Raw genomic sequence first — 57,671 nt, 5'->3', positions numbered from 1 at the left:
GCCGTGGGCTCAGCAGACCTCTTCGAGGTCTCGCCACGCGCGCGCGTCCGGACGGTCCGCCACCCACCCGTCCAGCAGGCCGCTGACCAGCGACGCGGGCGCGGCGATCCCGCACTCGCGCTCCGGGACCCAGAGCTGCCCGTCGGTGCGGTGCCCGAGCGGGCCGGGGTGGCCGGGCTCGCTGTGGTCGTGCGGGTCCAGGTGGTCCCCGTCGCCCTCGTCGCTCGGCATCCGGCTCTCGGAGCACATCCGGCAGAGCAGCCGCACCGACGACGACCAGTCCTCCGCGGCGAAGCCCGCGTCGGCGGCGAGCTGTTCCAGGGCGTCCCGGTCCTCCTCGGTGGCCGCCTCCAGCAGCACCACCCAGGTGGGCACCGGCGAGGGCGCCCACAGCTCGATCTCGTCGAAGACCGGGAAGGCGTGCCCCGCGGCGGTGGTCCGCTCCCCGTGCGGCACACCGTCGTGCAGGACGACCTCGCCCCAGCGGCGGCCCGAGGAGGGCAGCGGGATGGACAGCACCTCGATACGGGCCGGGTCCAGCCTGCGGCCCCAGACGACCTCCGCCTCGCCCTCGGGGGAGAGCCGGACGGCGGCACTGCCCAGCTCCATGCCGAGCGGCTCGCCCGCCGCCGCGGGGCCACCGGGCACCTTCAGCCCGTACGCCTGCCAGGCCCGGCGGGCCAGCGGCCAGTCCTGCAGGGCGGTGGCCGCGATGCCGACGTTCCACCAGTCCGGCGCGCCCCCCTCGCGTTCGAGCAGGGCGACCGCGCGCAGGCCCGCGGCGCGCGCCTGCTCCCAGTCGTGCCGGAACTTGTGCAGCAGGGCCAGGTTGAACCAGGACTCCGAGAGCCACGGCTCCAGGTCCGCCGCACGCGTCAGCAACGCGCCGGCGTCCTCGTAACGGCCGTCGCCGATCAGCGTGAACGCCCGGTCGGTGGCCTGCCGCCACGAGGCGGAGGGCCGGTGCCGTCCCTTGCCGAAGATCCTCACGTTTCCCGCCTGCCGTCTGGACCGGAGCCCGGGGGCCCGCCCCCCGTCGGAGGGCACCGCCACGGCGACCGTGCCCCCGAGAACGCCCTCTCCTTCGCATCCAACCACGTGCGATCGGACAGTCGCTCATTACCCATGGGTTACCCAGCTCAAGGCCGGTCAGACCGCCCGGACGCAGATGAGACAGGCCGGACATCGGCAGGGACGGCGCGCCCCCGCGGGCGCGGTTGAAACGGGAGGCGGCAACGGCGGATTCGGGCTGCCCGAGGAGGACGGATTAGCGCATTCGGGTGAACGGGCAAGGGGCTACGGGCGGCTCGGCGACCGGACGCGGCCCCGGCAGGGGCGCGGAACCTGCGTGCTCGCCCCCCGGACACCCGCAGGCCGGATGCGACGGAGAGCACGCCTTCAGGACGTAGCCCACTGCCTGAAGTGCGTGGTACCCCAGCCCCAGAGCGGGCGTGGTACCAGCACCAGAGCGTACGTGGCACAGCGGACCCAAAGCCTTGGGTACCCGAACTCAGGGCGTGGGGCATGGGTGCTGCCCGGACCCGGCGGCCTCGGCGCGGCACGTCATGCCTGACCGTGACCCGTCGCGGCCTACCGTGCTCACGCGCGGTCGCGGCCTACCGTGCTCACGCGTGGCCGCGCCCGGCCGTGGCCAGGCACGCTCGCAGTGACCGGTCACGCCGTCCCCCGCGCCCCTTCAGGGCGCTCAGCTGCCCTCCGCCGTGGCGGTCACGTCGCTGTCCGGCACGGACTGCCCGGAGCGGATCAGGTCGATCCGCCCCATGACCTTGGCCCGCAGGTCGGTGGGCACGTCATCATGCCCGCAGCACCGCTTGACGAGCTTCTTCACGGCCTGTTCGAGCCCGTACTTCTCCAGGCACGGCGAGCACTCCTCGAAGTGGTGCTCGAACTTGGTGCAGTCGGCATCGGGCATCTCACGGTCCAGGAACTCATAGAGATGATCCAGTACTTCACTGCAGTCCGTCTCGTGCGGCTCTCCGCAGCTCATGAGCCCGAGCCTTTCGTTCCGTCCGTCTCTCCGGCGCCGGCCGGGACCAGGCCGCGGTCCCTGGCGTAGTCCTCCAGCATGCCGCGCAGCTGCCGGCGGCCGCGGTGCAGCCGGGACATCACCGTACCGATGGGTGTTCCCATGATGTCCGCGATCTCCTTGTACGCAAAGCCCTCTACATCGGCGAGATAGACGGCGATGCGGAACTCCTCGGGGATCGCCTGGAGCGCCGCCTTCACATCGGAGTCCGGCAGGTGGTCGAGCGCCTGGGACTCGGCGGAGCGCAGCCCCGTCGACATGTGCGACTCGGCGCGCGCCAGCTGCCAGTCCTCGATGTCCTCGGCGGCACTGCGCTGCGGCTCGCGCTGCTTCTTGCGGTACGAGTTGATGAACGTGTTGGTGAGGATGCGGTACAGCCAGGCCTTGAGGTTGGTGCCCTCGCGGAACTGGTGGAACGAGCCGTACGCCTTGGCATACGTCTCCTGGACCAGGTCCTCGGCGTCGGCCGGGTTGCGGGTCATCCGGAGCGCTGCCGAGTACATCTGGTCGAGAAACGTGAGCGCATCCCGCTCAAAACGGGCACTGCGCTCGGCGGCCGACTCCTCGGGCCCTTCGGCCCGGCCGTGATCGGTCCCTGCGTCGGTCCCAGTGACCGGACCCACCTCCTCCAATGCCGTGGCGGGGCCGAAGGCGACCCCACTCGAATCGGAGAATAGTCGACCCTCCGCCGACGGGGTCGGCGCAGTGGCCGCGCCCGGGGCCCGAACAGCGGAGTCCTTCGCCGCGTGCAGGACCGACCACTCCAGGTGAGCGGTCCCCCGACGGCTCGGGCAAGCGATGGAACCCATGCAGCGGACTTCCTCTCGTACGCGTCCCGATACCGGCTTCCGGTACCTTCTGTCCGCTCCAACAGCGCCGGGTGAGCCCGAATTCCCGGCCGCCGCGCGGGTCCCGCCATGCTCTCGTCACACCACGGCCAGGGCTCCGGCACGGGACCACCATGGGCCCGTCACAGGACGCAGCCCCGCCGGCCATCCCGTCGTCCCGCCCGCCGACCGTGCCCTCGGCTCCCCCACCGGTCGTGCCCTCGGCTCCCCCACCGGCGGCCCGTCGGCCGTCGGCCCCCGGCCGTCCGCGGGGCCCCGCCGGCTGGTCGTCACGACCGCGTCAGGCGACCGTGACCGCCCAGCCGGCGACGGACTCGGTGATGATCCGCATGGCGTCGTGCTGCCCGAGCGGAGCCGTCTTCGGCACCGCGAAGCTGTGATCGGCGTAGGGCACCTCCACCTTCAGGTGGGGCCCGGACGGGAACTCGGTCGGCTTGCCGAAGGGGTCCCGGCCGCCCTGGATGACCAGGGTCGGCAGGGCCGCGTCCAGCAGTTCCGCGGCCCGGGAGCGCTCCGGCTTGCCGGGCGGGTGGAGCGGGAAGGCGAGGGCGAGCACGCCCACGGCGCCCAGCTCGCGCGCGGTGCGGCAGGCCACGCGGGCGCCGGCGCTGCGGCCGCCCGCGATCACCGGCAGTCCGGTCGCGGCGAGTGCCGGCCACACCCCCCGCCACCCGGCGTCCAGGGTCTTCGGGGCGGGCGCGAGCTTCTTGCCCGCCACCCGCCAGGGCTGCTCGACAAGGGCGACGGCCATCCCGCGCGCGGGGAGTCTGGTGGCGAGCGCCTGGAGGTCCCGTGCCTCGATGCCGCCGCCCGCGCCGTGCCCGAGGGCCAGAACGAGGAACGGCTCCCCCGGACCCCGGTGCCAGGTGATCCTGGCCACACCCGCGTCGGTCTCGATGCTCTGGATATCGGTCACGCCCTCATCCTGCCGTGCCGCCCCTGTGCCCGCCGCACAGGCCGGGCGTCGGGCGAGCCGGACCCCGGGCGCACGCCGGAGCGAACGGGAGCCCGGCGGCGCGGCGGCACGGCGGCGGCACGGCAGCGCGGCAGCGCGGCGGCACCGCGGCCGATCAGACCCTCACATCCCCCAGCAGCCAGCTCCCGCCCCCCAGCAGCGAGCAGACCGAGACCGCGTGGAAGAGGAACAGCCACAGGCCGGCCGGGACGTTCGTCAGCCGGGCGAGCTGGTCGGCGTCGGAGTCGCCCGCGTCACCGCGCCGCCGCTTGGACTGCAGCTCGAAGGCCGGGCGCACCCCGCCGAGCAGCAGGAACCACACCACCACGTAGGCGAACGCGGCCTGCACCTGGGGCCCGGCGAGCCAGGACACCACCAGGAAGCCGCCGCCGGTGACCAGCACCGTGAGCACCCCGTAGGCGTTTCGGATCATGAACAGCATGGCGATGAGCAGCGCGGTCGCCAGCCACAGGAAGGCGGTGACGTGCTCGGCGGCGAGCAGCGCGGCGCCGCCGAGGCCGATCAGCGGAGGCGCGGTGTAGCCGGCCGCGGCGGTGAGGATCATGCCGGGCCCGGCGGGCCTGCCGCGGCTGACGGTGAGGCCGGAGGTGTCCGAGTGCAGCCGTATGCCCTCCAGGCGGCGGCCGGTCAGCAGCGCCACCAGGCCGTGGCCGCCCTCGTGCGCGATGGTGATGGTGTTGCGGGCCAGCCGCCAGGGCCGGTGCGGGACGACGACGGCCAGCGCGAGGACGCCGGTGGCGAGCACCACCCAGGCCTGCGGGTGCGGCTGACTGCCGAGGACACGGTCCCAGAGGGAGGCGGCGGAGGCACTCGCCGTGGCCCGGGGAGAGGCCCCGGAGACGCTTTCCGTGGCCGGCCAGAAGGTCGTGGCCGCCCAGGAGGCACTGCCGTCGAAGGCGGCGGGGCCGGCCTGGCTGATCATGTACGGGCTCCTCTTCGGACGGCGGTCGGCCCACAGGGCCCCGGGCGTGGCAGGGTTGCACTCATGTGCGGACGGTATGCATCGAGTCGTGGCCCAGAGGATCTCGCAGGAATCTTCGAGATCGAGAAGTGGGACCCCGAGGAGACCCTGGCACCCGACTGGAACGTGGCCCCCACCAAGGAGGTCCACGCCGTGATCGACCGTCCTCTGAAAGACGCGGAGGATCCGCGTCCGGTTCGCCAGTTGCGCCGGTTGAAGTGGGGGCTCGTGCCGTCGTGGGCGAAGACGCCGGAGGGCGCGGCCCGGATGATCAACGCCCGTGCGGAGACGGTGCACGAGAAGCCGTCGTACCGCCGCGCCTTCGCCGCCCGGCGGTGCATCCTGCCCGCGGACGGCTACTTCGAGTGGGTCACCGGCAGCGCGGAGCGCGAACTGGAGGTGGCGGGGAAGAAGAAGCGGCCGCGGAAGCAGCCGTACTTCGTCACCCCCGCCGACGGCTCGGTCTTCGCGATGGCGGGTCTGTACGAGTTCTGGCGGGACCGCACCCTGCCGGACGAGCACCCCGGAGCCTGGTGGGTGACCTGCTCGGTCATCACCACGGAGGCCGAGACCACACCGCTGGCCGTCGCCCCCGAGGAGGGACCCAGGGCGCTCGCGGACATCCACCCGCGCATGCCGCTGATGCTCACACCCGACCGGTGGGACGCCTGGCTGGACCCCTCCCGGACGGACGTCGAGGAACTGCGCGCGCTGCTCGTGCCGCCACCCCCGGGGCTGATGCGGGCCTACCCGGTGACGACGTCAGTCAGCAATGTCCGCAACAACGGTCCCGAACTGCTCAAAGAACTGCCGGCCCCGGAGGAGGGCACGCTCTTCTGAGCACGGACGGTCACCCGGGCGGCCCGTCGAACGCGAGCGCGCCACTTTTTGGCCGGGCGACGCCTCTACCAGACCCAGGTTTCACCCACATTTCGCCATATTCGATCAAGATTGCTGATCCGCCGCAGCCACTAAAGTAAGAGCCATGACCGCTACCCCAGCGCCTACCGTTCTCTGGCCCGCCCCGCACGCGAGCGGAGCCGTCGACGCGACGGTTCACGTGCCCGGATCCAAGTCGGTCACGAACCGTGCCCTGGTGCTGGCCGCGCTCGCCGCGGAGCCGGGCTGGCTGCGCCGCCCGCTGCGTTCCCGCGACACCCTGCTGATGGCGTCCGCGCTGCGCGCGATGGGGGTGGGCATCGAGGAGACCGTCTCGTCGGCGTCCATGATGTCGTCGGTCTCGTCGCTGTCCCCGCAGGCCACCGGCGCGGGCGGCGGTCCGCTGGGGCCCGACGGGTCCGGCGAGGCCTGGCGGGTCATCCCGTCGGGACTGCACGGCCCCGCCACCGTGGACGTCGGCAATGCCGGCACCGTGATGCGCTTCCTGCCGCCGGTCGCGACCCTCGTCGACGGGCCCGTGCGGTTCGACGGCGACCCGCGCTCGTACGAGCGCCCGCTGGGCGGGGTGATCGGGGCGCTGCGGGCGCTGGGCGCCAGGATCGACGACGACGGCCGGGGCGCGCTGCCGATGACCGTGCACGGCAGCGGGGCGCTGCTCGGCGGCCCGGTGGAGATCGACGCCTCGTCGTCGTCGCAGTTCGTGTCCGCACTGCTGCTCTCCGGGCCGCGCTTCAACCACGGCGTGCAGGTGCGGCACATCGGGCCCACCCTGCCGTCCATGCCGCACATCCGGATGACCGTCGACATGCTGCGCGGGGCGGGCGCCCAGGTGGACACCCCGGAGTCGGGCGGCGAGCCGAACGTCTGGCGGGTCACCCCGGGCGCGCTGCTCGGCACCGACCTGACGATCGAGCCCGACCTCTCCAACGCCCAGCCGTTCCTGGCCGCCGCGCTGGTCACCGGCGGCCGCGTGGTGATCCCCGACTGGCCCTCGCGCACCACGCAGCCCGGCGACCGGCTGCGCGAGATCTTCACCGAGATGGGCGGCTCCTGCGAACTGACCGACCAGGGCCTGGTGTTCACGGGCTCGGGACGGGTGCGCGGCATCGACGTCGACCTGGGCGAGGTGGGCGAGCTGACCCCGGGCATCGCCGCGGTGGCCGCCCTCGCGGACTCCCCCTCCACGCTGCGCGGCGTCGCCCACCTGCGGCTGCACGAGACGGACCGCCTCGCGGCCCTCACCAAGGAGATCAACGAGCTGGGCGGCGACGTCACCGAGACCGCCGACGGCCTGCGCATCAGCCCCCGCCCGCTGCACGGCGGCACCTTCCACACCTACGACGACCACCGCATGGCCACCGCCGGCGCGGTGCTCGGCCTCGCCGTGCCGGACGTGCGCATCGAGAACATCTCGACCACCGCGAAGACCCTCCCCGACTTCCCCGACCTGTGGACCGGGATGCTCGGGGTGTGACGGGCGGATCCGAACCATGCGCCGCTACGGCAAGCACACCGACGAGGACGACGTCAGGATCCGCCCCCAGCGCCGGGGCACGCGCCCGCGCACCAGCATCAGGCCCAAGCACGAGGACGCCGCCGAGGGCATGGTGCTCACCGTCGACCGGGGCAGGCTGACCTGCCTCGTCGAGGACCGGATCGTGCTGGCGATGAAGGCACGGGAGCTGGGCCGCAAGGCGGCCGTGGTGGGCGACCGGGTCGCGCTCGTCGGTGACCTGTCCGGCGCCAAGGACACCCTGGCGCGCATCGTGCGGATCGCCGAGCGGACGTCCGTGCTGCGCCGCACCGCCGACGACGACGACCCCTACGAGCGGGTCGTGGTGGCCAACGCCGACCAGCTCGCCGTCGTCACCGCCCTCGCCGACCCCGAGCCGCGCCCGCGCCTGATCGACCGCTGTCTGGTGGCCGCCTACGACGGCGGGCTCGACCCGTTGCTGGTGCTCACCAAGTCCGACCTCGCCCCGCCCGAGAAGCTGCTGGAGACGTACGAGCCGCTGGGCGTGCCCTATGTCGTCACCTCCCGCGAGGAGCTGGAGAGCGGTGCGGCGGGCGACCGCGTCCGCGCGCAGCTCGACGGCAAGGTCACCGCGTTCGTGGGGCACTCCGGCGTCGGCAAGACAACGCTCGTCAACTCCCTCGTCCCCGAGGACCTGCGGCGCATCACGGGGCACGTCAACGCGGTCACCGGCCGGGGCAGGCACACCACCACCTCGGCGCTCGCCCTGCCGCTGACCGGTCCCGGGGACGACGGCGAGAGGCGCGGCTGGCTGATCGACACGCCGGGCGTGCGGTCCTTCGGGCTCGCGCACGTCGACCCCTCCCGGGTCATCCACGCCTTCCCCGACCTGGGGCCCGGCACGGTCGACTGCCCGCGCGCGTGCAGCCACGACGAGCCGGACTGCGCCCTGGACGCGTGGGTGGCCGAGGGCCACGCCGACCCCGCCCGCCTCTACTCCCTCCGCCGCCTCCTCGCCACGCGCGACCACCACGAGGGCGACTGAGCGCCCCGTAGGGGCGGCGGCGAGACGACGTCGGGCGGCACACCGCCTGGGCCTGTGCCCCACCAGGGGCGCGGGGTTGTCTCCCGGGGGCATCCCCCAGCGGAGACGACCGGGACTTCCCCTTCAGGACGGTGGCGACCCGGCGGTCCCGTCGTGGCTGTCCGCCACGGCCTGAACGGCGTGGGAGGTACCCCCGGCGCAGTTTCCACACCCCTGGGTGGGCCGGGGCGGACCAAGTGGGCCGTTCCCCTGAGGTTTGCGCCGACCCCACAAAGGTAAGGGCATAATCGCACTGAGCGGGAACGCGCGATCGAGCCGGCCCGAACGCCCACAAGCCAGGCGTTCCGGGCAATCGGCCCCGGTCGAAGCAGGCCGTACGAGCGGAATCACACTCGGCGCGGCGGGCCGCGGGACCGCCCGAGCGAACGGGCGGCACGCGGGACGGACACGGCGGCCACGACAGACGGAGAGTCGGGAGGCAGGGACATGGCGTGGCTGCTGGTCATCGTGGCCGGGCTGCTGGAGACCGGCTTCGCGGTCTGCCTGAAGCTGTCGCACGGCTTCACCCGGCTCTGGCCCACGGTCGCCTTCTGCGCCTTCGCCCTCGGCAGCTTCGGCCTCCTCACCCTCTCGCTGCGTCGCCTGGACGTGGGCCCCGCCTATGCGGTGTGGACAGGCATCGGGGCGGCCGGCACCGCCATCTACGGCATGGTGTTCCTGGGCGACCTGGTCTCCGTCCTGAAGATCGTCTCGATCAGCCTGGTGATCGTGGGCGTGATCGGCCTCCAGCTCTCGGGGTCCGCACGCTGACCCTCGCCGGGCCCCTGGGCCGGGAACCTCTGGGCCCACCCGGCCCCCGAACCGGGAACCCCACCTGATCCTCGGGCCGCGACCATCCGGCCCGTGCCGGGCGGCCTTCGGGCCGGCGAGCCCACGCCCGCGTCAGGACACGCTCTGCCGGGCCAGCCGGGGCAGCGCCGCGCGGACGAGGTGGGCGGTGCCGTCCGCCCCCGTGGCACCCGGCGGGACCAGCAGGCAGGACAGCGCGAGCCGGAGCGCCAGCTCGCAGAGCCGGGCCTGCTCCAGGGTCTCGGACTTGGCGGTGCCCGGACCGCAGATCGCGCTCACCGCCCGGTCCCGGACCAGCGTGAAGAGCTCGGCAGGGGCGGGCAGCGGGCCGTCGGCGCGGCGCTGGGCGGGCGCCGCGGAGGTGGACGGCACGGCGGACAGCGTCGGCGCGGGCAGCCGCCGGCTCCACAGCCCCGTGAGCACCGCACGCACCAGCGCACTGGAGCCCGCCGAGTTCACGGTCCACTCGGCGACCGCGGCCATCCGCTCCCGGGGGTCCCGGGGGCCGGCGAGGGCGCGGTCCACCCCGGCGAGGTAGACGTCGGTCTCGCGGCGCACCAGGGCGCGGGCGAGCCCCTCCTTACTGCCGAACTCGTTGTACAGGGTCTGCCGGGAGACTCCGGCCTCGGCCGCGACGTCGACCATCCGGACTCTGGACCACGGCTTGCGGGTGAGTGCTGTGCGGGCCGCGTCCAGCAAGGACTCCCGCGCTGCAGGCATCAGCGCCTCCCTGGCCGAGGGCGAGGCCACGGGGCGAGCGGACCTCTCCCGTTCGAGCGGGCTTCAGCTCAGAGTTGACGCCCCTCATGGCCCTGTCAAGGGGGCCCGGGCGCCGGGCCGTGCCGATGGCGCCGGGCCGTGCCGATGGCGCCGGGCCTCGTCGACCGCGGCGGGCCGCTCCGGGGGCGAGCATGGTGGCCGGTAGGCGAGCATGGTGGCCGGTATGGGACAGAGATCGATACTGTTCGCTCATGCCCGACTATCACGATGATCTGCGCCTCGGCCACGTCCTCGCGGACGCCGCGGACGCCGCCACCATGGACCGGTTCAAGGCACTCAACCTCAAGGTGGAGACCAAGCCGGACATGACCCCGGTGAGCGACGCCGACAAGGCCGCCGAGGAGCTGATCCGGGGGCATCTGAAGCGGGCCCGGCCGAGGGACGCCATCCTCGGCGAGGAGTACGGCATCGAGGGCACAGGGCCACGCCGCTGGGTGATCGACCCGATCGACGGCACCAAGAACTACGTACGCGGCGTGCCGGTCTGGGCGACCCTGATCTGCCTGATGGAGGCCGGCGAGGGAGGCTTCCAGCCACGGGTCGGCGTGGTGTCGGCGCCCGCGCTGGGCCGTCGCTGGTGGGCCGCCCAGGGGCACGGCGCGTTCACCGGCCGCAGCCTGTCCTCGGCGACCCGGCTGCGGGTGTCGGGCGTCTCCCGGCTGGCCGACGCCTCCTTCGCGTACTCCAGCCTGACGGGCTGGGAGGAGCAGGGCAGGCTCGACGGCTTCCTGGACCTCAGCCGCGCGGTGTGGCGGACCCGCGGCTACGGCGACTTCTGGTCGTACATGATGGTGGCCGAGGGGTCGGTGGACATGTGCGCCGAGCCCGAGCTGTCCCTGTGGGACATGGCCGCCACCGCGATCGTCGTGACGGAGGCGGGCGGCCGCTTCACCGGCCTGGACGGCAGGCCGGGGCCGCACAGCGGCAACGCCGCCGCTTCGAACGGGCTGCTCCACGACGAACTGCTGGGCTACCTGAACCAGCGCTACTGAGCCGTACACGCCCCCCGCGGGGGTGAGGGTCCAAGAGATCCCGGGTGCCCTCTTGTTGTCGGCACCAGCCGGTGCGACTCTGAGAGTCCCCCCACTTGTGAATTTGTGAATCGCTTCTCTTGCGGCGGTTCCCCAGGAGGTGGCTCGAGATCATGCTCGTCCGCGACGCCATGACCACCGTGGTCCTCACCGTGGGCCCCCACCACACCCTGCGCCAGGCTGCCCGGCTGATGTCCGCGCGCCGGGTCGGTGCGGCGGTGGTCCTCGACCCCGACACATCCGGCCTCGGCATCCTCACCGAGCGCGACATCCTCAACTCGGTCGGCGCCGGCGAGGATCCCGACCGGGAGACCGCCGGCGCCCACACCACGTCCGACGTCGTCTTCGCCGCCCCCGGCTGGACGCTGGCCGACGCGGCGGGCGCGATGACCCGCGGCGGCTTCCGCCATCTGATCGTGCTGGACGGCCACGAACCCGTGGGCGTCGTCTCGGTCCGCGACATCATCCGCTGCTGGACGCCGAGCCGGTCCGGGGAGCAGACACTGGTGGGCTGACCGGGCGTCCGGCCGACCGGCTGACCGGGCGTCCGGCCGACCAGCTGACCGGCCCCCCGGCCGGGGCACGGGCGCCCGCGGGTGACCGGAACCCACCTCCGTGCCGCGGGCCGGCGCATGGGTGAGGGCCGGACCCCACGGGGAGCCCGGCCCTCATGGTTCGGCAAACGGTCGGTCAGCCGCGGAGGGCCTGGACCGCGGCCTCCAGCCGCTTGCCGAAGTCGCCGTCCGCCTGGCGGAAGTTGTTGATGGCGCGCTCGGCGATGTCGTCGCGGGAGACCTGGGAGATCGAGCCCGCGAGGTTGTCGATGAGGCGCTGCTTCTCGTCCTCGGACATCAGGCGGTAGAGGTTGCCCGCCTGGACGAAGTCGTTGTCCTCCGAGTGGCTCGGCGCGGCGTGCTCACCGGTCGCGCCGGAGACGTCCACCGGCTGCCACAGCGGACGGTCCGTCTGGAACGGGCCGCCGAAGCTGTTGGGCTCGTAGTTCTTGGCGCCCTTGTGCCGGCCGTCATAGAGGTAGCCGTCCCGGCTGTTGGTGCGCGCCTCGGTGGCGTGCGGACGGTTCACCGGCAGGTGGTCGGCGTTGATGCCGACGCGGTAGCGGTGCGCGTCGCCGTACGCGAACAGCCGGCCCTGGAGCATCTTGTCCGGGGAGGGACCGATGCCGGGCACGAAGTGCGCCGGGCTGAAGATGGACTGCTCGACCTCGGCGAAGATGTTCTCCGGGTTGCGGTTGAGCTCCAGCTTGCCGATCTCGATCGGCGGGTAGTCCTCGTGCGGCCAGACCTTGGTGAGGTCGAAGGGGTTGAACCGGTAGGTCGCGGCCTCGCTCGCCGGCATGACCTGGACCTGCACGGTCCACGTCGGGTACTCGCCGCGTTCGATCGCCTCACGGAGGTCCCGCTGGTGCGAGTCGGGGTCCTTGCCCGCCAGGATCTCCGCCTCCTGGGGGGTGAGGTTCTTGATGCCCTGGTCGGTCTTGAAGTGGTACTTGACCCAGAAGACCTCGCCCGCCTCGTTGTTCCACTGGTAGGTGTGCGAGCTGTAGCCGTTCATGTGGCGGTAGGACGCGGGGATTCCGCGGTCGCCGAAGAGCCAGGTCACCTGGTGGGTGGACTCCGGGCTCAGGCCCCAGAAGTCCCAGACGTTGTCCGGCTCCTGGGAGCCGGTGTACGGGTCGCGCTTCTGGGTGTGGATGAAGTCCGGGAACTTGATGGCGTCCTTGATGAAGAACACCGGGGTGTTGTTCCCCACGAGGTCGTAGTTGCCGTCCTCGGTGTAGAACTTCAGGGCGAAGCCGCGCGGGTCGCGCACCGCGTCGGCCGCGCCGAGGTTGCCGGCCACCGTGGAGAACCGCAGGAAGGTCTCCGTCTGCTTGCCGACCTCGGACAGGAACGTCGCCCGGGTCCACTGCGTCACGTCCCGGGTCACGGTGAAGGTGCCGTAGGCGCCCGCACCGCGCGCGTGCACGATCCGCTCCGGGATCCGCTCGCGGTTGAAGTGGGCCAGCTTCTCCAGCAGCGCCTGGTCCTGTAGCAGAACAGGACCACCGACGCCCGCAGTCTCACTGTTCTGGTTGTCGGAGACCGGGGCACCGGCCTCCGTGGTAAGCGGTCCCTGCGACGTCACGTGCGCCTCCTGCGTCCTTGCTGCAAACCCTGTCACTCGGCCAATGCCATGCTCGATCCTACGATAGACATTGTCTAAGTCAAGCAGACTTCCAGAACCACACCTAGTCGCGATCTGACCTTCCCCTAATGCTAGGCTGGTGCTATGAGCGACCTTTTGGAGCGACTGCGCGGACGCGGATGGCGGATGACCGCACAGCGGCGTGTCGTCGCCGAGGTGCTCGACGGCGACCACGTCCACCTGACGGCGGACGAGGTGCACGCCCGAGCCGTGGCCAAGCTTCCAGAGATCTCCCGGGCGACGGTGTACAACACGCTGGGCGAGCTCGTGTCGCTCGGTGAGGTGCTGGAAGTCTCCACGGACAAGCGCGCCAAGCGGTACGACCCCAATGCGCACCGCCCGCATCACCATCTGGTCTGCTCGGGCTGCGGCTCGATCCGCGACGTGCACCCGAGCGGCAATCCGCTCGCCGACCTGCCGGCCTCGGAGCGCTTCGGCTTCATGGTCGCGGACGTGGAGGTCACCTACCGGGGTCTGTGCCCCGACTGCGCCGCGGCGGCCTGACCGGCACGCCACCCGTTCGGGGCGCCCCCGTCCGGGTGCGCTGGCCGGCGGGTGCGGCGGGTCCGGCCGTCGGCAGGGCGGGTGCGGCGGACGACCGGGTGCGGGTGCGGCGGACGACGCTGTACGACGCCGTACGGGCCGCCTCGAAGATCGCGATACGCCGAAGGCCCGGTTCCTGATCTCTCGGAAACCGGGCCTTCGCCTTGGTAGCGGGGACAGGATTTGAACCTGCGACCTCTGGGTTATGAGCCCAGCGAGCTACCGAGCTGCTCCACCCCGCGTCGTCACTCATAACCCTACGCGACCCCCCGCGCCCCCCGCAAATCCCTTCCGTTCCCCACGGCACAGCCACCGCCCGGCAGCACCCCGAAGGGGCGCGAGGAACTGCGCGACCAGCCACGACGAGACCCGCACACCGCCACCACCCCGAGGGGCACCCCGGGCCGGGTCCGGACCACCGGCCAAGGCTGGGGCGCGCGCGCCCCGCGCCCCGCCGGGGCGGGGACCACCGGCCGATGGCGGGGTACGCGCACCCCCCGAGCCCTGCGGGGGCGCGGACCCCGCAGCGGGCGCCGCCCAGCCGAGCCCTACGCGGTGAGCTCCTGACTCACCGCGTCCCGCAGGCGCGCCGCCCGCGCGGCAACCTCCTCGGGCCCCAACTCGGCGGCCCGGCTACTCCACCGCTGCGCCTCCGCCAGCTCCCCGCGCCGCGCGAACAGCAGCGCAAGGCGCAGCGCGGCCCGCCCGTGCCCCGCGTCGGCGGCCCGCCGCCACCACAGCGCCGCCTCCGGCTCGCTGCCCTCCCTGGCCAGCAGCAGTCCGAGGTTGAACGCGCCGTTCCGGCTGCCCGCCTCCGCGGCCCTGCGGTACCAGCCGGCCGCCTCGACGACGTCGCCGCGCGCCGCGGCCAGCATGCCGACCCGCACCTGGGCGCGCCGGTGCCCCTGCCCGGCCGCGCGCTCGTACCACTCCTCGCACTCGGTCTTCTCGATGACGGGCTCGCCCAGCTCGTGCGCGGGAGGCGGCGGACGGCGGGCGTCCAGCACGGTCGCCAGGCGGTACGCCGCCTCCGGGCTGCCGCCGCCCGCCGCACACCGCAGGTGCCGCTCCGCGCCGGCCTCGTCGCCCTCCCGGAGGAGCGCGATGCCGACCTGGAGCGCCGCCTCGGTGTGCCCGCCCGCGGCCGCGCGGGCGTACCACGCCAGCGCGCCCCGCTCGTCGCCGCGGCCGGCGCACAGGATGCCCAGGTTGAACGCGGCGTCGACGCTGCCGGCCTCCGCGGCCTTGGAGAACCACGGCTCGGCGCCCTCCCCGTCACCGTTCTGCAGCAGCAACACGGCGAGGGCGTTGGCGGCCTCGCGGTGCCCGGCGTAGGCGGCCCTGCGGTACCACTGCTCGGCCTGCTGGGTGCGCCTGCGCTCGGCGCACAGCAGGGCGAGGTTGTAAGCGCCGTTGATGTCACCCGCGTCCAGTGCCGCGCGGTACCAGCGCTCCGCGGTCTGGGGCTCGCCGCGCTCGGCGTGCAGGGCGCCCAGGGCGTTGGCGGCGTTGCCGTCGCCCTCCTGGGCGGCCTTCAGCCACCAGGTCTCGGCGCTCTCCAGGTCCCCGGCGTCGCGCAGCAGGAAGCCGAGGGCGCATGCGGCGCGTGCCTCGCCGTCCTTGGCGGACGTCAGGTACCAGCGCCCGGCCTCCTTCAGGGCGCCACGCTTCTCCAGGATCTCGCCGAGGTGCAGGGCGGCACGCCGGTGCCCGCGGGCGGCGGCCTGCCGGTACCACTGCTCGGCCTCCTCGGCCGGGCCGAGCTGCCGAGGCCCGGTGTGCTCCGCGCCGGCGGGCGCCAGGTCACGGGACGACGGAGCATCAAGGGACGCCGGAGCGTCACGAGGCGACGGGGCGTCACGGGGCTGCGGGTCCGCACCGGCCCGGCGGCGGACCTCCGCCGCGCTCTGGGCCCGCCGCATCCCGGAGGGGTTGGTTCCGCTGCGGTGCGCGCCGGTCCTGGGCCCCGCACGCTCCCCTCCGGGCCCCTCCTTCTGCGCCCGCAGGTCGAGGATTCTGGCCAGCCGGTACGCGGCCTCCCGGTGGCCACGCTCCGCGGCCGCGCGCATCCAGTGCTCGACGCCGTCCTCGCCGCGGTGCTCCAGCAGGTCGGCGAGTGCGTAGGCGCCGAGGACATGGCCCTGCTCGGCGGACTGGCGCAGCCAGTACTCGGCGGCGGGTTCGTCGCCCCGCTCGCGGTGGTGCCGGCCCAGGGCGTGGGCCGCGGCGGCGGAGCCGGCCACGGCGGCGACCCGCCACCAGCCGGCGGCCTCGTCGGCATAGCCGCGCTGGTGCAGCAGAACGCCCAGGTTGTTGGCGGCGGCCCGGTCCCCGGCCGAGGTGGCGGCACGCAGCAGGGGCTCGGCCCCGTCGAGATCACCGCGGCGCAGCAGTGTGGCGCCGAGGACGCTCATCGCCTCGACGTCACCGGCCTCGGCGGCGAGCCGCCTGCGGGCCTCCTCTGCGGCCACCCCGGACTCGTCCCGGTCGGCCTGCTGCACAAAACGGCCTGTCTCCAACAGAGTTGCCTTATCCCCCATACCGTCCATCGTCGCACCACCTGCAACCTTGGTACACCTGGTATACCGCAGCCGGTGAGGTCACTTCAGCGTTTTGTCGACATGCCCACAGAGAGATAAGTCAAACGCGTGATTCTCAACTCCTCGGGGGTGCCGCCTCGTCGCACTAGTCCGACCGGCCCGGTCTCCGCACGGCGCACTGCCGCGCGAGGGTCGCGCTGAGCGTCGGTGACCGGCGCCCGGGCCGGGCGCGCCCGCCGGGGCCAGGCGCAGGCGAAAGGCCGGGACCCCGCTGGTACGTACGGCGAACCCGCCGGTCAGGGGGCCGGCCGCACGAGGTCGGCGCAGGACATGCGGAAGGCCCGGATCCAAAAGCAGGATCCGGGCCTTCGCGTCCGTAGCGGGGACAGGATTTGAACCTGCGACCTCTGGGTTATGAGCCCAGCGAGCTACCGAGCTGCTCCACCCCGCGTCGTGTTCCAGAACCGTATCACGACGTGGGGTGTGCACCTCGATCAGCCCTGGCCGCCCGAGCCCTTGGCCGCGCCCGAGCCGCCCTTGCCGGCGCCCGAGCCGCCGTTCTTACCGGCGGCGGCCTGGGCGTCCTCAGCGTGCTTCAGGGCCTCCTCCAGCCTGTCCTGCGCCTCGGCGTACGCCTCCCAGTCGGGCTTGGCCTTCTGCAGCGCCTTCTGGCCGTCCTCGAAGGCCTTCTGGGCGTCGCTGAGGGCCTGCTTCACCGTGGGGTTCGCCGGTGGCGCCGGCTGCCCGCCGGGCTTCTGCGGCTGGGCGGGCCCGGCGCCCTTCACACCGAAGGCCTGGTTGAGGGAGTCGGCCAGGGTGTCGGCGAAACCGGTCTTGTCACCGTAGGAGACGGCGACCTTGCGCAGCAGCGGGTACTGGGAGTTCCGCCCCTGGGCGTAGATCGGCTCCACATACAGGAAACCCTTGTCCAGTGGCACGGTGAGCAGATTGCCGTAGAGGACGGTCGAGTCGGCGCCCTTCATGTCCCGGATGAAGTCGGCCACCGGCGTCACCGAATTGAGCTTGTTCTGCACCTGCTCGGGACCGTCGACCTTGTCCTCGGTGACCCGGAGGAGTCTGATCTTGCCGTAGTCCTTGCTGGTGGCGTCGGCATCGACGGCCATGAAGGCTCTCAGGTTGGGGCGTCCGCTGGGGGTGAAGGTGGACGTCAGGGAGAACTGCCGGCCGCTCTGGTCGGGCATCTGCAGCGACAGGTAGTACGGGGGTACCGGGCTGTTGTCCTTCTTGGTGGGGTCGTTGGGGACCTGCCAGGCGTCACTCGCGTTGTAGAACTGCTGGGGCGACGTGACGTGGTAGAGGGACAGCAGCTGGCGCTGCACCTTGAACATGTCCTGCGGGTACCGCAGATGCTCCTTGAGCTCCTGCGGGATGTCCTTCTTCGGCAGCACCGTGCCCGGGAAGGCCTTCTTCCAGGTCTTCAGGACGGGATCCTTGTCGTCCCAGGTGTACAGCTTGACCGTGCCGTCGTAGGCGTCGACGGTGGCCTTCACCGAGTTGCGGATGTAGTTGACCTGGTTCTGCTGGGCCACCACCGCGCGTTGGTTGTCGCCCTCGTTGAGGGAGTCGGCCGTGGTGTCGCCGAGCGTGGTGCGGGATGCGTACGGGTAGCCGTTGGAGGTCGTGTAGGCGTCGACGACCCACTGGATGCGGTGGTTCACGACCGCCGGATACGCGTCGCCGTCGATGGTGAGCCACGGGGCGACGGCTTCGACGCGCTCCTTGGGGGTGCGGTTGTAGAGGATCTTCGAGCCCTTGCCGATGGCGCCCGAGTAGAAGATCTGCGGTTCGCTGAAGGCCACCGCATAGGCGGCGCGGTTGAGCGGGTTCGAGATGTCGACGCCGCCCTTGCCGCGGAAGCTGGTGGTCTTCTGGTTGCCGCCGTCCTGCTCGTAGTCGAGTTCCTTCTGGGGACCGCCCACGATCGAGTACTGGTGCGTCTTCTCGCCGTAGTAGACGCGCTGCTCATAGCTGCCGAGGTCCCCGGTGGCGGGCAGTCCCGACTCGGTGAACTGTGGTGCGCCCTTCGAGCTGGGGTCCGTGGCCGTGCCCTTGGCCGCGACGATGCCGAAGCCGTGCGTGTAGGTGAAGTGGTCGTTGATCCAGTTCCGCTTGTCGACGCCCGACAGATTGAGCTCGCGCAGGCCGATGACGGTGTCCTCGCCCTTGTAGCGGTCGACGTCCAGGGTGGTCGGGAACTGGTAGTACGTCCGCTCCTGCTCCAGCTGCTGGAAGGTGGGCGAGACGATGTTCGGATCGTTCAGCCGGTAGCTGGCGGCCGAGTCGGCGTCGGTGCGCTGCTTGTCGGCGTCCGTGACCACGCCCTTGCCCGAGTAGTCCACGGGCGTGACGCCGTCGATGCCGTAGGCCTTGCGGGTCGCCTCGATGTTCTTCTGGATGTACGGCGCCTCCTTGGCCTGCTCGTTCGGCTGGACCTGGAACTTCTGAACGATCGCCGGGTACAGGCCGCCGATGAGGATCGCCGAGAGCACCATCAGGCCGAAGCCGATCACCGGAAGCTGCCAGGTGCGGCGCCACAGCGTCGCGAAGAACAGCAGCGCGCAGATGACGGCGATGCAGAACAGGATCGTCTTGGCGGGCAGGTAGGCATTGGCGTCGACATACCTGAGACCGGTCCAGTTGCCGGTCGCCTTGAAGTCGCTGGACTTCACCGCGAGGCCGTACCGGTCGAGCCAGTAGGCGACGGCCTTGAGGGTGACGAAGATGCCGAGCAGCACCGAGAGGTGGCCGGTCGCGGCGGCGGTGGCCCGGGCGCCGGGGCTGGTGAGCCGCAGGCCCCCGTACAGGTAGTGCGTCAGGGCGGCGGCGATCACGGAGAGCACCGCCGCGGCGAATCCGAAGCCCAGCAGGAAGCGGTACCAGGGCAGCTCGAACGCGTAGAAGGACACGTCCATGTGGAACTGCGGGTCCTTCTGGCCGAAGGGCACGCCATTGACCCACATCATCCACGTACGCCACTGGCCGGCCGCGGACGCGCCGGCGATCAGGCCCACCAGGGCGGTGATCGCGAGCAGGATCCACTTCTTGTAGGGCGCGATGCCCATCCGGTAGCGGTCGAGGTTCTGCTGCTCCATCGACATGGCGCTGAGCGGCGGGCGCAGCCGGTGCGCCAGCCAGACGTTCACGCCGACCGCCACCGCCATCAGCAGGCCGAAGACGAAGAACAACCCGATCTTGGTCCACAGCGTGGTGGTGAAGACGGAGGAGAACTTGACGGACCGGTACCAGAGCAGGTCCGTCCAGAAGCCCGCGAACATGACGAACGCCATGGCCAGCACGGCCAGCACGCCCAGCGTCAAGAGCAGCGTGCGGACGCGCCGGGACGGTCGGCCCACTCTGATCCGTGACCCCGTGGGGCCTGAGCCGCGGTCCGGCATCTGGAAAGCCAAGGTGCGCACCTCGAAGTTCGCGAACAGCTGTCGGGAGCTGTGGACGGGAGACGGACGGGGGATTCGGGTCGTTTACAACTCTTGTGCTCTATGAGGTCTTGTGCCGTGTGGCGTCGTGCGCCGTGTGCGGTTTGTACGTATTAGGGGCGTCTGTGGATGTTCCGCACGGGACTGTCCGTGGCCGGAGGGCCGTCCCGCGATCGTAGGGCCCACTGATGCAACTTACTGACGCTTTACGCAGTTCCCGTTCCGGCCCCCGAACCAGGCAGGATATTGACCATGTCCAACGATTCCCCCGCGACCCCTCCCATGGCCGCGAGCCCCCTCACCCGTGCCGTGCTGGAGATCGACGAGTACGTCTCCGGCCTCGGCTGGGACCAGCCCGCCCGCCTGTTCGCCCTCGTCGACACCGCCCGGCTGCGTGCCGAGGAGCCCGGCCTCGCCGACCGCCTCGGCCTGGCGGAGGATCCCACGGCGGGGTCGCTGACGCCGATCGAGCAGGAGGAGGTCCCGGCGGGCGACCCGCTCGACGAGTTCCTCGGCACCATCGCCTGGCCCGACGCGGTCAGCGGCTGCGCCCTGACCGTGGAGCGCCTGATGCTGCCGCCGTCGGCAGAGGCCTCGGTGCCGGACGGTCTGGACGGCGCGCGGCTCGCGGAGTGGGTCGCCGCGCACCCGGACCGCCAGGAGGTCCGGATGACGGTGGCGGTGCTGCGGGACGGCGCACGCGAGTCGGCCCTCAGGCTGCGCGAGAAGGACGCGCCGTCCGAGGTGCTGACCGGCTCGGGCCTGGTGCCCGGGCTCGCCGACGCGCTGGTCGCCACGTTCGAGGAGTAGCGGCCGCACCGGTGCGGGCGGTCGGGGGCGCCCCGGCGGGTCACTTCCTGGCGCAGGTCGGCAGGGCCCCCGTCCTGCCGCTGCGGATGTCCTTCAGGGCACCGAGAGCGTCGTGGATGGTGCCGACCTTGACGAGGGTGAGGCCCGCGGGGACGTTCTTCTCGGCGGCCGCGCAGTTGCCCTGGGGGGTCAGGAAGTACTTCGCTCCCTTGTCCCGCGCTCCGATGGTCTTCATCTCGATGCCGCCGATCCGGCCGACCTTGCCGGAGTCGTCGATGGTGCCGGTGCCGGCCACGAACGCACCGCCGGTGAGGTCGCCGGGCGTCAGCTTGTCGACCAGCCCCAGGGCGAACATCAGCCCGGCGCTGGGGCCGCCGACGTCCGCGAGCTTGATGTCGATGGAGAACGGATAGGTGTGGTCGGTGCCCGCCTGGATGCCGACGACCGCGCGCGAGTCGTCCGGGGCCTTCCGGGTGGTCATCGTGACGTTGCGGGTGCTGGTCGCCGTCTTCCCGGCCTTCTCCGCGGCGGCCTGCTCCTTGGCGGGGACCACGCTGAAGACGACGTCCTGCCCCGGCTTGTGCCGGGTGACCAGCTTCGCCACGTCGTCGGGCTTCTTCACGGCCGTGCCGTCGACGCTCCGGATGACGTCGCCCGCGTGCAGCCTGCCCTGGGCGGCGCTGTCCTTGAGCACGGAGGCGACGACGACCCACGACTTCACCGGGATGTGCAGTTCGCGCAGGGCGGCGACCTTGGCGCTCTCCTGGGACTGGCTGAACTCCTCGGCGTTCTCCTGGTTCGACTGCTGCTCGGTCTGCCCGTCAGGGTAGATCGCCTGGTGCGGCACGACGAGCCGGTCGTCCGCCAGCCAGCCGTAGACCGCCTCGACCAGGTTCATGTTGTACTCGGCGCTGGTGACGCGGACGGTCGTCATGTTGAGGTGGCCGCTCGCCGGGTAGCTCTTGTGTCCGGAGATCTGCAGCACGGGCTCGCCGCCGTGATCGGAGAGCGTGTTCACCGTCGGCCCCGGGGACATCTCCGAGTACGGCACGCGGATGAATACACCCGCACACAGCAGCGCGATCAGGATCAGCGTGGAGGCGAGCATCGTCGAGGTGCGGCGTGGCATGGCACGACAGTACGGGACAAGCCTGTGGGAGCAGGGACGGGGCTGCCCGGGCCGGCACCGGCTCCCGTCGGGCACGCAGGCCGGTCACGCACCGTCGTCGTCCGCATACGCGCGCGTGGACCCCCTCCTCCGCAATGCGCGCGCGTGGTCGTCGTCCTACCGCACGCGCGCGTGGGTGCCGACGCGAACCCCCTCCACGTGCGCGTGGAGAGCGTGCGCACGTGGAGAGAGCCGGCACCCGGCTGGTAGCCCTCGCCGCGGAACTGCGGAGAACACGCGCACGTGGAGACCGGCGCCGGGCCGCTACACGCGCGTGGAGACCGGCGCGGGATCCTCGGTGCCGGCGGTGACGGGGGCGGCGGTGACGGGGGCGGCGCCGTCCAGGGCCGACTTCTCCATCGCCGCACGGAAGCGGGCATAGCCGGCCAGCTCCGGGCCGTCGCCGATCCGGCGCTGGCGCGCGGCCCACTTGCCCCACAGCCCCGCGCCGACCGCAGCCGCAAGCGGAATCATCAACCAGGCAAGCGCCGCCATGCCGACCTCCCAACCCCGAGAGCCACCGCCACTGACTGATCAGCAGATTAATCGTCTGCACCGTCAACGCTCTCCGCGGGGGTCCGGTTACGCAACCGGAATACTCCGCACCGGTATGCGGTCAGCAGGCGCCGACCCACTCCTCGGTGCCGTCGGAGAAGTGCTGGTGCTTCCAGATGGGCACCTCGTGCTTGAGGTCGTCGATCAGCTTGCGGCAGGCGGCGAAGGCCTCCGCCCGGTGCGGGCAGGAGACGGCGACGACCACGGCGAGATCGCCCACCTCCAGATCGCCCACCCGGTGGACGGCCGCGAGCGCGCGGACGGGGAACTCGGCGACGACCTTCTCCGCCACCCTGCGCATCTCCGCCTCGGCGGTGGGATGACAGGTGTAGCCGAGTCGGTCGACCGCGGCACCCCCGTCGTGGTTGCGCACCGTGCCCACGAAGAGGGCGGTGCCACCCGCCGCGTCGTCGCCGACGGCCCGGAAGACCTCGTCCACGGAGAGCGCGGCATCACGCACGGCAATCAGCCGGATGACCTCAGAAGCCATTGACATGCCCCCATCCTAGAAACACGGGGGCGGACCCCCGTCCCCGAGGACGGTTCCCACCGCCGGCTGCCGCCACTCCCCCACGCACCACGCGGCTCCCTGCCGCCCGTCCCGCCTCACCACACCGGGCTCTCCGCTCCCGTCACGCCGGCACGCCGGCACGCCCCGGGCTCTGCCCACACCGCTCGCGCCGCCATGCCGGACAGGCACCCTCCACCTCCGTGCCGGGCGGGCGCTTCCCGCGCCCCCATGCCGGACAGGCATCCCCACGCCCCGTGCCGGACAGGCACCCCCCACGCCCCGTGCCGGACAGGCCCCCCACGCCCCGCGCCGGAGGGCCACACCGCGCGCCTGCACCCGCCGCCGCGCGACCGTTCCCGGCGCCCCGCTACCGGCGCCGGGCCCTGCGCGCCCTGCGGACCAGGGCCGCCGTGCCCAGCAGAGCCACCGTCGCGCCCGCGGCGCCCGCGGCCGTCGCGTCCTTGCGCCCGAGCCGCCGGCCCGCGACCGTGTGCCGCCCGGCCACCTCGGCCAGCAGCTCCGCGAGCACCTCCTCGTTGGCCCACTGCGGACGCCAGCCCGCGTCGTGCAGCCTGCTGACGCTGACCACCCAGGGGTACATGGTGTAGGCGAGGTCGCCGGCGGGAGACGGGGTGAGCCCTATGCGGTGCAGCCGGGCCGCTGCCCCGAGGGCCACCGCGGAGGGCAGCTCCATGCGGCGGATCCCGCTGAGCTCCTCGACCTCCTCCTGCTCCAGCCAGCCGTCGCAGCCGACCGCGAGCTCGCCCTCGACCTTCTCGAGGACCGCGTACTCCAGGGCGCTGCACAGGTCCTCGACGTGGCAGAACTGCCAGGCGGGCCGCGATCCGGCGACCACCAGCAGCCGGGGTGACTCGAAGTAGCGGGTGAGGGCCGTGTCGGTGCCGCCCACCAGGACGGCCGGCCGGACCACGGTCACGTTGAGGCCGGGGTGCGCACGGGGCGCCCGGCGGCCGAGGCGCTCGATCTCCAGGAGGTCTCCCACACCGGTGGCCTCGGCGGTCGCCCGCAGCTCCGCGTCCTCGGAGAGCGGCAGCTCGTTGTCGGGGAGCGCCCCGTAGACCATGGCGGAGGTGCACAGCACGACACGGCGGACCCCGGCCGCGGCCGCCGCGGTGAGCACCGTCTGGGTGCCGCGGACGTTGTAGGCGCTGCGGGCGGCCGGATCGGTCTCCAGGTCCAGGTCGACGGCGAGGTGCACCACGACGTCCACACCGCGCAGCCGGTCGGCGATCGCCGGGTCGCGGACGTCCAGGGTGTGCCACTGCGCGTCCTCGCACGGCCCGCGCCGCTCGTCCACGGCCACCACCTGACCCACCTCGTCGCTCGCGGCGAGGCGCTCGGTCAGCAGTGCGCCGACGCCCGAGGCGGCGCCGGTGACGGCGACGACGGGCCCGCGCGGCACAGGTCCTGGCCCGGGGTTTCGCGCTGCGCGAACCTGTGGATCAGGGGAACTCACCAGGTGTCTCCAGCGGTTGTCTTCATACGTACGCCACTCAGAGCGCACGGAGCAGGTGGCATCCATCCTGCCGCAGGCACCGACTCGGCGGAGCACCGAGGCCCGGCGGGCCTCGGGTGTCTACGCTGGACAGTGACGCAGGGCAGTCGCCGCCGGATCGGACCGGCGGCCCAACGAGCCGAGGAATCCCGTGAGTGACACCCCATTCGGATTCGGCCTTCCGCCAGAGGAGCCGGACGACGGCGACGAGGGCAAGAAGAAGGACCAGCAGGGCGGTGGTGGTCAGGGAGAGGGACCTGCCAATCCGTTCGGTTTCGGACTGCCCGGAGCAGGCGGCCCCGGCGGGGAGAACCCACTGGCCGCGATGTTCGGGTCGATGAACCCGTCGGACCTGGGCGCCGCGTTCCAGCAGCTCGGCCAGATGCTCTCCTACGAGGGCGGCCCGGTGAACTGGGACATGGCCAAGCAGATCGCCCGCCAGACCGTCTCCCAGGGCACCCCGGACGGCACCAAGGACAGCAGTGTGGGCCCGGCGGAGCGCTCCGCAGTGGAGGAGGCGATCCGCCTCGCCGACCTCTGGCTGGACGGCGCCACGTCCCTGCCGTCCGGTTCGGGCGCCGCGGTTGCCTGGAGCCGTGCGGAGTGGGTGGAAGCCACCCTTCCGGTGTGGAAGGAGCTGGTCGACCCCGTCGCCGAGCGGGTCGGGGCGGCCATGGGCGATGTGCTCCCCGAGGAGATGCAGGCCATGGCGGGCCCGCTGATCGGGATGATGCGCTCCATGGGCGGTGCCATGTTCGGCAGCCAGATCGGCCAGGCCGTGGGCGTGCTCGCGGGCGAGGTGGTGGGCTCCTCCGACATCGGCCTGCCGCTCGGCCCGGCGGGCAAGGCCGCGCTGCTGCCGCTGAACGTGTCGGTGTTCGGCAAGGACCTCGGCGTGCCCCAGGAGGAGGTGCGGCTCTACCTGGCCCTGCGGGAGGCCGCCCACCAGCGGCTCTTCGCCCATGTGCCGTGGCTGCGGTCGCATCTGTTCGGCGCCGTCGAGGGCTATGCGCGGGGCATCAAGGTCGACACGCAGAAGCTGGAGGACGTGGTCGGCCAGCTCGACCCGCAGAATCCCGAGCAGCTCCAGGAGGCGCTCCAGCAGGGCATGTTCCAGCCGGAGGACACCCCCGAGCAGAAGAACGCGCTGGCCCGTCTGGAGACCGCTCTGGCGCTCGTCGAGGGCTGGGTCGACGCCGTCGTCCACGAGGCCGCCAGCCCCCGGCTTTCCTCGGCCTCGGCGCTCCGTGAGACGCTCCGCCGCCGCCGCGCCACCGGCGGCCCCGCGGAGCAGACGTTCGCCACGCTGATCGGCCTGGAGCTGCGCCCCCGCCGCCTGCGCGACGCAGCCCGGCTGTGGGCCTCGCTCACCGACGCGCGCGGCGTGGACGGCCGTGACGCCCTGTGGGCCCACCCGGACATGCTCCCCACCGCCTCGGACCTGGACGATCCGGACGGCTTCGTGCACCGCGAGCAGCTCGATTTCTCCGAGCTGGACAAGATGCTCGGCGAGGCCGCGGGCGGCCCGGCCGGTGGCGAGGAGGGCCGCGCCGAGGGTGGCGAGCAGGAGGGCCCCAAGGACACGGGCACCGGGGACACGGGCACCGGGGACACGGGCACCGGGGACACGGGCACCAGGGACACGGGCGGCACCCGCGGCAAGGACGCCGACGGCACGGACCTCGCCTCCGGCGACTCCGCCCCCGGTACGGACCCGGGCAGGGACTCCGGCTCGGAGGGCGACGACAAGCGGTGAGTCTGTACGACGACGCCGTGCTCGTCCTCAAGGCGTACCCGGCGCAGGAAGAGCTGCGCCAGACCTACCTGGACCACCTGTCCGCGCACCCGGACGGCCTGTGGAAGGCGTGCGCGGACGGGCACATCACGGCGAGCGCCCTGGTGGTCGACCCCCGGCGCGGCCGGGTGCTGCTGACACTGCACCGCAAGCTCCGGATGTGGCTGCAGATGGGCGGCCACTGCGAGCCCCGGGACGCCACGCTCGCGGCCGCGGCGCTGCGCGAGGCCACCGAGGAGTCCGGCATCGAGGACCTGACGCTGCTGCCCGGTGGGCCGGTCCGGCTCGACCGCCATCTGACGCCCTGCGCCTGGCACCTCGACGTCCAGTACGCGGCGCTCGCACCGCCCGGGGCGGTCGAGGCGATCAGCGACGAGTCCCTGGACCTGCGGTGGTACCGCTACGAGGAGGTGCCGGAGGCCGCCGACGACTCGGTCGTCCGCCTCCTCACCGCCGCACGGGAGCGCATCGGGACATGAGCGGTAAGGGGCGATCACCCTGTGTGGTCGCCCCTTACCGCGCTCCTGCGTCAGTTCCAGACGTTGCCCTGGTTCTGGCCGTGGGCGCCGTACTGCCCCATGCCGTACTGGGCGCGCAGCCCCTGGCCGATCACGGCGCTCTGCGGTGGCAGCAGTTCACTGGGCTGCACGAGCGCGTAGCCCTGTCCCATGAAGCTGAGCTCCCAGCCCTCCCCGGTGTCGCCCCGCCGCCGCCAGACGCCCGAGGAGTGCGTCTGCGCCTGCATCTGCACCCGCAGGCCGCCCGACCAGGCGACGACGGCGTCCGCGTCGGCGCTGACGTAGCGGTCCGGGGTGACCTGGAGCATCAGCGGCTGCCCCGAGGTCATCAGGGCCACCTGGCCGCGCCCGGTGATGATGATCTGGTACTTGCCGGAGCCGGAGATGCCGTACTGGCTGTCCACGGCCACGACCTCGTAGTGCAGCGCGGAGTCCATCGCGAGCACGTTGCCGCTGTCGACGGTCACGCCGTCCTGGTCGACGTCGACCACATGGACGTGCTGGGCGAGGTGGGCGAAGTAGACCGTGCCCTGTCCGTGGCAGCGCATGAGGTCGAGTCCCTCGCCGGTGTACGCGCGGGCACGCTGCCGGCCCATCGTCTGGATCTCGCCGTCGAACTCGATCAGCCCCTGGTAGGCGACCATCGAGCCCTTGCGCGCGAGGACGTCGTCATGGCCCTGTAGGGCGACCCGCAGCAGCTGCGGGTTCTGCAGGGTGTAGCGCTCCTGGGTCTGCTGCTCGGCGTGGCTGAAAAGCGGGCTCTGCATCTGTTGTCTCGTCTCCCCCTGTCTCGTCTCGCTCGCCTTCAGCCCCTGATCCGGAGCCGGTCGGTGCTGTCCTCGCTGGGCTGGACGACGACGATGCCCTGTCCCGAGAAGCCCATCTGGTAGGCCTCGCCGCTGCCCCGCCCGACGAGCGAGCCGGCCTTGAAGCTGCGCTTGCCCTTCACCTTGAGGTTCGGCGACCAGGCGATGAGCGCGTCGGGGTCCACATAGGTCTCGTCCTCGCCACGGCCGCAGTCGACGACGATGGGGGTGCCCCGGGAGGTCAGGGCCACCGCGCCATGCCCGGAGAGCTGGATGTTCCACAGGCCCTGGCCGGTGAACTTCGCCAGGCCCTTGACGCGCTCCACGCCCCACTGGAGGTGCGCGTCGAAGGCGAGCAGATTGGTGCCGTTGACGGAGAGGGCGTCTCCACCGAGATGGATGACGACGACGTCCGCGCCGTAGTCGGCCAGGTAGAGCAGGCCGTCGCCGCTGCACTTCATCAGGGGCGCGCCTTCGCCGGTGATCCAGTCCCGGGCGATCTGCCGGACGGCGGGCGGGTTGGGCTCGTACTGGACGAAGCCCTCGTAGGCGACCATCGAGCCCACGCGCGCGAGGAGGTCCTGGCCGCTCTGCATGGCGACCTTGACCATGTGCGAGCCGTGGTTCTCCATGCGGGCGGCCACCGGTGCCGGGGCGAAGCCCGCGAGCTGCTGGTTCATGACGGACCTCAGACCTCGTACGGCTGGACGACGATGAAGTTGCCGGGCGCGCCCCGGAACTGGAGGTTCACGCTCTCCCCGCCGGCACCCGGGTAGGCGTTCATCCGCATCCGCACCTGGCTGGCGACGACCACCTGGGACGCCGCCGACCAGGCGACGACCGCGTTGCAGTCGGCGAAGGTCGTGGGCGTCACCGGGAGCACGACGGGGACTCCCCGTGTCTTCACGACGACCGTGCCGGTGCCCTGGAACCGCAGGGTGAAGAGGGCGCCCCCGGGGATGCCGTGCCCCTCGATGCGGCGCACCTCATACTGCAGGGTCTCGTCGAAGGCGAGGACGTTCTCCGCGGAGACGCAGATGGCGTCGCCCTGGAGCTCGACGGGGTGCAGATGGGCGCCGTCCTCCGCGAGGAACACCTGGCCGCGGCCCGAGCAGCGCATCAGCTGCATCTCCTGACCGGTGGCGTTGCCCACGATGCGGCCGGCGAAGCCGGCGCCCTTGTAGCCGAAGTCGACCTTGCCCTGGTAGAGCACCATGCTGCCCTGCCGGGCCAGCACCGGCTGGTCGCCGATGGCGAGGTCCACCCGGATCAGCTTCTTGTTCTGCTGGGTCCAGCGCTGCCCGGTGGCCGCCTCCTTGTAGGGCTGGAGCGCCGCCATGACGCCCTGGGCCGCCCCTCCGTGGGCCGCGGCTCCCGGTGCCCCAGGGGCCGCCGCTGTCCGGCCGGGCTGCCGACCGGGGTACTGCGGCTGCCCGGCCGGCTGACCCGCCTGCGTGTACGGGGGCGGCGCCGGCGGCTGGCCGGCGAACGTACCGCCCACCGGCTGCGGTGCGCCGGGAGGCTGGACGTGACCGGGCGGGGGTGCGGCCTGGGGCTGGGCGTAGCCCGGCGGCAGGGTCGGCGCGGGAGGCTGCCCCCACCCGGCGGGCGCGGCCGGAGTCGGCGTCCGGGTCCCGTAACCGGGTGGGAGGGTCGGGGACGGCACGTCGGGCCGGCCGTAGCCCGGCGGCAGGGACGCGGTTTGGCCGGGCTGGGCGTAACCGGGCGGCACGGGCGCGGCGTGACCGGGCGGCACGGGCGCGGCGTGACCGGGCGGCACGGGTCCGGGCTGACCGGGCGGCACGGGTGCGGGCTGACCGGGCGGCGCGGGTGCGGGCCAGCCGGGCTGGCCGTAGCCGGGTGGCAGGGGCGCCGTCCGGCTCGACTGCGGCGGCGGGCCGGGCATGGAACCCCCGGTATGGGGCCCGCCCGGAGGTGGCGGCTGGTCGGAGTGGCCGTACGGGGAGTACGGCGAGTACGGGGCGGTGGCACCGTCCGGGCCCGTCGGCCCCGGCAGGGTCGCTGCGGCGTGCACGGTCGGCTGGGCCGGGCCCGCGGGGACCTCGGAGGGCGCCGCGGGAGCCTCGGGGGCGCCCTCCCATGGCGGCGGGAAGCCCTGGGCCGCGGGAGGCGGGGCGGTCGGCGCGGACTGGTGCCCCGGGCCGGGCGGGGGCTCGGGCGCGGTCGAGGGCTCGGACACGGCCGGCGGCTCGAGCGAGGCCGGGGCCGGACCTGCCGGGACGGCGAACGCGGGCGGGGCCACAGCCGGGGAGGGCGGGGCGAACTCCGGAACGGGGCCACCCCGGCTCGGCGGCGCGAAGCCGGGCACCCCGGCCCCCGCCTGCGGCGCCGCCTCCTGCTCCTCGGCGATCTCACCGCCGAAGTTCTTGATCAGCGCGTCGAGTCCACCGTCGAAGCCCTGGCCGACGGCGGCGAACCGCCAGACGTCCTTCAGGTAGAAGTCGCCGAGTATCACGGCACGCTCGGTGGTGAACTCCGGCCCGCTGAACGAGTACCGTGCCACCTCCTCGCCGCACGCCACGATCCGCAGGTATCCGGGGCCGATCTGCGACATCCGGCCGTCGCCGTCGATGCTGGCGGTGAACGACAGCCGCTGGATCCGTGGCGGGATCCTGCCGAGGGTGACGCGGAACGACTCCGTGTCGCCGGCCTGCGCCCCGAGCAGTTGGATGGCCTCCTCGGGTGACTTCCGCTGGTTGAAGAAGATGAAGTAACGGTCGTCGGAGAGGCGTTCGTCCGCGTCGAGCCCGAAACAGCTGATGTCGAAGGTCAGCCCCGGAGCGGAGACATGCGCCCCCACGTACAGATCCGTCCCGGCGGTGAGGTCACTGATCCTGGCCTTGTGTCCGCGTTGGAATTCCCGAGCCATGCGCGACGCCCGTCCCCCCATCCCGATGTGTGTGTACGTCGCGCCAGGCTAACGGCAATCTCTGACAGCGCACGAAGCCGGTACGGACCCGGTACACAATCACCGGGACGGGTGCGGATGGTCAGTCCGGGGCGGGCAGATGGGGCAGCCGGTCCGCGGCCACCACGCCTTCGAGATAGCCGCGCGCACGCTCCGTGCGGGGGTACGCCTCCAGCAGTCGCCAGAAGCCGGGACCGTGCCCCGGCACCAGCAGATGAGCGAGTTCGTGGACGAGGACGTAGTCGATGACGTACTCGGGCATGCCCTGCAGCCGGTGCGAGAGGCGGATGCTGCCCTCGGCGGGGGTGCACGAGCCCCAGCGGGTGTTCTGGTTGGTGACCCAGCGAACCGAGGTGGGTCTGGCGCGGCCGTCGAAGTACTGGGCGGACAGCCGTCCGGCCCGCTCGGCGAGGTCGGCGTCACCCAGCGTGCGCCTGCTCTCCTGCGCGGCGAGCTTGTCGAGCATGACGGTCACCCAGCGCTGCTCCTCCGCCTTGGACATCCTGGCGGGGATCAGTACGACGGTGCGATCGCCCTCCCGGTACGCGGAGACCGTCCTGCGCCGACGGCTGCTCCTGCGCACCTCGACCGCGCTCGCCCCCGAGCCGGTCGGCTGGCTGGTCGTACTGCGCTGAGAGGTTCCGGCGCGGTGCAGTGGGTCGGCGGGCACGCCCCGACGTTACCTGCTGTGCCCGGGGGAAGTCCCGCCCCCCGGGCCCTTCGGGGCCGATCCGGCGCCGACCGCGGGATTTCTCATATTCGTATGACAATTTCCCACACCTGTGGATAACTCTCTGCAGCCGAGGCCGGTGACGTGGATGCTGGAACCCGGCCGGTGGAGCGACGGGGGGCTCCACCGGCCGACCGGGGCGTCGCCGACGTCCCGGCCACGGCACACCCTGTACAGCCTGTACCTCCGGCACACGACCCAGCGGGCAGACGCCGGACGGCACACGGCAGGCCGCACGGCACACAGAACACGGCACACAGAACACAGAACACGGCACACGGCACACGGCACACGGCACACGCGATCTCACGGGGGAATCCATGCATCCGCTTCTGAAGCCCGCGCTGCGGCGCGGCTGGCGCAATCTCAACACCGTCCAGTTCGGCGTGGCACCCGCCCACGCCGTGGTCCTCGGCCCTGTGGACCTCGCCTCGGGCAGCTTCCTCACCCTGCTCGACGGCACCCGCGGGCTGCCGCTGCTCCGAGAGGAGGGCCGCCGCATGGGCCTGTCCGAAGCGCAGATGGACCGGCTGATCGACCGGCTGACCGGGGCGGGCCTGCTGGACGACGCCACGGGAGGCGGCCCGGGCGCCGACGCCCTGCGCGCCAAGGGTGCCGTACTCGACCGGCTCCGTCCGGACCTGGCCGGTCTCTCGGTCACCGACCCGGCGCCCGGCGGGGCCATGCGGACGCTGGCCGCACGCGGGGCGATGCGGGTGCAGGTCCGGGGCGCCGGGCGGGTGGGCGCGGTGACGGCGGCGCTGCTGGCCGCCGCGGGCGTGGGCCATGTCGATGTGCGCGACGGCGGCCGCGTCGAGCCGTGGGATGTCGCCCCGGGCGGCCTGCCGCCGGAGTCCGTCGGCGAGCGGAGGGCCGACGCCGCGCTCAGGGTGGTCCGCCGGGCCGCGCCCGACCGGCCACCGCGCTCATCGGCGGACGGGGCGCCGGAGGCAGACGCGGGCGGAAAGGAGGTGTCGCTGGTGGTCCTGGCGCCCAGGGACGGCCTGGACGCCCATGCCCCGGACCCCGCCGTCTCGGCGGACCTCGTCTCGGCCGGCGTCCCCCACCTCTTCGCGGGCGTGATGGAGGCGACCGGCGTGGTCGGGCCCCTTGTCCTGCCAGGGATGACCGGCTGTGCCGGCTGCCTCACCCAGGGCCGGACGGACCGGGACGCCGACTGGCCGCGACTGGTGGCACAGTGGCGCTCGGGCCGGCAGCGGCAGGTGATCGCGGGCGAGCTGGCCCTTACCTCCACCATCGCCTCGCTGACCGCCACCCACGCCCTGGCCTTCCTCGACGGCGGCCTGCCGGCGAGCGCCGGCGCCCGGTGCGAGCTGTCGGCGCCCGGTCTCGACTGGCGGTGCAAGCCGCTCCTGCCGCACCCGCACTGCCCCTGCGGCGCCGCTCGCAAAGCGGCTGACCAGCAAGGTTCCGCCGCCGACGGAGAGAAGGACCCCGGCGCGGACCGCCCCGGCAAGGGTCGGCAAGCTAACACGGCACGCACCGCCGTGGACGGCCGACGGCACGAGACAATGTCCCGGTAATCGGCGTACGTGGCACAGCTGTCTGGGTTTTGGAGGGGCGCATGTCTGATCTTCCCCGGAAGGCGGTCACCCGTACCGCGAAGCTGGCCGCGCTGCCGCTGGGCTTCGCCGGGCGGGCGACCTGGGGGCTCGGGAAAAGAATCGGCGGCATGTCGGCGGAGCTGGTGGGCAGGGAGCTGCAGCAGCGCACGGCCGAGCAGCTGTTCCGGGTGCTGGGCGAGCTGAAGGGCGGGGCCATGAAGTTCGGGCAGGCTCTGTCCGTCTTCGAGTCCGCGCTCCCGGAGGAGGTCGCCGGGCCCTACCGCGCCGCCCTCACCAAGCTCCAGGAGGCCGCCCCTCCGATGCCGACCAGCACGGTGCACTCGGTGCTGGCCGGCCGGATGGGCGAGGACTGGCGCGAGCTGTTCCTGGAGTTCGAGGACAAGCCCGCTGCCGCCGCCTCCATAGGCCAGGTGCACCGGGCGGTGTGGCACGACGGCCGTGAGGTGGCGGTGAAGGTCCAGTACCCGGGGGCCGGCGAGGCGCTCCTCTCCGACCTGGGTCAGCTCAGCCGCTTCGCCCGGCTGCTCGGCCCGCTGATCCCCGGCATGGACATCAAGCCTCTGATCGCGGAGCTCCGCGACCGGGTCTCCGAGGAGCTGGACTACGACCTGGAGGCCGAGGCGCAGCGCCTGCACGCGGAGGAGTTCGCCGACGACCCCGATGTGCTGGTGCCGGAGGTGGTGCACCAGTGCGACCAGGTCCTCGTCACCGAGTGGATAGAGGGGGTACCGCTCTCGGAGGTGATCTCCGGCGGCACCCAGGAGCAGCGTGACCGCGCGGGACAGCTGCTGGCCCGCTTCCTGTTCTCGGGCCCCGCCCGTACCGGGCTGCTGCACGCCGACCCGCACCCGGGGAACTTCCGGCTGCTGGCCGACGGCGAGGGCGGCTGGCGCCTGGGCGTGCTGGACTTCGGCACGGTGGACCGGCTGCCCGGCGGGCTGCCCCCCATCATCGGCCCCTGCCTGCGTATGACACTCGACGGCGAGGCCGACACCGTCTACGAGCTCCTCCGTGAGGAGAACTTCGTCAAGGAGGACATAGAGCTGGACCCGGCGGCGGTCCTGGACTACCTCCTGCCCATCATCGAGCCCGCCCGGGTGGACGCCTTCGAGTTCACCCGCGGCTGGATGCGCAGTCAGGCCGCCCGGATCGCCGACCCCCGCTCCCCCGCCCACCAGCTCGGCCGGCAGCTCAACCTCCCGCCGTCCTACCTCCTGATCCACCGGGTGACGCTGAGCACCATCGGCGTCCTGTGCCAGCTCGGCGCCACGGTACGGCTCCGTGACGAACTCGAGGCCTGGGTGCCGGGGTTCCTTGAGCCCGACGAGGAGCTTGAGGACATCGTCGACGTCGTCGACGACATCGAGGAGACCGACGAGACCGACGAGAAGGTCGGAGAGGACTTTCGGGAGGCGAAGAAGCCGAAGAAGGCGAAGGCAGAGCAGGAAGGGGAGCCGGCCGCGGAGGCCTGACTCGGCGGCAGGGATCTCCGCGCCCCGCGCACGGTCCCCAGCCCGGACGGATGGCCGGGCAGCCGGGCCGGGCAGGGAAGCCGGAGCCGGGAGCCGGGCAGCAGGACCGGGCAGCAGGGCCTGGGAGCGGGGAAGCCGGGGCCGCCGGCCGAGCCGAGGAGTCGGGCCGTCAGCCGGGCCGGGCAGCGCGGAAGCCCCGTGCGCCGGGCCTTTGTGGGGCCGGTTCGCGGGGCTTCCCAGGTTCCATCGTGTTCGGGCGGGGTCGGCTCCGGCTGGATGTGGCCGGGGCCCCATGTCCTGCCGCACGGGGAGCCGTCGGGCCATCGGGTCGTCGGTTACTGCATGACCGCCCTGGCCAGAGCGCGGCGGGCGCGCAGCGAGGCGCGCTCGGCGCGGCGCTGCATCCGGCGGGCCGTGGCCAGGTGGGCCCCACGGCGCCGGGCGTCGGCGTCACGCAGTTGGTCGTGCATATGCGCACGAGCCAGGGCTTCTGGGATGAGTTGCATCTCTCGGTTCCTGTTCTGACGCGAGTCGCTCGCGCCCGAGGTCTTCGGGTCCGGTGTCGCGGAGCCCAGAGGCTCCTGGGAGGACGGCTGCATCAGGGCCTGCTTCGTGGGGTCGTGCGTGACGGGGCGATCGATCGTTCCGGTGGTGTTCATGCCGCGACCGGGTTCTTGCGCGGGCGGCCACGCGGCCGCTTGCGGGCCACGACGACACCCTGGACGAACAGTTCGCCGCCCCAGACACCCCAGGGCTCACGCCGCTCCTTGGCGCCGGCGAGGCAGGCCTCGATCAGCGGGCAGGTGCGGCAGAGGGACTTGGCATACTCGACGTCTGCCGGCGACTCGGCGAAGAAGACCTCCGGGTCGTAGGAGCGGCAGGGGACGGGTACGCCCAGGTTCTCGATGGCGTCGTCGAGCGCGGTGAGCGCGGTGAGCGGAGTCACGGTGGAGTCCTCTGTCAGGCCGGGCGGGGGGATCGTGTGTGAAGGCGGTACGGACGGGGCGTGCGCTTCGAGTTGCACGGTGTCGTCTTCCTCGTCTGGTCGTTCCGGTCGATGTGGCCGGATGGCTGGTACCGGATCTGTTGTTGTCCCGAGGCCCCTTCGCTCCGTCGCCCCGTGGGGAAAACAGAAGGGCCGCGGATCCCTGGTGGGGTTCCGCGGCCCTGAAGGCGCCGGCCTGGTCGTCAGGCTGGAGTACTCCAGGGTTCGAGCCCACGGAAGGCCCACATGTGGTGCTGGGTCGTCAGCTTCCGGAATCCGGCACCGGCCGCCGCAAAGGCATAGGCCTTCGCCTGTGCCGCCGCTACTGCTGCCGGTGCCTGGGTCGGTCGCTGATTGCGCTCACGGACGGGCAGGCCCGCGAGAGACACGGAGGACGCCGACCGGCCGGCAGGAACGCCGGACAGACCGGTGCCCGAAATCGAGAGGCCGAGCGGGCAGGAGGCGGCGACCACGCGATCGGTCAATTTGGCGGCACTGCTGAAGCCGGTGTTCATCGTGATCACTTCAATCGCCTCCTCTCGGCGTCTCGGGGACCGGCCAGGGCCGGTCCGACGGCTATCAAGTACAGCACGGATCGGGGCTTGCGAGAAGCATCCGTTTCCGTTGGCCACGAACCTATGGGGCTTCCCCGGGGATGCGCAAACTATTTTCCCGACGAGTTTGCATCAGTCGTCGCCGCTGCTCTCCGTACCGTCACCACCTGCGCAAATGGCCAGGACCTGGGCTCCGAAGCGGCGCGTCTTACGGACCCCGACGCCGGGGATGCGGGCCAGCTCGCTCTCCTGCTCGGGCACGGTCTCGGCGATGGCGACAAGGGTCTTGTCGGTGAAGACGCAGTACGCGGGCTGCCCGGTGCGCTTGGCCTGTTCGGCACGCCAGGCGTGCAGCCGCTCGTAGAGGGCCTCGTCCATGTCGGAGGGGCAGTCCTCGCAGCGCATCAGCTTCAGCGCGCCGGCGTCGGTGAGGGTGCGGCCGCAGATCCGGCAGCGGGCAGGGGTGCGCTTCCTCGGCTGGGGGGTGCCTCCGCTGCCCCATTCGATCCCGCCGGGGCGGCCGGGCGCGGCCGGGGCGGCGGCCCGTGACCGCGGCCTGAGGCCGTCCAGGAAGGGGCTGGGTATCCGGGTGGGCCGGCCGCCGGGCGAGCGGGCCAGCGACCAGGAGACGGTGAGATGGCGCCTCGCCCGGGTCACGCCCACGTAGAGCAGGCGGCGCTCCTCCTCGATCTGCTCCTCGGTCTTGGCGTAGGCGATGGGCATCATGCCGTCGAAGACGCCGACGACAAAGACGGCGTCCCACTCCAGCCCCTTGGCGGCGTGCAGGGAGGCGAGGGTGACGCCCTCGACGGTGGGGGCGTGCTGGACGCCGGCCCGCTCGTCGAGCTCCGTCATCAGGTCGGCGAGGGTGGCCGCGGGCCGGGCGCGCGAGAAGTCGTCGGCCAGGCGCACCAGGGCCGCCAGGGACTCCCACTTCTCGCGTACGGCGCCGGATCCCGACGGGGGCTGCGGCGTCCAGCCCTTGGTCCGGAAGACGGCCCTGACCTGCTGTGGCAGACCCTCTGCCGGGTTCAGCGCGGGGTCGTTCCGGCCGAAACGGGCGGCGGCGCGGAGGGCGGCGCCGGCCTCGCGCACCTCGGGACGGTCGAAGAAGCGCTCGGCGCCGCGGAGTTGGTAGGGGACGCCGGCGTCGGCGAGGGCCTGCTCGTAGGCCTCGGACTGGGAGTTGGTGCGGAACAGCACGGCGATCTCGCTGGCCGGGACCCCGGAGGAGATCAGGTCGCGGATGCGGCGTGCGGTGCCCTCGGCCTCGGCGGGCTCGTCCGGGTACTCCGTGTAGCCCGGCTCGGGGCCCGGTTCCCGCTGGGAGACCAGGGCGAGGCGGTGGTCGGCGGCGCGGCCGCGCGCCTGGGCCAGCAGGCCGTTGGCCAGGTGGACGACCTGGGGGGTGGAGCGGTAGTCCCGGACGAGCTTGACGATGGTGGCGCCCGGGTGGCGGGTCCGGAAGTCCAGGAGGTGGTCGGGGGTGGCGCCGGTGAAGGAGTAGATGGTCTGGCTGGCGTCGCCGACGACGCAGAGGCTCTCCCGGTCGCCCAGCCACAGCTCCAGGAGGCGCTGCTGGAGGGGGCTGACGTCCTGGTACTCGTCGACGACGAAGTGCTGGTACTGGTCGCGGACGAGGCGGGCGATGTCGTCCCGGTCCTGGAGGATGCCGACGGTGAGGAGCAGGACGTCCTCGAAGTCGATGACGGACCGCTCGCGCTTGACGTCCTCGTAGGCCGTGTAGAGCTGGGCGATCTCCGCGGGGCTGCGCGGCAGCAGCCGGCGGGCCGCGGCCGCCGCCGCCGGGTAGTCCGCGGGGGCGGTCTGGGTGACCTTGGACCATTCGATCTCGGCGGTGACGTCCCGCAGTTCGGTGCGGTCGAGACGGATGCGGCAGGCCGCGGCCGCCTCGCCGACGAGCTTGCTCTTGCGGTCGACGATCCGGGGCATCTCCCCGCCGACGACTCTCGGCCAGAAGTACTGGAGCTGGCGGAGGGCCGCCGAGTGGAACGTACGCGCCTGCACGCCGGGGACGCCGAGCTGGCGCAGGCGGCCCCGCATCTCGCCCGCGGCGCGGTTGGTGAAGGTGACCGCGAGCACCGTCTTCGGCTGGAGGATGCCGGCGTGCACGCCGTAGGCGATGCGGTGCGTGATGGCACGGGTCTTGCCGGTGCCCGCGCCGGCCAGGACGCACACCGGACCGTGCAGGGCGGTCGCCACCTCGCGCTGCTCGGGGTCGAGCCCTTCGAGCACCGCGTCGGCGCCCTGCGGCGGCGCCGTGACCTGGCCGACGGGGCCGGCATCCGGCGTGAAGAGGGTGGAGTGCGTTGCTGATGTCACCCGGCCATGCTGCCAGGTCGCTGTGGCGCGGGAGCCAGTTGTCCACAGGGAGGCCCCGTTAGTCATATGAATCGCGCTGGGCGCCTGGGGCGTGGCCGACGAGCGGTCCGGCCGACACCGCGCTACAACCTCCCGCCCGCCCCGGTTGTCTAGGCAGGGCCGGAACCTTTCGTGCACACGGAGTTCGTTCCGGCGTTCCCTGCCGTTCGCGCACCGAACCGTGCGCGCCCCCACCGAGGAGAACTGCCGTGCGCCGACGCCGGAACACGTCCCATCGACCGTCGGGCGCCCTGCGGGCCGCCGCAGCGGTGGCCGCCGCAGCGCCCGTGCTCACGCTGGCGCCGGGCGCGCAGGCCGCGCCGGGGGATACGGGCCGGCCCGATCTGGTGGTGTCCGAGCTGCCTACCACGGCCTGGGAGCCGGGGACGGTCCGGCACGACAGCGTGACCGTCACCAACAGGGGCACCGCGCCGGCCGCCGGCATCGTCTTCCGGGTGCGCCTGACCCGCGGCCTGGACTTCCCGTGGGCCGCCGACGGCTGCTCCTACACGACCGACCGCGACCGGGTGCGCCAGGCGCTCTGCCGGCTGGACCTCACCGTGGAGCCGGGCGCCACGGCCACCGTGCCCCTGCCGATCAGGGTGCTGCCGAAGGCCCTGATGGAGTCCGTGGAGTACGGCACCGGCGCCACGGGCGGCGCGCCCGGCGAGGGATTCACGGAGAGCTACCACCAGACGAACCTCACCGCCGACAGCACGGCCGACCTCGCCGCCGTGGGCGGCCGGGCGCAGGGCAGGCCCGGCCATACGGTCACGGTCAGGGCCGCGCTGCGCAACGAGGGGCCCGGCTGGGTGCGGAACAACCAGAGCGACGACCAGCCCGCCCTGATGGTGGAGATCCCGGCGGGTACCACGGCGGTCCGGGTGCCGTCGGAGTGCCTGCCGTTCGGCATCGACGGTCCGAGCGGCCCGTCCGAGCCCGGCAAGCCGCGGTACGTCTGCTCTCCCGACGACCACACCCTGGAGGTCGGATCCACCCACACGTACACGTTCCGGTTGCGGATCGCCAAGGTGGACCGGAGCACGTCGGGCGAGGTGAGGGCCACCTCCGTGTACGACATCCACCCAGACTTCGACCACAACGCGGCCAATGACACGGCGGCCGTCAGCGTCCGGGTCCGCGGTCACCATGCCGCCGCGGAGGTGGGGGCCGGCTCCGGGGCCGGCACCACACCCCGTTCGGCACCCCGCGCCGACGCCTCCCCCGCGGCCGCCCTCAACCACCCGGTAGCCCGCGCGGACACCGGTGCCGACGCCTCCCTTGCGGCGGCCGCCACCGGGAGCGGCGACCTCGCGGGCACCGGCGCGGGCGCCACTCCCGTGGTGGCAGGGGCGGCCGCGGCGGCCGTGGGCCTGGGCGGCGTGCTGGTGGCGGTGGCACGCCGGCGTACGCGGCACACCTCCTGAGCGGCTCCTTGGCAGACTCCTTGCGGGGTTCCGGCACGCACGCCCGGTGAGGTCTCTCCGACAGGTAGGCAAGGGCGGCGCGGAGGGAATGGGCGGGGGCTCTCGAACGTTCGGTCCAGTGCCGGAACGCACCCCGAGCCACGAAGGAGCACACGGACATGCCGGGCACGCTGACGATGTACAGCACCACATGGTGCGGCTACTGCCGCCGCCTCAAGGGCCAGCTGGACCGGGAGGGCATCGGGTACGAGGAGATCAACATCGAGCAGGACCCGGAGTCGGCGGCGTTCGTGGAGAAGGCCAACGGCGGGAACCAGACCGTTCCCACCGTCCTCTTCCCCGACGGCTCCACGCTGACCAACCCCTCACTCGCCCAGGTCAAGCAGAAGCTCGGTGTCTGAGTGCGCCGGTGTGCCCGCACCCCGGTGCGGGCACACCGGCGGTGGCTGACACCCGGCCACGCGGCGGCTGTGCCGGCCACGCGGCGGCTGTCCGGCCCGCGCTACGCGGGCGTGGTCCTCGGCCGTGGCACGGGCTCGCCGTACCAGAGCTCGATGAGACGGGCCGCGATCGAGATCCCGGAGGGCGGCAGCACCGCCCCGGACTCGAACGCGGCCCGCAGCTCGTCCCGGGAGAACCAGCGGGCCTCGGAGATCTCCTCCCCGTCGACGGTGATCTCGGAGGAGACGGCGTGCGCCATGAAGCCCAGCATCAGGCTGGAGGGGAACGGCCAGGGCTGGCTGGCGACGTACTCGACCTCGCCGACCTCGACGCCGGCCTCCTCGCGCACCTCGCGGCGCACGGACTGCTCGATGGACTCGCCCGGCTCCACGAAGCCCGCGAGCGTGGAGAAGCGGCCCTCCGGCCAGTGCACCTGGCGGCCCAGCAGTGCGCGGTCCTTGTCGTCCGTGACCAGCATGATCACGGCAGGGTCGGTGCGCGGGTAGTGCTCGGCGCCGCAGGCCGGGCAGCGGCGGATGTGTCCTGCCGCGGTGATGACGGTCCGCTCGCCGCAGCGTGAGCAGAAGCGGTGCAGCCGCTGCCAGTTCTCCAGGGCGACCGCGTGCACCATCAGGGCCGCGTCCCGGGCGGAGAGCAGCAGGCCGGCCTCGCGCAGGCCTGCGGGCCGTGCGGACTGGTCCATGCGCCCGGGCAGGCTGTCCTTCTGGAGGGCGAAGTAGCTCACGCCGTCGGCGTCGGTGCCCAGGAAGTAGCGGTGCGCCTCGGTGGGCGGGGCCTCGAAGGAGGGCGTCATCACCAGCTCCGTGGTGCCGTCCTCCGTCTCGTCGATGAGCACCTGACCGCCGGAGACCACGAAGACCCTGGTCGTCGGGTGGCTCCACGCCGCCGCCAGCCAGGCCTCGTCCAGGCGGTGGTGTGCGGCGCGGTCGATGCCGCTCGCGGCGGCGAGCGAGAGCGGGCGGTCGCCGACACGATCGTCGGCGCGGTCGGTCCAGGTGGTCACAGTGACTTCCAACTCCCCCAGCGGAAAGAGTGTTTCGGCAGGTCGGTGCGGCGGGGCGGCCAGCAGGACTGGGCGGCGGGACGGCAGGGCCCCCGTGCGGATGACGGGGCCCGTCCAGTGTGCCTCGCTGACCGGGATCGCCGGCCGTCGGCGGGTAGGGGGCCGTGCTGTGGGGAGGGCGACGGCATGAGCGGGGTGCCGCTCGGTGGGCATGCGAACGGCGCGGACGGCGTCGTCCAGGACGTGCTCATGCAAGGAGCCTAACGGCCCCTGGAAGGGTGCCCCCGCCACGGTTCGGTGCCTTTGGGCCCGGCGCGGGGCGCACTGTGACGGGTGTCACCACTCAGCCGCCCGTGTCGGGGGGTCCGCGCCGTGCGCGCCGGGAGCCCGCGCGTGGCCGTCCTCCCCCTGCTGCCGGGCGCCCTCCCCCTGTGCCCCCGTGACCACTGCCTGGCCCGCGGGATGCGGCGCCCCGTCCAGGAGAATCCGTTCCAGCTCCGCGCGGCCCGGAAGGGGCCCGGGGCGGACCGTCCGCCCGGAGCGTATGTGCACGAACACGGCCCGTACGGACTCCAGGGGTATGCCGTGCTGCTCGGCCCACGCGAGCCGGTAGACCGCGAGCTGAAGGGGGTCCGCATAGGGGATGCCGTCGGTGGGACCGGCACCGTCCCGGGCGCGGCCGGTCTTCCAGTCGACGATCTCGTACGAGGCGTCCGGTCCTTCGCCCTCCTTGTAGACGGCGTCGATGCGGCCGCGTACGACACGGCCGGCCAGATCGATCTGGAAGGGCGCCTCCACGCGGTGGGGCGTGCGGTGCGCGTACGGGGTGCGTTCGAAGGCCTCCTTGAGGGCCTCGAGGTCGCGTTCGCCGTCGATCTCGGCATCGGACTCTTCGTCGTCGCCGGGCAGCTCCTCGGGGTCCTCCGGCAGGGGCAGCCGCAGCGCTTCGAAGCGGGCCTCCACCCAGGCGTGGAAGCGGGTGCCCCGGCGGGCTGCCGGCCGTGGCGGGCGGGGCATGGGGCGCGCCAGCTCCCGCGCGAAGCCGTCCGGGTCGGCGGCCAGGCGGACCAGCTCCGTGGCCGTCAGCGACGGCGGCAGGGGGATCTCCGTGACGGCCTCCCGGGCCCGCAGCAGCTCTCCTGTGAGGGCGTCCAGATCGCGGTCCCAGGAGGCGATGATCCGGGCGTCCTCCGGGGTGAGGTCGTCGGGTGCGGCCCCGGCACCGGGGGCGGCTTCGCGGGCGTCCTGCGGAAGGGCGCCCCCGGCGGCGCTGTCCGCCGAGGTGGCGCCGCCCCGGGGAGCGGTGTCCCGGGATGCGGCTCCCCAGGGGGCGACGTCTCCCGAGGCACGGTCCACGGGGGCCGTGTCCCCGGATGCGGCGCCCCGGGAAGCGGCATCCGGCTCCGCGGCATCCGGCTCCGCGGCATCCGGCTCCGCGGCATCCGGCTCCGCGGCATCCGGCTCCGCGGCATCCGGCTCCGCGGCATCCGGCTCCGCGGCATCCCGCACTGCGGCGTCCGGCTCTGCGGCGCCCGTCTCCGTGCCGTCCACCTCCGTGGCGCCCACTCCCGTGGCGCCCGGCTCCGTGCCGTCCGCCGACGGGCCGTCCGGCTGGTCCGCCAGATGGGCCAGGACCCGTGCCGCGGCGGCACGGCGCCGCTCCAGGGCGGTGGCGTCGAGCGGCAGGGGCCAGGCCTGGCCGGCCGCGGCCTCGTGGAGCAGCGCCGGATTCTCCGCGCCCTCGGCCGGCTCGTCGGCCCAGGCCTCGATCTCGCCGTGTCCTGCGGCGCAGTGCTCGTACAGCGCCCGCAGGAACTCCGACGGGCCGCGGGGCCTCTTCTGGGTGGGGCCCCACCAGTGCCCGGAGCCGAGCAGCAGCCTCCGGGGGCGGGTGAACGTGACGTAGCCGAGGCGCAGCTCCTCGGTGTGCTGGTGGTCCTTCATGGCCTCCTGGAAGGCCTTCAGGCCCTTGGCATCGAAGGCCTCGACGTCGGGGAGAGTCGCGGCGTCGCCGCGCAGGGCGTGCGGGAGGACCTTGCCCTGGGCGGTCCACTTCTCTCGCCCCTGGCTGCTGGGGAAGGTGCCGGTGACCAGTCCGGGGACGGCGACGACGTCCCATTCGAGGCCTTTGGACTTGTGGGCGGTGAGCACCTTGACGGTGTTCCCGCCCCCGGGCAGGGCGGCGTCCAGGCCCTTCTCGTACTGGGCAGCGGTGCGCAGGAAGCCGAGGAACGCGAGCAGGGTGGCCTCGCCGTCGTGGGCGGCGAAGGACGCGGCGACGTCCAGGAAGTTCGACAGGGTCTCGCGGCGGCGGGCCGCCAGGGCGTGCGGCGAGGCGGACAGCTCCACCTCCAGGCCGGTGACCGTCAGCACCCGGTGCAGTACGTCCATGAGCGGGTCGGACAGCGATCGCCGCAGGTCGCGCAGTTCCGCGGCCAGGCGGGCGAACCGCACGCGCGCCTCCGGCGAGAACGGCAGGCCGTCGTCCCTCGGCTCCGCCCCGAACGGGGTCTCCAGGAAGGTGTCCAGCGCGTCCGCGAGGGAGGTCACCTCGGCGGGGTCGACGCCCTCGACTGCCTCGGCGAGCCGCCGGTCGGGGTCGTCGGGTCCTGCGGGGTCGTCGCGGCGCACCAGCAGGCGCGCGCGGCGGCCCAGCAGGGCCAGGTCGCGCGGGCCGATGCGCCATCGGGGGCCGGTGAGCAGCCGCACCAGGGAGGCGTTCGCGCCCGGGTCCTGGAGGACCTCGCAGACGGCGACGAGGTCGGCGACCTCGGGGAGGTGCAGCAGCCCGGAGAGACCCACGACCTCCACGGGCACGTCACGGGCGACCAGTGCCTTCTGGATCTCGGGGAAGTCGGTCGCGGTGCGGCACAGGACGGCGATCTCGCCGGGGGGCGTGCCGGTGCCCACCAGGTGGGCGAGGGAGTCGGCGAGCCATTCGATCTCCTCGGCGTGGGTGCTCAGGAGGGCGCACCGGACCGTCCCGTCCCGCTCGGCCCCGGGGGCCGGCCGCAGGGCCTGTACGCCCGTGTGGAGCGCGCGCAGGGGCGTGGCGAGGGTGTTGGCCAGGTCGAGCAGCCGACCGCCGCTGCGGCGGTTCTCGCTGAGCGCATGGCGCCGCGCGGGCCGGCCGTCGGGGTGGGCGAAGTGCTCCGGGAAGTCGTCGAGGTTGGCGACGGAGGCGCCCCGCCAGCCGTAGATGGCCTGGCAGGGGTCGCCGACGGCGGTCACGGGGTGCCCCGTGCCGTTGCCGAAGAGCGCGGCGAGCAGGACGCGCTGCGCGACGGAGGTGTCCTGGTACTCGTCCAGGAGGACGACGCGGAACTCGTCCCTGAGGAGCGCGCCCACCTCGGGACGGGTGCGGGCGAGCGTGGCCGACAGGGCGATCTGGTCGCCGAAGTCGACCAGGTCCCGGTCCCGCTTGGCGGCCCGGTACCGGCCCACCAGCTCGGTGAGCTCGCGGCGCGCGGCGGCCGCCTCGGGGACCTTGCGCAGGTCGGCGTTGGTCAGCTGGACGCCGTCCAGGGTGCGCAGCAGTTCGCCGTCGTGGGCGCGCAGCCGGGCGGGCTCCACGAGGTGCTCGGCGAGCTCCGCGTCCAGGGCCAGCAGGTCGCTGACGAGATCCGGGAAGGAGCGGGTGAGGGCCGGGTACGGTCCGGGGGCCTCGCGCAGGACGCGGGCGGCGAGCTGGAAGCGGGTGGCGTCGGCCAGCAGCCGGGTGGTCGGCTCCAGGCCGATGCGCAGGCCGTGGTCGGTGAGGAGCCGTCCCGCGAAGGCGTGGTACGTCGAGATGACGGGCTCGCCCGGGGGCTGCTCGTGCGCCGCCGGGTCGGGGTCGGTGACACCCGCCTTGACGAGGGCGGTGCGCACCCGCTCGGCCAGCTCGCCCGCCGCCTTGTTGGTGAACGTCAGCCCGAGGACCTGTTCGGCCGTCACCTGGCCGGTGCCGACCAGCCAGACGACCCGGGCCGCCATCACCGTCGTCTTGCCCGATCCGGCGCCGGCCACGATCACCTGCGGGGCGGGCGGCGCGGTGATGCAGGCCGTCTGCTCCGGGGTGAAGGGGATGCCGAGCAGCTCCTTGAGCTGCTCGGGGTCCGTGATGCGGGCATTCACGTCGAACGAGGCTAACGGGACCCTCCGACAGCGCGGGGCGCGCGGTCTTCCTTCCCGCGCATCCCCGGTGGTCGAGCGCCCGCCCGCGCACGCTCCGCGCGATGGTGAAAACCCGTCCGCCGCCCGGGGAACGGACCCGCCGGCCCCGGCAGCGGCCCGACGGCGCAACCCGCGCACCCGTCTGCAACACCCCGCCACCCACGCGGACCTTCACCAGGCGCCCGTCGTCAACGCGGCCCTTCACCAAGGCGCCCGTCGTCAACGCGGCCCTTCACCAACACGGCCCGTCACCCGCCCCCGTACCGGACGCCACCGTCCGCTGCTCCAGGACGCCGCCGTCCGCTGCTCCAGGACGCCGCCGTCCGCTACTCCACGACCTGGTGGCCCTCCGGGCGCGCGCTGCACGCGGCGTGGAACGCGCAGTGGGTGCAGTGCTGGCCGGTGCTGGGGGTGAAGCGTTCGTCGAGGACCTTGCCCGCCGCGGTGGCGAGCAGTTCGCCGATCCACTCGCCGGACAGCGGTTCCTGCTTCTGCACCTTGGGGAAGGCGTCACCGCCGTTACTGCGGGCGGCGCCCTGGCGGAGCTGGACGAGCTCGGCACCGCCCGGTTCGGCAGGCGCCCCGCCGAAGACGTCGTCGACGGCGCCCTCGCGCACGGCGAGCTGGTAGACGGCCAGTTGCGGGTGCCGGGCGACGTCGGCGGCGCTCGGGGCCTGCTTGCCGGTCTTGAAGTCGACGACGTAGGCGCGCCCCCGGGCGTCCCGCTCGACCCGGTCCATGGCGCCGCGGATGCGCACCTCGAAGGGGCCCGCCCCCAGGGTGACGTCGAAGTCGTGCTCGCCCGCCACGGGGGTGCGGCCCGCGCGGTCGGTGACGTGCCACCTCAGGAAGCGTTCGAGCGCCACGCGCGCGTGCTCCTTCTCCTGGGCGGACTTCCAGGGCGCGTCGAAGGCGAGCGCGTTCCAGACCGAGTCGAGGCGCTCCATGAGGACGCCAAGGTCGGCGGGGGTGCGTCCGGAGGCGACCTCGTCGGCCAGCACGTGCACGACGTTGCCGAAGCCCTGGGCGGCGGTGGCGGGCCGGTCGGCCTTGACCTCGCGGGCCAGGAACCACTGCAGAGCGCATGTGTTGGCCAGCTGGTCCAGCGCGCTCCCGGAGAGCACGACGGGACGGTCGCGGTCCCGCAGGGGCACCTTGTTGTCGGTCGGCTCGGCCATGCCCCACCAGCGGTACGGGTGCGCCGACGGCACCAGGGGGCGGCCCTCGCCGTCGTCGAGCGCCGCGAGCCGGGCGAGGCGCTCCGCGGCGGCCTCCCTGAGGGCGGCCGAGGCGCGCGGGTCGACGGTCGTGGCCCGCAGCTCGGCGACGAGTGCGGACACGGAGAGCGGGCGGCGCGGGCGGCCGGTGACGTCCTTGGGGGTGACCCCCAGCTCGGCCAGGAAGCGGGACGGCTGATCGCCGTCGTCGGCGGGGGCCTTGACGGCGGTGACGACGAGACGATCGCACGCGCGCGTGGTGGCCACGTAGAAAAGGCGCCGCTCCTCGGCGAGCAGCGCGCCGGGCGTCAGCGGCTCGGCGAGTCCGTCGCGTCCGATGCGGTCGGCCTCCAGCAGGGAGCCGCGGCGGCGCAGGTCGGGCCAGAGGCCCTCCTGGACACCGGCCACCACGACCAGCCGCCATTGCAGGCCCTTGGCGCGGTGCGCGGTCATCAGGCGCACGGCGTCGGGGCGGACGGCGCGGCGGGTGAGGGTGTCCGCGGCGATGTCCTGGGCCTCCACCTCCATGAGGAAGTTGAGCGCGCCCCGGCCGCCGGTGCGCTCCTCCGCGCGGGCCGCCGTCGCGAACAGCGCGCAGACCGCGTCGAGGTCCCGGTCGGCGTTACGCCCGGCCGGCCCGCCGCGGCGGGCCGCGCGCTCCAGGCGCTGCGGCCACGGGGTGCCGTCCCACAGCTCCCAGAGGGCCTCCTCCGCGGTACCGCCGCCCGCCAGCAGCTCACGCGCCTTGCGCAGCAGGGCGCCGAGCCGCTGCGCGCCGCGCGCGTAGGCCGGATCGTGGGCGACGAGGCGTTCCGGCTCGGCCAGGGCGCGTGTCAGGAGCTCGTCGGAGGGCGGTGGCAGGGGGTTACCCGCCGCGCGCTCCTCGTCGCGCAGCGCCCGGCCCAGGCGCCTCAGATCGGTGGCGTCCATGCCCGCGAGGGGGGAGGCGAGCAGGGTGAGCGCGGTCTCGGTGCCGAGCCAGCCGCCCGCCGGCGTTCCGCCGCCGTCCGCGGCCGGCGATCCGGAAGCGTCGACTCCTTGGGCGGCTTGGGCGGCGGGCGTCCCGGAAGCATCGCCTTCCTGAGCGGCACGCGTTCCGGAGGTGTCGCTTGCATCCGCGACGGGCACCCCGGACGTTCCATCCGCGACGGGCACTCCAGAGGTTTCATCCGCGACGGGCACTCCGGAGGCGTCGTCCTCTCCGGCGGGGGACGCCCCGAGGGCGTCGGACGCCCCGAGGGCGTCGCCTTCGGCACCGGCGGACGGTCCGGCGCCGGCCTGGGGCCCCCTCCGCTCGGCGTCCCGCACCGCCGCCGTGGCCACCGCCTTCAGCGCCGTCAGCAGCGGGGCGACCGCGGGCTCGTGCCGCAGAGGGAGGTCGTCGCCGTCGATGTCCAGAGGCACGCCGGCCGCGGTGAGGGCCCGGCGCACGCCCGGGATGCTGCGCCCCCCGGCACGCACCAGGACCGCCATCTCGCCCCACGGCAGGCCGTCCTCGAGATGCGCACGGCGCAGCAGGTCCGCGATGTTGTCCAGCTCGGCGCCCGGCGTCGGGTACGTGTGGACCTCGACCCGGCCGCCGTCCCGCACGGCGGCCGGCTCCCGGTGGGCGCGCACCTGCTGGGCGGGCAGCCGGGTCAGGGGCATGCGCCGGGCGACCTCGCGGGTGGCCGCGAGCAGCCCCGCCGCCATCCGGCGGGAGGTGCCCAGCACCTGCACCGGCGCGGGGCGGCCGTCCGCGCGCGGGAAGGCGTCCGGGAACTCCAGGATGCCGTTCACGTCGGCACCCCGGAACGCGTAGACGGACTGGTCGGGGTCCCCGAACGCGACCAGGGTGCGCCCGCCGCCCGCGAGCGCCCGCAGCAGGCGCACCTGGGCCGGGTCGGTGTCCTGGTACTCGTCCACGAACACGGCGTCGTACCGGGCCGCGAGCCGGCCCGCGGTCTCGGGGGCCGAGGCGAGCAGCACCGCGCGGTGCACCAGCTCGGCGTAGTCGAGCACGCCCTGCATGTCGAGCACGTCGAGGTACTCGGCGAGGAAAGCCGCCGCGGCACGCCAGTCGGGTCTGCCGATGCGGGCCGCGAAGGCGCCCAGGGCGTCCGGGCCGAGGCCCAGCTCGCGGCTGCGGGCGAGGACCGCGCGGACCTCGTCGGCGAAGCCCCGGGTGGTGAGGCAGGCGCGCAGCTCGTCGGGCCAGCGCACGCGCCCGAGGCCTGCGCCCTCCAAGTCGATCTGCCCGGCGAGGAGCTCGCGGACGGCGACGTCCTGCTCGGGCCCTGACAGCAGGCGCGTCGGCTCGGCGAACAGATCGGCGTCCTGGTGGGCGCGGACCAGGGCATGGCAGAACGAGTGGAAGGTGGTCGCCCTGGGCGCGCGGGCCGCGCCGACGCGCAGCGCCATCCGGTCGCGCAGGTCCACCGCCGCCCTGCGGCTGAACGTGAGCACCAGGACGCGCTCCGCCGGGTCACCCCGGTCGATACGGGCGGCGACGGCCTCCACCAGGGTGGTGGTCTTGCCGGTGCCGGGTCCCGCCAGCACGAGCAGCGGCCCACCCGGGTGGTCAACCACAGCACGCTGGCGTGCGTCCAGACGAGGGGGGTGGGCCGGCGCCGGCGGGGTACGCACGAGCCGGTAGGCAGCGGCAGACCCCTGTCGTACCCCCGGGTGCGACAGGTGCCGGGACGATGAAGGGGAGCTCACGTGAATCGCCGGTTCTGGTGGGTGTGCTGGTGGTCGCGCGGCCTTGAGCGCCGGGCGGGAGCCGCGGGGTGAACGGGACGGGCGCCGACGGGAGGGGTATGGCCGACGCTACGCTCCCGGCCCGGCCCGGGACGCCGCTTCCCCCGTACGGGCCACCGGTGGCTGTGCCGGGTGCCCGATGGCGGAAGCCTTCAGGTGTGAGCCCCTGTGCCTCCCCCGCCGTCCCAGCGCGCACGGCGCATGTCGATGCGCGGCATGTGGCCTTCGGACGCATGGCCGGTCCGGCGCAGCGGGGTCCCCTCCGCGCGGTAGTGGCCGAGCGCCGCAAGCTGGTGGCCGGGCAGCAGCACGCCGTCCGCGCGCACCACCCGCCACCAGGGCACCGCGCCGCCGTAGAGCGCCATCGCCCGGCCCACCTGGCGGGGGCCGCCCTCCTCCAGCCACTCCGCGACGTCCCCGTAGGTCATCACCCGGCCCGGCGGGATCAGCTCCGCGACCTGAAGCACCCGCTCCGCGTACTCGGGCAGCTCAGCCGGGTCCATCGTGCGTGCGTACCGCCCGTGGCTCTCCTCGCTCATCCGTCCCATCCTGCCCCACGCCACCGACAGCGAGACCGGACGGTGACCCGGCCTGCCGCGTGCCTGCGGGCAGGTCATGAGGCACACTGTGGGACCCCGCACGGGCCCCTGGTGCGTTCCGCTGTCAGAGGGGCATGCCACCATCATGCGGGCGGTGACAGGTGATACGAGATCAAGAAGACACTTCGGAACAGCAGGGTGTGCGCCCCGGTGAGCCGGCGGGCACCTCTGCCGCCCCGGCGCGCCCGGACGCCGGCACCGCCCCCCGCCCGCAGCAGGACGTCCCCGGGGACACCGGACGAACCGGCGCGAAGGACATCCCGGAGGTGGCCACCATGGCCAGCACGGCCGGTGCGGCCGACGGCCCAGGGCCGTGGGGCGCGGGCGGCGCGGGCGGTCCCGGCGGCGACGCCGCCGACGGCCTTCCCGGCCCCGGGATGACCGGCCCGGGGGGCGCCCACCAGGCGGACGGCGGCGCCCGCCGACCGGACCACGGCGACGCCCGGGACGCCGACCGTGGCGAAGGTCACGCCCGCCGCCGGGCCGGCGCCCACCAAGCCCCCCGCGGCGGTCCCCCGGACGAGGATTCCCCGGAACGCCCGGGCGGCGCGCACGACGCGTTCCTGGGCGGGTCCCACGACCCGGACCGCGGCGACCGGACGGCCGGCCGAGGCACCGACACAGGCACCGGCGGGCCCGGCGGCGACCACACCGCCGAGGGCACTGCCGAGGCCCCTCCCGGCCGCCCCTCCGGCGGTGCGCACATCGACCAGGTGGAGGGCGACGAACCGCTCCTCCCCGCGCGCGTGCACCGCCCTTCCGACCTGATGCGGTTCCTGATCGGCGTGCTCGCCATCGCCGTCCTGCTCGCGATCGCCGCATTCGCGCACGGCACCACCTCGGGGCTCGAACAGGACATCAACAAGGGCACCGGACAGGCCCCCGACCTGCTGATCAGGTTCGCGGGGCTGGCGTCGAGCATCGCCGTGCTCCTCGTGCCGGTCGCGTTCGCCATCGAGCGGCTGATCAAACGCGACGGACTGCGGATCGCGGACGGCGTGCTGGCCGCGGTGCTCGCGCACGGCGTGACGCTGGCCACCGACCTGTGGGTGGCCAAGGGGGCCCCGCCCTCCATCAAGGAGGCGCTCACCCAGCCGTCGCCGGGCGACCTCCATGCGCTCACCGACCCCGTGCACGGCTATCTGGCGCCCGTCATCGCCTATATGACGGCGGTCGGCATGGCCCGCAGACCGCGCTGGCGCGTGGTGCTGTGGGTGGTGCTGCTGCTCGACGCGTTCGCGATGCTCGTCACCGGCTACACCACACCGTTCTCGATCATCCTCACCGTGCTGATCGGCTTGACGGTGGCGTACGGCACGCTCTATGCGGTCGGTTCGCCGAACGTGCGGCCCACCGGCCAGACGCTGCTCGCCGGGCTGCGGCGGGTGGGGTTCCACCCGGTGCGCGCGGCCCGCGAGGAGCCGCTGCCGAGCGAGACCGTGGACACCGCGGAAAGCGGCGACCGCGGCAGGCGGTACTTCGTCACCCTGGAGGACGGCCCGCCGCTGGACGTGACGGTCGTCGACCGCGAACAGCAGGCCCAGGGGTTCTACTACCGCGTCTGGCGCCGTCTGACCCTGCGCGGCATCACCACCCGCAGCAGCCTCCAGTCCCTGCGTCAGGCGCTGGAGCAGGAGGCGCTGCTCGCGTACGCGGCCATCTCGGCCGGGGCCAGGGCACCCCGGCTGATCGCCACCTCGGAGCTCGGCCCGGACGCCGTGATGCTCGTCTACGAGCACACCGGCGGCCGCACCCTGGACTCGGTACCCGACGAGGAGATCACGGATCCGGTGCTGCACGACGCCTGGCGGCAGGTGCAGGCCCTCCAGTCCCGCCGGATCGCCCACCGACGGCTGGCGGGCGACGCGATCCTGGTGGACGAGGCCGGACGGGTGATCCTCACGGACCTGCGCGGCGGGGAGATCGCGGCGGGCGACCTGGTGCTGCGCATGGACATCGCCCAGTTGCTGGCCACCCTGGGGCTGCGGGTGGGCGCCGAGCGCGCGGTGGCTTCCGCGGTGCGGGTCCTGGGGCCCGACGCGGTCGCCGACTGCCTGCCGCTGCTCCAGCCCATCGCGCTGACCCGGGTCACCCGGAGCACGCTCCGCAGGCTCGCGCGCGAGCGGTCGCAGCGGGAGCGCGAGGCGGTGCTCGATGCCTCCCACAAGGCGAGGTCGACCCGCCCCGAGGAGACGGAGCACGCCCAGGCCGCCGGGGGCCGGACGGTCGCCGAGGACCGGACGGTCGCCGAGGACCGGACGGTCCCCGCGGAGAGCACGCAGCGGCGTCCCACCGTCGACAAGACCGTCGACAAGAAGGCACTGCGCGCCGAGCGGCAGGCCGAGAAACAGGCCGTGGAAGAGGCCCTGGAGAGCGCCCGCGAAGACGACCTGCTGAGCCAGATCCGGCAGCAGGTGCTGCGGATCCGCCCACAGGCGCCGGTGGAGCCGGCCCGCCTGGAGCGGATCAGGCCGCGCACCCTGGTGAGCTTCATCGCCGGCGCCATCGGGGCGTACTTCCTGCTGTCGCAGCTCACCCACATCGAGTTCAGCAGCCTCTTCGCCGAGGCGCACTGGGGCTGGGTCGCCATGGCCGTGCTGTTCTCCGCGCTGAGCTACTTCGCGGCGGCCATGAGCCTGCTCGGCTACGTGCCGGAGAAGGTGCCCTTCCTGCGCGCGGTCGCCGCCCAGGTGGCCGGTTCCTTCGTGAAGATCGTGGCGCCCGCGGCGGTCGGCGGTGTGGCCCTGAACACCCGTTTCCTCCAACGCGCGGGCGTGCGCCCCGGGCTCGCGGTGGCCAGCGTCGGCGCGTCGCAGCTCTTCGCGCTCGGCAGTCACCTCGTGATGCTGCTGGTCTTCGGCTATGTGACCGGCACCGAGAAGACGCCCTCCCTGTCGCCGTCCCGCACGGTCATCGGGGGCCTGCTCACGGTGGCGGTGCTCGCCCTGGTGGTGACGTCCATCCCGTTCCTGAGGAAATTCGTGGTCACCCGGGTGCGGTCACTGTTCGCGGGCGTGGTGCCCCGGATGCTGGACGTACTGCAACGCCCGCAGAAGCTGCTCGCCGGCATCGGCGGCACCCTGCTGCTGACGGCCGCGTTCGTGATGTGCCTGGACGCGTCGATCCGGGCGTTCGGGAACGACCAGGCCTCCCTCAGCCTCGCCAGCGTCGCCGTCGTCTTCCTGGCGGGCAACGCGCTCGGCTCCGCGGCGCCCACCCCGGGCGGCGTGGGCGCGGTGGAGGCCACGCTCACGGTCGGCCTGATCGCCATCGGCCTCCCCAAGGAGGTCGCGGCCCCCGCGGTGCTGCTGTACCGGCTGCTGACACTCTGGCTGCCGGTGCTCCCCGGCTGGCTGTTCTTCAACCACCTGACCAGAAAGGGCGCACTCTGAAGGCCGACCCGAAGCAGCGCGCTCCGAGTACCCGGTAATCGCAGAGGGCCCGGTGATGCGGCCACACCCGGACGACTCCGATGACGGGCCCACACACCCGGACGGGCTCCGGTGACGGACTCCTGCCCGGCCGGGCCACACACCCGGACGGGCTCCGGTGAGCCGGCCATACACCCGAGCGGCCGCCACCCGCCGCGTATCGCCCGGGTGTCACCCGCACGGCCCGCGGCCCCGCGCGGACGCCACCCGCCAACCGCAGGATGAAGGCATGCCGAAGCCCTCGCCGCTGCGCACCGCGACCCTGGCCACCGCCTCCGTCCTGCTCTCCGCCTCCCTGGCGGCCTGCGGCGACGCGCGAGGGGCCGGGAGCGGGCCCGGCGGCCGGCAGCTGCCGGGCGGCCAGGGGGATGACCTGGCGGCGCAGAAGCTTCACTGGCGGGACTGCCCGGCGCCGTCCGAGGCCCAGGGCGGCGGGCCGTCCCCGTCGCCGCTGCCGCACGGCGGCACCTGGCAGTGCGCCACCATGAAGGCCCCGCTCGCCTGGAGCAGGCCCAGGGGCGACACCACCGACCTGGCCCTGATCCGCGTGCGGGCCAGCGGCCCCGCGGACCGGCGCATCGGCTCCCTGCTGTTCAACTTCGGCGGCCCCGGCGGCTCGGGCGTCACCACCCTGCCCGCCTTCGGCAACGACTACGAGAAGCTGCGCACCCGGTACGACCTGGTGAGCTTCGACCCGCGCGGGGTGGGCCGCAGCGCGGGCGTGCGGTGCGAGAACGACCGCCAGCTCGACGCCTACTTCCAGCAGGACTTCACCCCCGACACCGGCACCGAGGAGACCCGGCTGCAGCAGCGCACCAGGGCCTTCAACGGCGCCTGCGAGCGGCACTCCGGGCGGCTGCTGCCACACGTGGGCACCACGGACGCCGCCCGCGACCTGGACCTGATGCGCCAGGTCCTCGGCGACCGGAAGCTGTACTACTTCGGCATCTCCTACGGCACCGAGCTCGGCGGCGTCTACGCCCACCTGTTCCCGAGGCGGGTGGGCCGCGCCGTCTTCGACGCCGTCGTCGACCCCACGCAGACCCCCGCGCAGAGCTCCCTCGGCCAGGCACGGGGCTTCCATCTGGCCTTCGGCAACTACGCCCGGGACTGCGCCGACAGGGCCGGCGGCTGCCCCGTGGGCGACGACGAGCAGGACGTCGAGCGGCGCATCGCCGCCCTGCTGAAACGCCTCGACACGAAGCCGCTGCCGGGCATCGGCGCACGCACGCTCACCCAGACGGCGGCCACCAACGGCATCGCCCAGGCGCTGTACTCCAAGGACTTCTGGGACTACCTCACCGAGGGCCTGGAGGAGGCCTACGACGGCAACGGCAGCGTCCTGATGATGCTGTCCGACTCGATGAACGGACGGAACCAGGACGGCCACTACAGCAACGTCCAGGCCGCCAACGTCGCCATCAACTGCGCCGACGACAGGCAGCGCTACACCCGGGCCCAGGTGCGGGAGCGGTTGCCGGCCTTCCGGCGGGCCTCGCCGCTGTTCGGGGACTACCTGGCATGGTCCATGCTGAGCTGCACCGACTGGCCCGTGCGCGGCGCCGCGGCACACCCCGACGTGCGCGCCCCCGGCGCCCCGCGGATCCTCGTCATCGGCAACACCGGCGACCCGGCCACCCCGTACCGGGGCGCGCGGCGGATGGTCCGGAGCCTCGGCGGCGGCGTCGGCGTGGAGCTGACGTACCGGGGCCAGGGGCACGGCGCGTACGACAGCGGGGACAGGTGCGTGCAGAGCGCGGTGAACGGCTACCTGCTGGACGGCAAGGTGCCACGGACGGGGACGGTGTGCTCCTAGTGCCGCAACAGGCAACGTTCGCCCCGTCGCGACGCCCGGCACGCCCTCTCGCCGCACCGGCCGAAAGCCCAAGTACATCCAGTACGAGGACTTCCGGCCGGCACACCGAGAGCACGCACCGGACGCCGCTCCTTGACGGGCAAACGTCGCCTGCCGCGACACTAGAGTGGCGGCGACCATGAGCACCGAGCGGCGGTCCGCGCCCGCTGTCAGTGGCCCCGCCTACTATGACGTGACGGTCTTCCGTGCGGAGGACGGGCGCGAGGGGGGCGGGTTCATGAGGCGTTTCGGGAAGCCGGCGGCGGCCCTGCTCGCCGCTGCTCTGCTGCTCTCCGGCTGCGGCTCCGGCGGGGGATCCGACCGGGCATCCCGCGCGGGCGGCACCACGGGAGCGGACCGCGCCGGGCCCTCCGCGTCGGCGAGCCCGGCGCCCCGCCGGTCGGCGAGCGCGGTGCCGACGTCCGCCCTGCCGGCGTCCCTGACCGGCCAGAGACTGCACTGGGGCCGCTGCACCGGGGACGGCGGCGTGCCGCCCGGCGGGCAGTGGCAGTGCAGCACCATGAAAGCCCCGCTCGACTACGCCAAGCCGGGCGGCAGGACGATCGGCATCGCGCTGATCCGCGCGAAGGCCACCGGCCCCGCGGACCGGCGCATCGGCTCCCTGGTCTTCAACTTCGGCGGGCCCGGCGGCCCGGGCGTCTCCATGCTGCCCTCCTTCGCCGACCTGTACGGCACCCTGCGCACCCGGTACGACCTGGTCAGCTTCGACCCACGGGGCGTCGGAGCCAGCGAGGGCGTGCGCTGCCGTACCGACCGACAACTGGCGACATCGGAGTCGGTCGACCTCACCCCGGACACCCCCGCGGAGGAGAAGGCGTACTTCAAGGACGCGGCGGACTTCGGTGCCGGCTGCGAGCACAGCGCGGGCTCGCTGCTGCCGCACCTGTCCACCACCGAGACGGCCCGCGACATGGACCTGATGCGCCAGGTCCTCGGCGACCGGACGCTGCACTACTTCGGCATCTCCTACGGCACCGAGCTCGGCGGCGTCTACGCCCACCTGTTCCCCAAGAGCGTGGGCCGCGCCGTCTTCGACGCCGTCGTCGACCCCACGGCGGACTTCGTGGGCGAGGAGAAGAACCAGACCCGCGGCTTCCAGCGCGCGCTGGACAACTACCTGGCGTCCACCGGCCAGGACCCCAAGAAGGGCACCAAGAAGATCGCGGCCCTGCTGAAGCGCCTGGACGCCAAGCCGCTGCCCGCCGCGGGCGGCCGGAAGCTGAACCAGTCCCTGGCGCTCACGGGCATCAGCATCACTCTGTACAGCAAGCAGACCTGGCCCCAGCTGACCACCGGCCTTCAAGCCGCCGAGCGGGGCGACGGCACCCAGCTCCTACGGCTCGCCGACGCCTACAACGAGCGGGGCTCGTCCGGCCACTACGGCACGGAGAGCCACTCCCAGCGCGCCATCGACTGCCGGGACAGCAGGCAGCGCCCGACGCCCGAGCAGGCCAAGCGGAATCTGGGGGCGTTCCGGGCGATATCCCCCGTCTTCGGGGAGATGCTCGGCTGGGACTCGGCAGGCTGGTGCTACCGCTGGCCGGTGCCGGGGCTCGTGGACACTCCGGACGTCCGCGCGGCCGGCGCCCCGCCCATCCTGGTCGTCGGCAACACCGGCGATCCGGCCACTCCCTACGAGGGGGCCCGGAGGATGGCCGACGAGCTGGGCAAGGGCGTCGGCATCGAGCTCACCTGGAAGGGCCAGGGCCACGGCGCGTACGGCAGCGGCAGCAGTTGCGTGGACGGCACGATCGACGACTACCTGCTGGACGGCACGGCGCCCCACGACGGCAAGGTGTGCTCCTGACCCGTGTCCTGAACCGGGCTCTCGACGGCTGTCCCGAGCCCAGTCCTCGACCCGTGCCCGGAAGCCGCTTCCCGCCCGTGCCCTGAACCCGTCGTCCCGACCCGGCACGGCCGCCCGGCGCGCGGCGCCCACCCCGCACCCCCCGCACACGACGGCGCGCCCCGCGGGAGACCACCCGCGAGGCGCGCCGCACCCCGGAAGTGCACCGGGCTCACGCCTGGCTCACTCCGGCTAGTACACCGGCTTCTCCGGCTCGATCTGGTTGACCCAGCCGATCACTCCGCCGCCGACGTGCACGGCGTCCGCGAACCCCGCGGACTTCAGCACCGCGAGGACCTCCGCACTGCGGACACCCGTCTTGCAGTGCAGGACGATCTTCTTGTCCTGCGGGAGCGAGCCGAGAGCGTTGCCCATCAGGAACTCGTTCTTCGGGATCAGCTTGGCGCCCGGGATGGAGACGATCTCGTACTCGTTGGGCTCGCGGACGTCGATGATCTCGATGTTCTCGCCGTCGTCGATCCACTCCTTGAGCTGCTTGGGAGTGATCGTCGAACCGGCCGCCGCCTCCTGGGCCTCCTCGGACACGACGCCGCAGAAGGCCTCGTAGTCGATGAGCTCGGTGACGGTGGGGTTCTCGCCGCAGACGGCGCAGTTCGGGTCCTTGCGGACCTTGACCTGGCGGTACTGCATCTCCAGGGCGTCGTAGATCATCAGGCGGCCGACGAGGGGCTCGCCGATGCCCGCGAGGAGCTTGATGGCCTCGTTGACCTGGATGGAGCCGATGGACGCGCAGAGCACGCCCAGCACCCCGCCCTCGGCGCAGGACGGCACCATGCCGGGGGGCGGGGGCTCCGGGTAGAGGCAGCGGTAGCAGGGGCCGTGCTCGGACCAGAAGACCGAGGCCTGGCCGTCGAAGCGGTAGATCGAACCCCACACGTACGGCTTGTTCAGCAGCACGCAGGCGTCGTTGACCAGATAGCGGGT

At 73.2% G+C, this 57,671-nt stretch carries 42 protein-coding genes, 2 tRNA genes and 1 pseudogene (1 of these 45 cut by a window edge); 17 read left to right on the top strand and 28 right to left on the bottom strand.

Annotated elements, in window-relative coordinates; genetic code table 11:
* Positions 1 to 9 precede the first annotated feature (9 nt).
* The 5 genes from ACSMXW_RS25320 to ACSMXW_RS25300 form a co-directional block, all read right to left on the bottom strand.
* Positions 10 to 990 carry a tetratricopeptide repeat protein gene (locus tag ACSMXW_RS25320; protein WP_485799638.1) on the bottom strand — a complete coding sequence of 327 codons (981 nt, stop codon included), beginning with the start codon at positions 988 to 990 and terminating at the stop codon, positions 10 to 12.
* Positions 991 to 1,705: 715 nt separating this feature from the next.
* Entirely contained in the window at positions 1,706 to 2,008 is a 303-nt protein-coding gene (rsrA, locus tag ACSMXW_RS25315) for a mycothiol system anti-sigma-R factor (protein ID WP_485799636.1), read from the bottom strand.
* Complete coding sequence (locus ACSMXW_RS25310) at positions 2,005 to 2,670, bottom strand: sigma-70 family RNA polymerase sigma factor (protein WP_485799634.1); 666 nt, start codon at positions 2,668 to 2,670, stop codon at positions 2,005 to 2,007. Before ACSMXW_RS25310 ends, rsrA begins: the two co-directional genes overlap by 4 nt.
* A gap of 505 nt (positions 2,671 to 3,175) precedes the next feature.
* Positions 3,176 to 3,811 carry an alpha/beta hydrolase family protein gene (locus tag ACSMXW_RS25305; RefSeq protein WP_485799632.1) on the bottom strand — a complete coding sequence of 212 codons (636 nt, stop codon included), beginning with the start codon at positions 3,809 to 3,811 and terminating at the stop codon, positions 3,176 to 3,178.
* 154 nt (positions 3,812 to 3,965) lie between these two features.
* Positions 3,966 to 4,793: a M50 family metallopeptidase gene (locus ACSMXW_RS25300; protein ID WP_485799630.1), complete on the bottom strand. Its 828-nt coding sequence runs from the start codon at positions 4,791 to 4,793 to the stop codon at positions 3,966 to 3,968.
* A 63-nt stretch (positions 4,794 to 4,856) separates the two neighbouring features.
* Between ACSMXW_RS25300 and ACSMXW_RS25295 the strand changes: the two genes are divergently transcribed.
* From ACSMXW_RS25295 to ACSMXW_RS25280, 4 genes are all read left to right on the top strand, one after another.
* A complete protein-coding gene (locus ACSMXW_RS25295) occupies positions 4,857 to 5,672 on the top strand; it encodes an SOS response-associated peptidase (protein ID WP_485799628.1) in 816 nt (271 codons plus the stop codon).
* 145 nt (positions 5,673 to 5,817) lie between these two features.
* Positions 5,818 to 7,206, top strand: coding sequence for a 3-phosphoshikimate 1-carboxyvinyltransferase (gene aroA, locus ACSMXW_RS25290; protein ID WP_485799626.1), 1,389 nt, complete (start codon positions 5,818 to 5,820; stop codon positions 7,204 to 7,206).
* A 16-nt stretch (positions 7,207 to 7,222) separates the two neighbouring features.
* Positions 7,223 to 8,251, top strand: coding sequence for a ribosome small subunit-dependent GTPase A (gene rsgA / locus ACSMXW_RS25285; protein WP_485799624.1), 1,029 nt, complete (start codon positions 7,223 to 7,225; stop codon positions 8,249 to 8,251).
* A 486-nt stretch (positions 8,252 to 8,737) separates the two neighbouring features.
* The gene (locus ACSMXW_RS25280) at positions 8,738 to 9,061 is read left to right on the top strand and encodes a DMT family transporter (protein WP_485799622.1); all 324 of its coding nucleotides are present in this window, start codon (positions 8,738 to 8,740) and stop codon (positions 9,059 to 9,061) included.
* Positions 9,062 to 9,193: 132 nt separating this feature from the next.
* On the opposite strand, the gene ACSMXW_RS25275 is transcribed toward ACSMXW_RS25280, so the two are convergent.
* Entirely contained in the window at positions 9,194 to 9,820 is a 627-nt protein-coding gene (locus ACSMXW_RS25275; protein ID WP_485799619.1) for a TetR/AcrR family transcriptional regulator, read from the bottom strand.
* A 251-nt stretch (positions 9,821 to 10,071) separates the two neighbouring features.
* Here ACSMXW_RS25275 and hisN point away from each other — a divergent pair, with 251 nt between their 5' ends.
* Together hisN and ACSMXW_RS25265 are read left to right on the top strand one after the other, a co-directional pair.
* A complete protein-coding gene (hisN, locus tag ACSMXW_RS25270; RefSeq protein WP_485799617.1) occupies positions 10,072 to 10,872 on the top strand; it encodes a histidinol-phosphatase in 801 nt (266 codons plus the stop codon).
* A 152-nt stretch (positions 10,873 to 11,024) separates the two neighbouring features.
* Positions 11,025 to 11,426, top strand: a complete 402-nt coding sequence (locus tag ACSMXW_RS25265; protein ID WP_485799615.1) for a CBS domain-containing protein — start codon at positions 11,025 to 11,027, stop codon at positions 11,424 to 11,426.
* Positions 11,427 to 11,601: 175 nt separating this feature from the next.
* Here ACSMXW_RS25265 and ACSMXW_RS25260 read toward each other — a convergent pair whose 3' ends face one another.
* Positions 11,602 to 13,056, bottom strand: a complete 1,455-nt coding sequence (locus ACSMXW_RS25260) for a catalase (protein ID WP_485799613.1) — start codon at positions 13,054 to 13,056, stop codon at positions 11,602 to 11,604.
* Positions 13,057 to 13,200: 144 nt separating this feature from the next.
* Here ACSMXW_RS25260 and ACSMXW_RS25255 point away from each other — a divergent pair, with 144 nt between their 5' ends.
* Complete coding sequence (locus ACSMXW_RS25255; protein ID WP_485799611.1) at positions 13,201 to 13,620, top strand: Fur family transcriptional regulator; 420 nt, start codon at positions 13,201 to 13,203, stop codon at positions 13,618 to 13,620.
* Positions 13,621 to 13,824: 204 nt separating this feature from the next.
* On the opposite strand, the gene ACSMXW_RS25250 is transcribed toward ACSMXW_RS25255, so the two are convergent.
* From ACSMXW_RS25250 to ACSMXW_RS25235, 4 genes are all read right to left on the bottom strand, one after another.
* Positions 13,825 to 13,901, bottom strand: a tRNA-Met gene (locus tag ACSMXW_RS25250).
* A 306-nt stretch (positions 13,902 to 14,207) separates the two neighbouring features.
* Positions 14,208 to 16,208 carry a tetratricopeptide repeat protein gene (locus ACSMXW_RS25245; RefSeq protein ID WP_485799610.1) on the bottom strand — a complete coding sequence of 667 codons (2,001 nt, stop codon included), beginning with the start codon at positions 16,206 to 16,208 and terminating at the stop codon, positions 14,208 to 14,210.
* Between the two features lie 368 nt (positions 16,209 to 16,576).
* Positions 16,577 to 16,650: transfer RNA gene (locus ACSMXW_RS25240), tRNA-Met, on the bottom strand.
* 43 nt (positions 16,651 to 16,693) lie between these two features.
* Positions 16,694 to 19,615, bottom strand: coding sequence for a UPF0182 family membrane protein (locus tag ACSMXW_RS25235; RefSeq protein ID WP_485808295.1), 2,922 nt, complete (start codon positions 19,613 to 19,615; stop codon positions 16,694 to 16,696).
* A gap of 291 nt (positions 19,616 to 19,906) precedes the next feature.
* On the opposite strand from ACSMXW_RS25235, the gene ACSMXW_RS25230 reads away from it, so the two are divergent.
* The gene (locus ACSMXW_RS25230; RefSeq protein WP_485799608.1) at positions 19,907 to 20,464 is read left to right on the top strand and encodes a PPA1309 family protein; all 558 of its coding nucleotides are present in this window, start codon (positions 19,907 to 19,909) and stop codon (positions 20,462 to 20,464) included.
* A 40-nt stretch (positions 20,465 to 20,504) separates the two neighbouring features.
* Here the strand turns inward: ACSMXW_RS25230 and ACSMXW_RS25225 are convergent, their stop codons facing one another.
* From ACSMXW_RS25225 to ACSMXW_RS25210, 4 genes are all read right to left on the bottom strand, one after another.
* Positions 20,505 to 21,593, bottom strand: a complete 1,089-nt coding sequence (locus ACSMXW_RS25225; protein WP_485799606.1) for a YlbL family protein — start codon at positions 21,591 to 21,593, stop codon at positions 20,505 to 20,507.
* A gap of 303 nt (positions 21,594 to 21,896) precedes the next feature.
* Positions 21,897 to 22,127, bottom strand: a complete 231-nt coding sequence (locus ACSMXW_RS25220; protein ID WP_485799604.1) for a hypothetical protein — start codon at positions 22,125 to 22,127, stop codon at positions 21,897 to 21,899.
* Positions 22,128 to 22,248: 121 nt separating this feature from the next.
* Positions 22,249 to 22,683: a molybdenum cofactor biosynthesis protein MoaE gene (locus tag ACSMXW_RS25215; RefSeq protein ID WP_485799602.1), complete on the bottom strand. Its 435-nt coding sequence runs from the start codon at positions 22,681 to 22,683 to the stop codon at positions 22,249 to 22,251.
* A 382-nt stretch (positions 22,684 to 23,065) separates the two neighbouring features.
* Entirely contained in the window at positions 23,066 to 24,175 is a 1,110-nt protein-coding gene (locus tag ACSMXW_RS25210; RefSeq protein WP_485799600.1) for an SDR family oxidoreductase, read from the bottom strand.
* Between the two features lie 190 nt (positions 24,176 to 24,365).
* On the opposite strand from ACSMXW_RS25210, the gene ACSMXW_RS25205 reads away from it, so the two are divergent.
* Both ACSMXW_RS25205 and ACSMXW_RS25200 read left to right on the top strand, forming a co-directional pair.
* On the top strand, positions 24,366 to 25,970 hold the full coding sequence (locus ACSMXW_RS25205; protein WP_485799598.1) for a zinc-dependent metalloprotease: 1,605 nt from the start codon (positions 24,366 to 24,368) through the stop codon (positions 25,968 to 25,970).
* Positions 25,967 to 26,488 (top strand): NUDIX hydrolase, encoded by a 522-nt coding sequence (locus tag ACSMXW_RS25200; RefSeq protein ID WP_485799596.1) that lies wholly within the window; start codon positions 25,967 to 25,969, stop codon positions 26,486 to 26,488. The genes ACSMXW_RS25205 and ACSMXW_RS25200 overlap by 4 nt, the downstream gene beginning before the upstream one ends.
* A 50-nt stretch (positions 26,489 to 26,538) precedes the next feature.
* Here ACSMXW_RS25200 and ACSMXW_RS25195 read toward each other — a convergent pair whose 3' ends face one another.
* From ACSMXW_RS25195 to ACSMXW_RS25180, 4 genes are all read right to left on the bottom strand, one after another.
* On the bottom strand, positions 26,539 to 27,294 hold the full coding sequence (locus tag ACSMXW_RS25195) for an AIM24 family protein (RefSeq protein ID WP_485799594.1): 756 nt from the start codon (positions 27,292 to 27,294) through the stop codon (positions 26,539 to 26,541).
* A 38-nt stretch (positions 27,295 to 27,332) separates the two neighbouring features.
* Positions 27,333 to 28,013, bottom strand: coding sequence for an AIM24 family protein (locus ACSMXW_RS25190; protein ID WP_485799592.1), 681 nt, complete (start codon positions 28,011 to 28,013; stop codon positions 27,333 to 27,335).
* Positions 28,014 to 28,021: 8 nt separating this feature from the next.
* Positions 28,022 to 30,223 (bottom strand): TerD family protein, encoded by a 2,202-nt coding sequence (locus ACSMXW_RS25185; protein ID WP_485799590.1) that lies wholly within the window; start codon positions 30,221 to 30,223, stop codon positions 28,022 to 28,024.
* 121 nt (positions 30,224 to 30,344) lie between these two features.
* The gene (locus ACSMXW_RS25180; RefSeq protein ID WP_485799588.1) at positions 30,345 to 30,932 is read right to left on the bottom strand and encodes a M48 metallopeptidase family protein; all 588 of its coding nucleotides are present in this window, start codon (positions 30,930 to 30,932) and stop codon (positions 30,345 to 30,347) included.
* Between the two features lie 380 nt (positions 30,933 to 31,312).
* On the opposite strand from ACSMXW_RS25180, the gene ACSMXW_RS25175 reads away from it, so the two are divergent.
* Positions 31,313 to 32,536, top strand: a complete 1,224-nt coding sequence (locus ACSMXW_RS25175) for a TOMM precursor leader peptide-binding protein (protein ID WP_485799586.1) — start codon at positions 31,313 to 31,315, stop codon at positions 32,534 to 32,536.
* 41 nt (positions 32,537 to 32,577) lie between these two features.
* Entirely contained in the window at positions 32,578 to 34,050 is a 1,473-nt protein-coding gene (locus ACSMXW_RS25170; protein ID WP_485799584.1) for an ABC1 kinase family protein, read from the top strand.
* 335 nt (positions 34,051 to 34,385) lie between these two features.
* Here the strand turns inward: ACSMXW_RS25170 and ACSMXW_RS25165 are convergent, their stop codons facing one another.
* The 4 genes and pseudogenes from ACSMXW_RS25165 to ACSMXW_RS25150 all read right to left on the bottom strand — a co-directional run bounded on the left by ACSMXW_RS25165 (position 34,386) and on the right by ACSMXW_RS25150 (position 37,970).
* A complete protein-coding gene (locus ACSMXW_RS25165; RefSeq protein WP_485799582.1) occupies positions 34,386 to 34,709 on the bottom strand; it encodes a hypothetical protein in 324 nt (107 codons plus the stop codon).
* Complete coding sequence (locus ACSMXW_RS25160; protein WP_485799580.1) at positions 34,706 to 35,074, bottom strand: WhiB family transcriptional regulator; 369 nt, start codon at positions 35,072 to 35,074, stop codon at positions 34,706 to 34,708. The genes ACSMXW_RS25165 and ACSMXW_RS25160 overlap by 4 nt, the downstream gene beginning before the upstream one ends.
* A gap of 164 nt (positions 35,075 to 35,238) precedes the next feature.
* Entirely contained in the window at positions 35,239 to 35,550 is a 312-nt protein-coding gene (locus ACSMXW_RS25155; RefSeq protein ID WP_485808293.1) for a hypothetical protein, read from the bottom strand.
* A gap of 171 nt (positions 35,551 to 35,721) precedes the next feature.
* Positions 35,722 to 37,970 (bottom strand): annotated as a pseudogene (locus tag ACSMXW_RS25150) (ATP-dependent DNA helicase UvrD2).
* Positions 37,971 to 38,180: 210 nt separating this feature from the next.
* Here ACSMXW_RS25150 and ACSMXW_RS25145 point away from each other — a divergent pair.
* Complete coding sequence (locus ACSMXW_RS25145; protein WP_485799578.1) at positions 38,181 to 39,398, top strand: COG1361 family protein; 1,218 nt, start codon at positions 38,181 to 38,183, stop codon at positions 39,396 to 39,398.
* A 158-nt stretch (positions 39,399 to 39,556) separates the two neighbouring features.
* Positions 39,557 to 39,799: a mycoredoxin gene (locus ACSMXW_RS25140; protein WP_485799576.1), complete on the top strand. Its 243-nt coding sequence runs from the start codon at positions 39,557 to 39,559 to the stop codon at positions 39,797 to 39,799.
* A gap of 101 nt (positions 39,800 to 39,900) precedes the next feature.
* Here the strand turns inward: ACSMXW_RS25140 and nudC are convergent, their stop codons facing one another.
* The 4 genes from nudC to ACSMXW_RS25120 all read right to left on the bottom strand — a co-directional run bounded on the left by nudC (position 39,901) and on the right by ACSMXW_RS25120 (position 49,513).
* Positions 39,901 to 40,863, bottom strand: a complete 963-nt coding sequence (nudC, locus tag ACSMXW_RS25135; RefSeq protein WP_485799574.1) for an NAD(+) diphosphatase — start codon at positions 40,861 to 40,863, stop codon at positions 39,901 to 39,903.
* 336 nt (positions 40,864 to 41,199) lie between these two features.
* Positions 41,200 to 44,979: an ATP-dependent DNA helicase gene (locus ACSMXW_RS25130; RefSeq protein ID WP_485799572.1), complete on the bottom strand. Its 3,780-nt coding sequence runs from the start codon at positions 44,977 to 44,979 to the stop codon at positions 41,200 to 41,202.
* Positions 44,980 to 45,344: 365 nt separating this feature from the next.
* Positions 45,345 to 48,935 (bottom strand): ATP-dependent helicase, encoded by a 3,591-nt coding sequence (locus tag ACSMXW_RS25125; RefSeq protein ID WP_485799570.1) that lies wholly within the window; start codon positions 48,933 to 48,935, stop codon positions 45,345 to 45,347.
* Positions 48,936 to 49,126: 191 nt separating this feature from the next.
* Positions 49,127 to 49,513 carry an MGMT family protein gene (locus ACSMXW_RS25120; protein WP_485799568.1) on the bottom strand — a complete coding sequence of 129 codons (387 nt, stop codon included), beginning with the start codon at positions 49,511 to 49,513 and terminating at the stop codon, positions 49,127 to 49,129.
* A 335-nt stretch (positions 49,514 to 49,848) separates the two neighbouring features.
* Between ACSMXW_RS25120 and ACSMXW_RS25115 the strand changes: the two genes are divergently transcribed.
* The 3 genes from ACSMXW_RS25115 (at position 49,849) to ACSMXW_RS25105 (ending at position 56,687) form a co-directional block, all read left to right on the top strand.
* Entirely contained in the window at positions 49,849 to 52,965 is a 3,117-nt protein-coding gene (locus ACSMXW_RS25115; protein ID WP_485799565.1) for a lysylphosphatidylglycerol synthase domain-containing protein, read from the top strand.
* Between the two features lie 268 nt (positions 52,966 to 53,233).
* The gene (locus ACSMXW_RS25110; RefSeq protein ID WP_485799563.1) at positions 53,234 to 54,820 is read left to right on the top strand and encodes an alpha/beta hydrolase; all 1,587 of its coding nucleotides are present in this window, start codon (positions 53,234 to 53,236) and stop codon (positions 54,818 to 54,820) included.
* Between the two features lie 277 nt (positions 54,821 to 55,097).
* On the top strand, positions 55,098 to 56,687 hold the full coding sequence (locus ACSMXW_RS25105) for an alpha/beta hydrolase (RefSeq protein ID WP_485808291.1): 1,590 nt from the start codon (positions 55,098 to 55,100) through the stop codon (positions 56,685 to 56,687).
* 231 nt (positions 56,688 to 56,918) lie between these two features.
* Here the strand turns inward: ACSMXW_RS25105 and moeZ are convergent, their stop codons facing one another.
* Positions 56,919 to 57,671, bottom strand: the 3' portion of a protein-coding gene (gene moeZ / locus ACSMXW_RS25100; RefSeq protein ID WP_485799561.1) for an adenylyltransferase/sulfurtransferase MoeZ. The gene runs 426 nt beyond the window's last position; only the last 753 of its 1,179 coding nucleotides appear in the window; its start codon lies beyond the right edge, outside the window; it ends in the stop codon at positions 56,919 to 56,921.

This window comes from Streptomyces sp. DSM 116793 (assembly GCF_057320905.1).
Note: the sequence above shows the minus strand (reverse complement) of the source record. Positions and strands in the feature narration are given on the sequence as shown.

Excerpts from the sequence above, each read along its gene's own strand:
- ACSMXW_RS25185 (WP_485799590.1), bottom strand. The coding sequence starts at position 30,223 with ATGGCTCGGGAATTCCAACGCGGACACAAGGCCAGGATCAGTGACCTC.
- rsgA (WP_485799624.1), top strand. The coding sequence starts at position 7,223 with ATGCGCCGCTACGGCAAGCACACCGACGAGGACGACGTCAGGATCCGC.
- ACSMXW_RS25115 (WP_485799565.1), top strand. The coding sequence starts at position 49,849 with ATGGCCAGCACGGCCGGTGCGGCCGACGGCCCAGGGCCGTGGGGCGCG.
- ACSMXW_RS25225 (WP_485799606.1), bottom strand. The coding sequence starts at position 21,593 with ATGCCACGCCGCACCTCGACGATGCTCGCCTCCACGCTGATCCTGATC.
- ACSMXW_RS25195 (WP_485799594.1), bottom strand. The coding sequence starts at position 27,294 with ATGCAGAGCCCGCTTTTCAGCCACGCCGAGCAGCAGACCCAGGAGCGC.
- ACSMXW_RS25165 (WP_485799582.1), bottom strand. The coding sequence starts at position 34,709 with ATGAACACCACCGGAACGATCGATCGCCCCGTCACGCACGACCCCACG.
- ACSMXW_RS25215 (WP_485799602.1), bottom strand. The coding sequence starts at position 22,683 with ATGTCAATGGCTTCTGAGGTCATCCGGCTGATTGCCGTGCGTGATGCC.
- hisN (WP_485799617.1), top strand. The coding sequence starts at position 10,072 with ATGCCCGACTATCACGATGATCTGCGCCTCGGCCACGTCCTCGCGGAC.
- ACSMXW_RS25190 (WP_485799592.1), bottom strand. The coding sequence starts at position 28,013 with ATGAACCAGCAGCTCGCGGGCTTCGCCCCGGCACCGGTGGCCGCCCGC.
- ACSMXW_RS25275 (WP_485799619.1), bottom strand. The coding sequence starts at position 9,820 with ATGCCTGCAGCGCGGGAGTCCTTGCTGGACGCGGCCCGCACAGCACTC.
- ACSMXW_RS25155 (WP_485808293.1), bottom strand. The coding sequence starts at position 35,550 with ATGAACACCGGCTTCAGCAGTGCCGCCAAATTGACCGATCGCGTGGTC.
- ACSMXW_RS25120 (WP_485799568.1), bottom strand. The coding sequence starts at position 49,513 with ATGAGCGAGGAGAGCCACGGGCGGTACGCACGCACGATGGACCCGGCT.
- ACSMXW_RS25245 (WP_485799610.1), bottom strand. The coding sequence starts at position 16,208 with ATGGACGGTATGGGGGATAAGGCAACTCTGTTGGAGACAGGCCGTTTT.
- ACSMXW_RS25230 (WP_485799608.1), top strand. The coding sequence starts at position 19,907 with ATGTCCAACGATTCCCCCGCGACCCCTCCCATGGCCGCGAGCCCCCTC.
- ACSMXW_RS25140 (WP_485799576.1), top strand. The coding sequence starts at position 39,557 with ATGCCGGGCACGCTGACGATGTACAGCACCACATGGTGCGGCTACTGC.
- ACSMXW_RS25235 (WP_485808295.1), bottom strand. The coding sequence starts at position 19,615 with ATGCCGGACCGCGGCTCAGGCCCCACGGGGTCACGGATCAGAGTGGGC.
- ACSMXW_RS25105 (WP_485808291.1), top strand. The coding sequence starts at position 55,098 with ATGAGGCGTTTCGGGAAGCCGGCGGCGGCCCTGCTCGCCGCTGCTCTG.
- ACSMXW_RS25255 (WP_485799611.1), top strand. The coding sequence starts at position 13,201 with ATGAGCGACCTTTTGGAGCGACTGCGCGGACGCGGATGGCGGATGACC.
- ACSMXW_RS25110 (WP_485799563.1), top strand. The coding sequence starts at position 53,234 with ATGCCGAAGCCCTCGCCGCTGCGCACCGCGACCCTGGCCACCGCCTCC.
- ACSMXW_RS25220 (WP_485799604.1), bottom strand. The coding sequence starts at position 22,127 with ATGGCGGCGCTTGCCTGGTTGATGATTCCGCTTGCGGCTGCGGTCGGC.
- ACSMXW_RS25175 (WP_485799586.1), top strand. The coding sequence starts at position 31,313 with ATGCATCCGCTTCTGAAGCCCGCGCTGCGGCGCGGCTGGCGCAATCTC.
- ACSMXW_RS25170 (WP_485799584.1), top strand. The coding sequence starts at position 32,578 with ATGTCTGATCTTCCCCGGAAGGCGGTCACCCGTACCGCGAAGCTGGCC.
- aroA (WP_485799626.1), top strand. The coding sequence starts at position 5,818 with ATGACCGCTACCCCAGCGCCTACCGTTCTCTGGCCCGCCCCGCACGCG.
- ACSMXW_RS25280 (WP_485799622.1), top strand. The coding sequence starts at position 8,738 with ATGGCGTGGCTGCTGGTCATCGTGGCCGGGCTGCTGGAGACCGGCTTC.
- rsrA (WP_485799636.1), bottom strand. The coding sequence starts at position 2,008 with ATGAGCTGCGGAGAGCCGCACGAGACGGACTGCAGTGAAGTACTGGAT.
- ACSMXW_RS25300 (WP_485799630.1), bottom strand. The coding sequence starts at position 4,793 with ATGATCAGCCAGGCCGGCCCCGCCGCCTTCGACGGCAGTGCCTCCTGG.
- ACSMXW_RS25295 (WP_485799628.1), top strand. The coding sequence starts at position 4,857 with ATGTGCGGACGGTATGCATCGAGTCGTGGCCCAGAGGATCTCGCAGGA.
- ACSMXW_RS25265 (WP_485799615.1), top strand. The coding sequence starts at position 11,025 with ATGCTCGTCCGCGACGCCATGACCACCGTGGTCCTCACCGTGGGCCCC.